General features: G+C 63.1%; 43 protein-coding genes and 1 pseudogene (2 of these 44 cut by a window edge). 30 read left to right on the forward strand and 14 right to left on the reverse strand.

Going from position 1 to position 57,671, the window contains the following annotated elements:
* The 7 genes from J7I12_RS09080 to J7I12_RS09110 all read left to right on the forward strand — a co-directional run.
* Window positions 1–979 carry the 3' portion of a 30S ribosomal protein S1 gene (locus tag J7I12_RS09080; RefSeq protein ID WP_118229350.1) on the forward strand. 737 nt of this gene lie to the left of the window's left edge, so only the last 979 of its 1,716 coding nucleotides appear in the window; its start codon lies beyond the left edge, outside the window; its stop codon occupies window positions 977–979.
* Window positions 980–1,140: 161 nt separating this feature from the next.
* The gene (locus J7I12_RS09085; RefSeq protein ID WP_130957849.1) at window positions 1,141–1,707 is read left to right on the forward strand and encodes a helix-turn-helix domain-containing protein; all 567 of its coding nucleotides are present in this window, start codon (window positions 1,141–1,143) and stop codon (window positions 1,705–1,707) included.
* A 216-nt stretch (window positions 1,708–1,923) separates the two neighbouring features.
* Window positions 1,924–3,609 carry an AMP-binding protein gene (locus tag J7I12_RS09090; RefSeq protein WP_303192759.1) on the forward strand — a complete coding sequence of 562 codons (1,686 nt, stop codon included), beginning with the start codon at window positions 1,924–1,926 and terminating at the stop codon, window positions 3,607–3,609.
* Between the two features lie 356 nt (window positions 3,610–3,965).
* Window positions 3,966–4,565, forward strand: coding sequence for a MarC family protein (locus tag J7I12_RS09095; protein WP_118229353.1), 600 nt, complete (start codon window positions 3,966–3,968; stop codon window positions 4,563–4,565).
* A gap of 51 nt (window positions 4,566–4,616) precedes the next feature.
* Complete coding sequence (locus J7I12_RS09100; protein WP_118229354.1) at window positions 4,617–5,927, forward strand: NCS2 family permease; 1,311 nt, start codon at window positions 4,617–4,619, stop codon at window positions 5,925–5,927.
* Between the two features lie 211 nt (window positions 5,928–6,138).
* Complete coding sequence (gene lepB, locus J7I12_RS09105; protein ID WP_118229355.1) at window positions 6,139–6,762, forward strand: signal peptidase I; 624 nt, start codon at window positions 6,139–6,141, stop codon at window positions 6,760–6,762.
* Between the two features lie 15 nt (window positions 6,763–6,777).
* Complete coding sequence (locus J7I12_RS09110; protein ID WP_118229356.1) at window positions 6,778–8,307, forward strand: YifB family Mg chelatase-like AAA ATPase; 1,530 nt, start codon at window positions 6,778–6,780, stop codon at window positions 8,305–8,307.
* A 639-nt stretch (window positions 8,308–8,946) separates the two neighbouring features.
* On the opposite strand, the gene aroL is transcribed toward J7I12_RS09110, so the two are convergent.
* The 3 genes from aroL to J7I12_RS09125 all read right to left on the reverse strand — a co-directional run bounded on the left by aroL (window position 8,947) and on the right by J7I12_RS09125 (window position 12,973).
* Entirely contained in the window at window positions 8,947–9,495 is a 549-nt protein-coding gene (gene aroL, locus J7I12_RS09115) for a shikimate kinase AroL (protein WP_302548807.1), read from the reverse strand.
* Between the two features lie 210 nt (window positions 9,496–9,705).
* Window positions 9,706–10,779: a M24 family metallopeptidase gene (locus J7I12_RS09120; protein WP_118229358.1), complete on the reverse strand. Its 1,074-nt coding sequence runs from the start codon at window positions 10,777–10,779 to the stop codon at window positions 9,706–9,708.
* Window positions 10,780–10,882: 103 nt separating this feature from the next.
* Window positions 10,883–12,973: a methyl-accepting chemotaxis protein gene (locus J7I12_RS09125; protein WP_165450885.1), complete on the reverse strand. Its 2,091-nt coding sequence runs from the start codon at window positions 12,971–12,973 to the stop codon at window positions 10,883–10,885.
* A 631-nt stretch (window positions 12,974–13,604) separates the two neighbouring features.
* Here J7I12_RS09125 and J7I12_RS09130 point away from each other — a divergent pair.
* Complete coding sequence (locus J7I12_RS09130; protein ID WP_118229360.1) at window positions 13,605–14,468, forward strand: pirin family protein; 864 nt, start codon at window positions 13,605–13,607, stop codon at window positions 14,466–14,468.
* A gap of 244 nt (window positions 14,469–14,712) precedes the next feature.
* Here the strand turns inward: J7I12_RS09130 and purE are convergent, their stop codons facing one another.
* The 3 genes from purE to J7I12_RS09145 form a co-directional block, all read right to left on the reverse strand.
* A complete protein-coding gene (purE, locus tag J7I12_RS09135) occupies window positions 14,713–15,210 on the reverse strand; it encodes a 5-(carboxyamino)imidazole ribonucleotide mutase (RefSeq protein ID WP_118229361.1) in 498 nt (165 codons plus the stop codon).
* Between the two features lie 91 nt (window positions 15,211–15,301).
* Window positions 15,302–16,582, reverse strand: coding sequence for a phosphoribosylamine--glycine ligase (purD, locus tag J7I12_RS09140; protein WP_118229362.1), 1,281 nt, complete (start codon window positions 16,580–16,582; stop codon window positions 15,302–15,304).
* 71 nt (window positions 16,583–16,653) lie between these two features.
* On the reverse strand, window positions 16,654–18,321 hold the full coding sequence (locus tag J7I12_RS09145; RefSeq protein WP_130957851.1) for an FG-GAP repeat domain-containing protein: 1,668 nt from the start codon (window positions 18,319–18,321) through the stop codon (window positions 16,654–16,656).
* A 158-nt stretch (window positions 18,322–18,479) separates the two neighbouring features.
* Between J7I12_RS09145 and J7I12_RS09150 the strand changes: the two are divergent.
* A pseudogene (locus J7I12_RS09150) lies at window positions 18,480–19,304 on the forward strand (RsmB/NOP family class I SAM-dependent RNA methyltransferase); the annotation flags it as partial.
* 386 nt (window positions 19,305–19,690) lie between these two features.
* On the forward strand, window positions 19,691–19,843 hold the full coding sequence (locus J7I12_RS09155) for a hypothetical protein (RefSeq protein WP_353936899.1): 153 nt from the start codon (window positions 19,691–19,693) through the stop codon (window positions 19,841–19,843).
* Window positions 19,844–19,976: 133 nt separating this feature from the next.
* On the opposite strand, the gene J7I12_RS09160 is transcribed toward J7I12_RS09155, so the two are convergent.
* From J7I12_RS09160 to J7I12_RS09190, 7 genes are all read right to left on the reverse strand, one after another.
* Window positions 19,977–20,897 carry a DUF2333 family protein gene (locus tag J7I12_RS09160; protein WP_118229365.1) on the reverse strand — a complete coding sequence of 307 codons (921 nt, stop codon included), beginning with the start codon at window positions 20,895–20,897 and terminating at the stop codon, window positions 19,977–19,979.
* A gap of 467 nt (window positions 20,898–21,364) precedes the next feature.
* Window positions 21,365–22,075: a precorrin-8X methylmutase gene (locus J7I12_RS09165; RefSeq protein ID WP_118229366.1), complete on the reverse strand. Its 711-nt coding sequence runs from the start codon at window positions 22,073–22,075 to the stop codon at window positions 21,365–21,367.
* Between the two features lie 41 nt (window positions 22,076–22,116).
* Window positions 22,117–23,970 carry a nucleotide-binding protein gene (locus J7I12_RS09170; protein WP_302548467.1) on the reverse strand — a complete coding sequence of 618 codons (1,854 nt, stop codon included), beginning with the start codon at window positions 23,968–23,970 and terminating at the stop codon, window positions 22,117–22,119.
* Window positions 23,971–23,981: 11 nt separating this feature from the next.
* Entirely contained in the window at window positions 23,982–24,935 is a 954-nt protein-coding gene (locus tag J7I12_RS09175) for a chemotaxis protein (RefSeq protein ID WP_118229367.1), read from the reverse strand.
* 78 nt (window positions 24,936–25,013) lie between these two features.
* Window positions 25,014–25,967, reverse strand: a complete 954-nt coding sequence (locus tag J7I12_RS09180; protein WP_118229368.1) for a PP-loop family protein — start codon at window positions 25,965–25,967, stop codon at window positions 25,014–25,016.
* A 189-nt stretch (window positions 25,968–26,156) separates the two neighbouring features.
* A complete protein-coding gene (locus J7I12_RS09185; RefSeq protein ID WP_118229369.1) occupies window positions 26,157–27,455 on the reverse strand; it encodes a glycosyltransferase in 1,299 nt (432 codons plus the stop codon).
* Window positions 27,456–27,620: 165 nt separating this feature from the next.
* On the reverse strand, window positions 27,621–28,667 hold the full coding sequence (locus J7I12_RS09190) for an aspartate-semialdehyde dehydrogenase (RefSeq protein ID WP_118229370.1): 1,047 nt from the start codon (window positions 28,665–28,667) through the stop codon (window positions 27,621–27,623).
* Between the two features lie 300 nt (window positions 28,668–28,967).
* Between J7I12_RS09190 and sqr the strand changes: the two genes are divergently transcribed.
* From sqr to J7I12_RS09225, 7 genes are all read left to right on the forward strand, one after another.
* Window positions 28,968–30,209, forward strand: a complete 1,242-nt coding sequence (gene sqr, locus J7I12_RS09195; RefSeq protein WP_118229371.1) for a type III sulfide quinone reductase, selenoprotein subtype — start codon at window positions 28,968–28,970, stop codon at window positions 30,207–30,209.
* Window positions 30,210–30,223: 14 nt separating this feature from the next.
* Window positions 30,224–30,892, forward strand: coding sequence for a DUF1641 domain-containing protein (locus J7I12_RS09200; RefSeq protein WP_130957859.1), 669 nt, complete (start codon window positions 30,224–30,226; stop codon window positions 30,890–30,892).
* Window positions 30,893–31,042: 150 nt separating this feature from the next.
* Window positions 31,043–31,687, forward strand: coding sequence for an HDIG domain-containing metalloprotein (locus J7I12_RS09205; RefSeq protein ID WP_288907431.1), 645 nt, complete (start codon window positions 31,043–31,045; stop codon window positions 31,685–31,687).
* Window positions 31,650–32,564, forward strand: coding sequence for a D-alanine--D-alanine ligase family protein (locus J7I12_RS09210; protein WP_118229374.1), 915 nt, complete (start codon window positions 31,650–31,652; stop codon window positions 32,562–32,564). Before J7I12_RS09205 ends, J7I12_RS09210 begins: the two co-directional genes overlap by 38 nt.
* 191 nt (window positions 32,565–32,755) lie before the next feature.
* Window positions 32,756–33,994 (forward strand): glycosyltransferase, encoded by a 1,239-nt coding sequence (locus J7I12_RS09215; RefSeq protein ID WP_302413148.1) that lies wholly within the window; start codon window positions 32,756–32,758, stop codon window positions 33,992–33,994.
* A 2-nt stretch (window positions 33,995–33,996) separates the two neighbouring features.
* Window positions 33,997–36,519: a peptidase domain-containing ABC transporter gene (locus J7I12_RS09220; protein WP_118229376.1), complete on the forward strand. Its 2,523-nt coding sequence runs from the start codon at window positions 33,997–33,999 to the stop codon at window positions 36,517–36,519.
* Window positions 36,516–38,108 (forward strand): HlyD family type I secretion periplasmic adaptor subunit, encoded by a 1,593-nt coding sequence (locus tag J7I12_RS09225; protein ID WP_302548469.1) that lies wholly within the window; start codon window positions 36,516–36,518, stop codon window positions 38,106–38,108. Before J7I12_RS09220 ends, J7I12_RS09225 begins: the two co-directional genes overlap by 4 nt.
* A gap of 902 nt (window positions 38,109–39,010) precedes the next feature.
* On the opposite strand, the gene J7I12_RS09230 is transcribed toward J7I12_RS09225, so the two are convergent.
* Window positions 39,011–39,874, reverse strand: coding sequence for a hypothetical protein (locus tag J7I12_RS09230; protein WP_302413563.1), 864 nt, complete (start codon window positions 39,872–39,874; stop codon window positions 39,011–39,013).
* Window positions 39,875–40,111: 237 nt separating this feature from the next.
* Here J7I12_RS09230 and J7I12_RS09235 point away from each other — a divergent pair, with 237 nt between their 5' ends.
* The 13 genes from J7I12_RS09235 to J7I12_RS09295 form a co-directional block, all read left to right on the forward strand.
* The gene (locus J7I12_RS09235; protein WP_118229378.1) at window positions 40,112–43,720 is read left to right on the forward strand and encodes an FAD-binding and (Fe-S)-binding domain-containing protein; all 3,609 of its coding nucleotides are present in this window, start codon (window positions 40,112–40,114) and stop codon (window positions 43,718–43,720) included.
* A 225-nt stretch (window positions 43,721–43,945) separates the two neighbouring features.
* Entirely contained in the window at window positions 43,946–44,203 is a 258-nt protein-coding gene (locus tag J7I12_RS09240; RefSeq protein ID WP_118229379.1) for a hypothetical protein, read from the forward strand.
* A 94-nt stretch (window positions 44,204–44,297) separates the two neighbouring features.
* Window positions 44,298–45,107 (forward strand): iron-sulfur cluster-binding protein, encoded by an 810-nt coding sequence (locus J7I12_RS09245; RefSeq protein ID WP_130957864.1) that lies wholly within the window; start codon window positions 44,298–44,300, stop codon window positions 45,105–45,107.
* Between the two features lie 240 nt (window positions 45,108–45,347).
* Entirely contained in the window at window positions 45,348–46,277 is a 930-nt protein-coding gene (locus tag J7I12_RS09250; protein WP_118229381.1) for a dihydroorotate dehydrogenase, read from the forward strand.
* Window positions 46,278–46,279: 2 nt separating this feature from the next.
* Window positions 46,280–47,440 (forward strand): hypothetical protein, encoded by a 1,161-nt coding sequence (locus tag J7I12_RS09255; protein WP_118229382.1) that lies wholly within the window; start codon window positions 46,280–46,282, stop codon window positions 47,438–47,440.
* Window positions 47,437–48,627: an NAD-dependent epimerase/dehydratase family protein gene (locus J7I12_RS09260; RefSeq protein WP_302548595.1), complete on the forward strand. Its 1,191-nt coding sequence runs from the start codon at window positions 47,437–47,439 to the stop codon at window positions 48,625–48,627. Before J7I12_RS09255 ends, J7I12_RS09260 begins: the two co-directional genes overlap by 4 nt.
* Entirely contained in the window at window positions 48,624–50,639 is a 2,016-nt protein-coding gene (locus J7I12_RS09265; RefSeq protein WP_130957866.1) for an ABC-F family ATP-binding cassette domain-containing protein, read from the forward strand. The genes J7I12_RS09260 and J7I12_RS09265 overlap by 4 nt, the downstream gene beginning before the upstream one ends.
* Before the next feature lie 215 nt (window positions 50,640–50,854).
* Window positions 50,855–51,262 (forward strand): (deoxy)nucleoside triphosphate pyrophosphohydrolase, encoded by a 408-nt coding sequence (locus J7I12_RS09270; RefSeq protein WP_118229385.1) that lies wholly within the window; start codon window positions 50,855–50,857, stop codon window positions 51,260–51,262.
* A 9-nt stretch (window positions 51,263–51,271) separates the two neighbouring features.
* Window positions 51,272–52,066 (forward strand): DpnI domain-containing protein, encoded by a 795-nt coding sequence (locus J7I12_RS09275; RefSeq protein WP_118229386.1) that lies wholly within the window; start codon window positions 51,272–51,274, stop codon window positions 52,064–52,066.
* Window positions 52,067–52,127: 61 nt separating this feature from the next.
* Window positions 52,128–53,225, forward strand: a complete 1,098-nt coding sequence (aroC, locus tag J7I12_RS09280; protein ID WP_302548594.1) for a chorismate synthase — start codon at window positions 52,128–52,130, stop codon at window positions 53,223–53,225.
* Window positions 53,226–53,232: 7 nt separating this feature from the next.
* Complete coding sequence (recD2, locus tag J7I12_RS09285; RefSeq protein WP_288907360.1) at window positions 53,233–55,494, forward strand: SF1B family DNA helicase RecD2; 2,262 nt, start codon at window positions 53,233–53,235, stop codon at window positions 55,492–55,494.
* A gap of 441 nt (window positions 55,495–55,935) precedes the next feature.
* Window positions 55,936–56,406: a ribonuclease HI gene (gene rnhA / locus J7I12_RS09290; RefSeq protein ID WP_118229389.1), complete on the forward strand. Its 471-nt coding sequence runs from the start codon at window positions 55,936–55,938 to the stop codon at window positions 56,404–56,406.
* A 348-nt stretch (window positions 56,407–56,754) separates the two neighbouring features.
* Window positions 56,755–57,671 carry the 5' portion of a hypothetical protein gene (locus J7I12_RS09295; RefSeq protein WP_302548426.1) on the forward strand. The gene runs 52 nt beyond the window's last position, so only the first 917 of its 969 coding nucleotides appear in the window; it begins with the start codon at window positions 56,755–56,757; its stop codon lies beyond the right edge, outside the window.

Here is a 57,671-nt window from a genome sequence, read left to right on the forward strand (position 1 = left end):
CACCATCGGTCAGGATCTGACCCTCAAGGTGCTTTCCTTTGACCGTGAAACCAACAAAGTTTCTCTGGGCCTCAAACAGCTGGTGCCCGATCCGTGGCAGGACATCTCCGCCCGCTTCCCCGAAGGGGCCAAATGCACCGGCAAGGTCACCAATCTGGTGGACTACGGCGCTTTTGTGGAACTGGAGCCCGGCGTGGAAGGCCTGGTGCACATCTCTGAAATGTCCTGGACGCGCAAGCTGCGTCATCCTTCCCAGATGGTCCACACCGGCGACGAGGTGGACGTGGTCATTCTGGGCGTGGACGGCGACAAAAAACGCATCAGCCTCGGCATGAAGCAGGTGCGGCCCAACCCCTGGGAACTGGTGGCCGAAAAGTACCCCGAAGGCACCATCCTTGAGGGCGTCATCAAGAACATTACCGAATTCGGCATGTTCATCGGCATTGAGGACGGCATCGACGGCCTCATCCACGTTTCCGACATTTCCTGGACCAAAAAGGTGCGCCACCCCAACGAGCTGTACAAGGTGGGCGACACCGTGCAGGCCAAGGTGCTGACCGTGGATCAGGAAAACGAAAAGTTCACCCTGGGCGTCAAGCAGCTGGTGGACGACCCCTGGGGCCATGTGCCCAACACCTACCCTGTGGGCTGCACGGTCAAGGGCATTGTGACCAACATCACCGACTTCGGCCTGTTTGTGGAGGTTGAAGAAGGCATTGAAGGCTTGGTGCACGTTTCCGAGCTTTCCAGCAAAAAAGTCAAGTCGCCTGCTGAAATGTACAAGGAAGGCCAGGAAATTCAGGCCAAGGTCATCCATGTGAGCGCCGAAGAGCGCCGCCTGGGGCTTTCCATTAAGCAGATCAAGGACGAGGACGACCGCCGCAAGCCCAAGGAATTCCATTCCGGACCGCAGGAAGCGGGCCAGAGCCTGGGCGATCTGCTCAAGCAGAAGTTTGAAGAAAGCGAAAACAACAGCTAGACCGCAGCGGCGCGCCACCGGCGTGCCACCGGTGCAGAACATATCCAAGAGGCGCGCCACCGGCGCGCCTCTTGGCATACCCCCCCTTTCTTCATCTTTTTTCCCGCCCCGCGCGCCCCGCGCGCCCGTCGCAACTACAGCCAACGCCGCAGGAGGTCTGCATGTCCCCCCACACCATCGGTTCCCGCATCAGGGTTTTTCGTGAAGAGCGCGAGATGGACCTGCCCACCCTGGCCCAGCATACGGGCTTGGCCGAAGCGTATCTGGAAAAGCTGGAAAACAATGCCATCTACCCTTGTATCGGCCCCCTGCAAAAGGTGGCTCGTGCTCTGGGCGTGCGGCTGGGCACCTTTTTGGACGACCAGTTCAGCCGCGACCCCATTGTGAGCAGCATCCAGAATGAAGGCGAGGCCGATGAGGCCCTGCATACCGGACGCATTCCCCGGCCCAGTTATGTCTATCACGCCTTGGGCAAGGGCAAGAACGACCGTAATATGGAGCCCTTCCACATCCGTATTTTTCCGGACGGCGGTGAGCGCAAGACGACCTCGCACGAAGGCGAGGAATTTATTCTGGTGCTCAAGGGTCAGCTTCTGGTGGTGTACGGACGCGAAGCCCATATGCTCAAGCCCGGCGAAACCATCTACTACAATTCCATTGTGCCCCACTATGTGGGCGCGGCCGGCGACGAGCCAGTGGAGATTCTGGCCGTCACCTACAATCCCTAGAGCATTTAACACTTGAAATGCTCGCTTGCGACAGGCAAGAGCCTGCCTTCTCGCATTTCGTGGCAAGGATTTTCAAGAAAATTCTTGCAGAGCAGTTAGCTCATTTCATTCGCTAACTGCTCTAGACAACGCCATTCCGGGGCCTTTGCCCCGCGCAACGGCAGCGGCGTAAACTCGATTTACTGATCCCCCATAAGGATGCCTCAGGAGGAAAGCATGGACGAAAAAGTGCGTGAGCGCCAGGCGCAGTTTGAGCTGCGCGAGTGGACCCTGGGGCAGATTCTGGACCACACGGTGGCGCGGTATCCGGACAATGAGGCCGTTGTCTATGCGGACCGCAGCTACCGCCAGACCTGGCGTGAATTCGGGGAAATGGTGGACCGTTTTGCCAAGGGGCTCATGGCCCTGGGCGTGGAAAAGGGCGAAAAGGTGGCGGTGTGGGCCACCAATGTGCCCTACTGGGTGGCCCTGCAGTTTGCCACAGCCAAGATCGGGGCTGTGCTCATTACAGTGAACACCAACTACCGCGAGCACGAGCTGCGCTATCTGCTTACCCAGTCCGAATGCGAGAACGTCTTTCTTATTGATAGCCTGCGCGACCACGACTATCTGGAAACCTTCTACCGCATTGCCCCGGAGCTGCGCTTTCAGTCCCACGATTCTTTTGTCTGCAAAAATCTGCCGCACCTCAAGCGGGTTTTTTTTCTGGGTGCTGAAAAGCACCGGGGCATGTATTCCGTGCCTGAGGTTCTGGCGCTGGCCGATATGGTGGACGACGCGGACTATCTGGCCCGTCAGGCCTCCCTGGACCCCTGGGAGGCCATCAACATGCAGTACACTTCAGGCACCACGGGTTTTCCGCGCGGGGTCATGCTCACGCATGTGGGCGTGGGCCTCAACGGCTACTGGATAGGCAAACACCAGAATTTCGGCCCCAACGACCGCGTCTGCCTGCCCGTGCCCCTGTTCCACTGCTTTGGCTGCGTGCTGGGCGTTTCGGCCTGCGTCAACCACGGGGCCACCATGGTCATCCTGGAATCCTTCAATGCGCTTAAGGTGCTGGCCGCTGTGGACAGCGAACACTGTACGGCCCTCTATGGCGTACCCACCATGTTTCTGGCCGAACTGGAACACAAGCTCTTCAAGCGTTTTGACGTCTCTCACCTGCGCACAGGCATCATGGCCGGATCCGTCTGCCCGGAACCTCTCATGCGCCGCGTGGTGGAGGACATGAATATGAAAGAGATCACCATCTGCTATGGCCTTACGGAAGGCTCGCCGGTCATGACGCAATCGGACATCCACGACCCCCTGCCCCTGCGCTGTGAAACCGTGGGCTGCGCCATGCCCGGCATTGAGGTGCGCGTGGGCGACCCGCAAACCTGCGAGGAACTGCCCCGCGGCCAGGTGGGCGAAATCCTTTGCCGCGGCTACAATGTCATGAAGGGCTACTACAATATGCCCGAAGCCACGGCCGCCGCCATCAGCCCAGAAGGCTGGCTGCACTCCGGCGATTTGGGCGTCATGGACGAAAACGGTTATCTGCGCGTCACGGGCCGCATCAAGGATATGATCATCCGCGGCGGCGAAAACGTCTACCCGCGCGAGGTGGAAGAATACCTCCTGAGCATGCCCGGCGTGCTGGACGTGCAGGTGGTGGCCGTGCCCAGCCGTAAATACGGCGAAGAAGTGGGCGCGTTTGTCATCCCCCGTCCCGGCGTGGACATCCGCCCCGAAGATGTGCGTGATTTCTGCCGCGGCAAAATCGCCTGGTTCAAAATCCCCAAATATGTAGAAATAATTACCGGTTTTCCCCTCACTGCCAGCGGCAAAATCCAGAAGTACAAGCTGCGCGAAATGGCCGCCGCGCGCTGGCCTGAAGCTATGCAGGAAAAAAAGTAGTGCGCCTTCAGTGAAAAGATACCCGGCGATTTTTCCGCACGCCCCCCAACCGGCTATTCTGGACAGCCGCCCCGCACACTGGCATACTGCCTGCCTTTCAGGCAGGCAAATTGGCGTAGAGGACTGCGCGCGCACTGCACAAACCAACGCTGCCAATGCCGCCCCCGCTTCAGGGCGTTGCAACGTTGCAATGCCCTGGCGGTTGCGTAAGCAGACGCCCGCCGTGGAGGCGCAAGCGCACGTTATTTGCGTGCTTAAACGCCGGGACAAGCGTGCTGTAAACTTTGAGAATATGTATTCTCAAGGGTAATCTGCTCCGGGGGGCAGCAAGGCCCCGTGCTCCGTGAGGACGTTTTATGGACATCGTGGCCGACGTGGTGGGCACCAGCATCAAAATTTACGCGCTCATGACGCCGCCGGCGGTTTTGAGCGCCTTTATCAGCGGCACCCGCACCTTTGATCGCAGGCAAAAGGCCGCCGTGGCCGCCAAAACCTCCACGGCCATCTTCTGTATCGGCGTGACGCTTTTTCTGTTCGGGCCGCACCTGTTTGCGCTTTTCGGCTTTACCCTGGACGCCTTTCGCATTGGCGCGGGCGTGCTGCTTTTTCTTACCGCCGTTTCCCTTATGAACGATGACGGCAAGGAAGTGACCGCAGGCAAGGACGGCGACATCAGCGTGGTGCCCCTGGCCATTCCCCTGGGCATGGGCCCGGCCTCCATCGGTGCGGTCATGGTTATGGGCGCTTCGGCCAAGGGGCTGGAGCAGACCCTGGTAGGGGTGCTCTCCTTGCTTCTGGCCGCCTTGGGCATGTTTGTGCTGCTGCGCATGGCCGATACGGTGGTGCGCGCCCTGCACCGCACGGGCATTGCCGTGCTTTCCAAACTTACGGGCCTGCTGCTGGCGGCCATTGCCGCCCAGGTAATTTTTACGGGCATCCGCGCCTTTCTGGGCTAAGTTCGCCCTTGCGTGTGGGGCCATAATCCACATCCGAACGGAGGAAACGGCATGAGCCTTCTGGAAACCATTTTCCGGCCAGCGGCCAAGGGCAGCACAGTACGGCGGGAGCTGCTGGCAGGGCTGACCAGCTTTATGGCCATGTGCTACCTCATTTTTGTGGTGCCCAACATGCTGGCCGACGCGGGCATGCCCAGAGATGGGGCCGTGGCCGCCACCATCTGGGTGACCGTTATTGCCACGCTGATCATGGGCCTGTGGGCGCGCTTTCCTGTGGGGGTGGCGCCGGGTCTGGGCATTACCGCCTTTTTTGCCTACTACGTCTGCGGCCCGGCGGGCTACACCTGGCAGACGGGCCTGGGCGCGGTATTCATTTCCGGCGTGGTCTTTCTGCTTCTGACCGTGACCCGCGTGCGTCAGATGATCATTGACGCCGTGCCCATGGATCTCAAATACGCCATTGTGGTCGGCATCGGAGCCTTTATCGCCTTTATCGGCATGAAGAGCTGCGGCATCGTGGTGAACAGCCCCTCCACCTTTGTGACCCTGGGCAATCTGGCCCAGCCCGCCACGCTGCTCTCGGTAGCAGGGATATTCCTTATCGGCGGGCTACTGGCGCTCAACGTGCCCGGCGCCATGATCATCGGCATTCTGGTTGTGACCCTTGCGGGCATTGCCCTGGGTGTGACCCAACTGCCCGAAGGGCAAGTGTTTTCCTTCAGCCTGCCCCTGCCTACGGAAACTTTTTTGCAGATGGACCTCAAGGGAGCGCTGCACCACGGGCTCATTTCCATCATTTTTACCCTGACCATGGTAGATCTTTTCGACAACATGGGCGTGCTCATCGGCCTGGCGCAAAAAGCGGGCTTTGTGCGTGAGGACGGCCATATTGAAAATCTGGACAGGGCGCTCATTACCGATTCCGTGGCCACCATGACCAGCGCCGTCATGGGCGCCACCACCGCCACCAGTTATCTGGAAAGCGCCGCCGGCGTGGCCGAAGGCGGCCGCACCGGGCTCACGGCCGTGACCATTGCCGCGCTGTTCTTTCTGGCTTTGTTCTTTACGCCTCTGGTGGGTCTGGTGCCCGCCTACGCCACGGCGCCGGTGCTGATCATCGTGGGCGCGCTCATGATGCAGGAGGTGGGGCGCATCCGCTTTGACGACTTTACCGTGGCCCTGCCCGCTTTTCTCACCATCCTGAGCATGCCGCTTACCTTCAACATCGCCACGGGCTTCGGCTTCGGTTTTGTGAGCTGGGTGGGCGTCAAACTGCTGGCCGGGCGCTTTAAAGACGTGAACCTGGTCATGCTGATCATTGCCCTGTGCTTTGTAATCAACTTCGCCCTGCGGCTTGGCTAGCGCTCCTTGCCTTTGCCCGCGCCTGCGGGCATAGTAAGGTGTGGCGGCGCGCTCTGGTCGTTGGGGCGCGCCTGCCCCGACCTGACGTGGGCACGCCTGGCGCGTCCCCTGAGAAAAATAAAATTTCTGAAAGGTTGGGGGTGGCGGAAGGAAACTTGTGCGAACAAAAGTTCCCCTGCCGCCACAAAAAAATTAATCAAGAGGAACCCGCATGGCTACGCTGTTGCAGTCGTCCGCGCGTTACAAAAAGCCCCTGTGGCGCGAGTACGGCGAGGCCCTTCTGGTGGCCCTGGTCCTGGCCTTGTTCATCCGCACCTTTGTGGTGCAGGCTTTCAAGATTCCTTCCGAATCCATGTTGCAAACCCTGCTGGTGGGCGACCATCTGCTGGCCAGCAAGTTCGCCTACGGCGTTAAAGTTCCCTTTACCCACACCTACCTGTGGCGGGGGGACGATCCGCAAAAGGGCGACATCATTATTTTTGAATATCCCAACAACCCCAGCGTGGACTACATCAAGCGCATTATCGGCACGCCCGGCGACGTCATTGAAGTGCGCGACAAGCAGCTCTATCGCAACGGCCAGCCCGTGCGGGAAAGCTATGTCCGCTTTACCCAGCCGGGCATTGTGGAGCCCGTGCGCGATAACTTCGGCCCTGTGACCGTGCCGCCGGACAAGTTTTTTGTCATGGGCGACAACCGCGACAATTCGCTGGATTCCCGCTTCTGGGGTTTTGTGGACCGTACCGCCATCCGGGCCAAGGCCTGGCGCATCTATTGGTCCTGGGCTGGACTGGACGACATCCGCTGGAGCCGGTTGGGACAGAAAATTCAATAAAAAGGGGCAAAGGGCATGGTGGTCCGGCTGCTGAGCGGCGGCGTGGAGGGCGTGGACGCCTATCCCGTGGAGCTGGAAGTGGACTGCGTGCGCCAGGGGCTGCCGGGCTTTACCATGGTGGGCCTGGCCGAAGCCGCCGTGCGCGAAGCCAAGGACCGTGTATTTGCGGCCTTGCGCGCTTCGGGCTTTCGCCTGCCGCCGGCCCGCATCACCGTCAATCTGGCCCCGGCCTGGCGGCGCAAAAACGGCGCAAGTTATGACCTGCCCCTGGCCGTGGGGCTGCTGGCCGCTGCGGGCCTGCTGCCGGCAGAGCGCCTCAACGGCCTGTATTTGGCCGGGGAGCTTTCCCTTTCCGGACAAATCCGCCCCGTGAGCGGCATCTTGCCTCTGGCGCTGCTGGCCCGTACCCGCAAGGCGCGCGGTATGCTGGTCCCGCCGGGCAATGGCGCGGAGGCCGCCGTGGTGCGCGGGCTGAACGTCTTTGCCCCACGCGATCTGGCCCAGTGCGCCGCTTTTCTGGCCGGGGCCGAAAGTCTGGAGCCCTTGCCCCAGCCCCCCGACGACCTGCCTCCGCCGGTCTGCGGCTGGGACTACGCCGAAGTCAAGGGTCAGGAGGCCGCCAAACGGGCCCTGGAAGTGGCCGCCGCCGGTGGGCACAACGTGCTGCTGCTGGGGCCGCCCGGCAGCGGCAAGACCATGCTGGCCCAGCGCCTGCCCACCATTCTGCCGCCCCTGAGCTTTGAAGAAGCCCTGGAAGTGACCAAAATTTACAGCGTGGCCGGCTTGCTGCCCCCGGACGCCGGGCTGGTGCGTCAGCGTCCCTTCCGCGCGCCGCACCATACGATCTCAGACGTGGCCCTGGTGGGCGGCGGCAGCGTGCCCCGGCCCGGCGAAGTCAGCCTGGCTCATCGGGGCGTGCTTTTTCTGGACGAGCTGCCGGAATTTCATAAAACCGCCCTGGAAGCTCTGCGTCAGCCCCTGGAAAACGGCACGGCGGCCATTGCCCGCGCCAGCCACCGGGTGGTTTTTCCCGCGGCCTGCATGTTGGTGGCAGCCATGAACCCTTGTCCTTGCGGTTATTACGGCGACCCCACGCACCAGTGCACCTGCCGTCCGGACCAGCGGGCCCGCTACCGTGCGCGGCTTTCGGGCCCCTTGCTGGACCGCATTGACGTGCATGTGGAAGCGCCTGCCGTGGCCTACGCGGATTTTCGCGATACGGGCAGCGCCGGGGCGGACTCTGCGGGCATGCGGCGGCGCGTGTTGGCCGCGCGGCAGCGGCAGCACGAGCGCTATGGGCCTCAGGGGCCGCGCTGTAATGCCGAGCTCAGCGGCCGGTTGCTGGAGCGGCACTGCGCTTTGGACGCCACGGGGCACGCGCTTATGGCGGGTGCGGTGGATCGCCTGGCGCTTTCGGCCAGGGCCTGCGCGCGGGTGCTGCGCATGGCTCGGACCATTGCCGATCTGGAGGGCGCGGAGCGCATAGCTGCGGAGCATCTGGCCGAGGCCGTGTCCCTGCGGGTTCTGGACCGGGGAGAGGGTTAGGGACGCAAAGGTAGGAATAGCGCAAGCAGGAAGGGGGCGGGGCCGTCGGCAGGGGCCGGTCTGCGGGAAGCCCCGGAATGGAGAATGCCGTACCGCTTGGGCAAAAACAGTCTTTTTTGCGCCGACGGCGTCAACGGCGATTTTTTGCTGCTCACGGACTTGAGTCCGCTGCGCGCAAAAAATCGCCGTTTCCTTGTCGGAAACAAAAAACTCTTATTTTTTTCAAGCCTTACGACACCAGCCCCCGCCTCGCAAGCTCGGCGGTCCAAGGGGGCTTTGCTCAATAGATTGCTATTGTGCTGGGCTGTGGGGGCTGGAGGCAAGGCCCACGCCAAGGGACGCAAGGGCCGGAATGACGCAAGGGCCGGAATGATGTAAGGGGAGGAATAGCGCAAGCAGGAAGGGGGCGGGGCCGTCGGCAGGGGCCGGTCTGCGGGAAGCCCCTGAATGGAGAATGTCGTACCGCTTGGGCAAAAACAGTCTTTTTTGCGCCGATGGCGTAACGAACGCTCATGGCAACATATTTTTGCCTGGTTCAGTTTGGTTTGCAGCGACTTCCGGAGGAAAAGGGGTTCGCAGGGGGCTGTGCCCCCTGAGCCGCCGCCGGCATTTTTCAGCGCACGCCTCGTGCGCAAGCGCCTATTCCGCCGCCGGAGGCAAGAGCGCTGCGGCCGCTTCGCAGAGGTGTTCCAGGGGCAGGGCGGCGTCCAGGCGGTGGTGGGCCGCCTCCAGATAGAGGGGCGCGCGGTGGGCCAGCACTTGTTTCATTTCGGCGGCCACGCCCTTGCCGGTGAGGCTGGGGCGCTGGCTGGCCAAGGGGGAGCAGGTCAGCCGTGCGACCAGCAGAGGGGCTGTGGCCTCCAGATAAAAAACTACGCCCCGCTCTCGCATAAACCGGCGGTTTTCAACTGCCAGGACCATGCCGCCGCCCGTGGCGATGACCGCGCCCTGCGGGTATTTTGCCACCGTGGCGCGCAGAGCTGCGCTTTCTTGTTGCCGAAAGGCGGGCCAGCCTTTGGCAGCCACGATTGCCGCCACGGTTTTGCCTGCGGCGGACGTGACGGCCGCGTCCGTATCCACAAAGGGCAGCCCCAGCCGCCGGGCCAGGGCGCGGCCCACGGTGGTCTTGCCCGAAGCCCGCGCGCCCACAAGAAAAATCAGTATTGGTGAAACCGGGGGGGTTTGCATATCAGGCCCTTTGGTTGCAACGAGGGCATTGCAACATTGCAATGCCCTGGCTGTTGTGTCCGGTGCCGTCCGCCGTGGGGGCGCAAGTTGTTTGCGCGCTTACGCGCCGGAACGAGCGCGCTCAGCACAGGAGGGGCAGAAGGCGTGCCTGCACGGGGTGTGACCATGCTCCCGCACGGAGCAGCCTTTTGCGAATGCTCCTTCCCACATTTATAAGATCCTGACCCCGTCCTCTTCCACCAGGACCGTGTATTCCCAGCGCACGCCGCCCCACTGGGGGTAGTAGAGGCCCGGCTCCACGGTCACGGTCATGCCCGGTTTGAGCACGCCGTTGGCCCTGGGGGAAAGGCTGGGGGCCTCGTGGGTTTCCAGGCCCACCCCGTGCCCAAGCCCATGGGTGAAGGCCTGGGCCACGCCCGCCTGCACAAATACGTTGCGGGCCAGGGCGTAGGCTTCGGCCAGGGGCAGGCCGGGGCGCATGGCTTTGAGGGCAGCCTCCTGCGCGGCGCGGGTCAGCTCCAGAGTGCGGCTGAAGTCCGGCGTGGGGGCTTCACCCACCCAGAAGGTGCGGGTCTGGTCCGAGCAGTAGGCGTCCACCCGGCAGCCCACGTCGATGAGCACCGGGCAGTTTTCCGTAATCTGGTCCGTGCCGGGCACGGCATGGGGCAGAGCCGCGTTTTTGCCCACGGCCACGATATTGGCGAAAGCCAGCTCCGAAGCGCCGTTTTCGCGAAAAAAGCGCTCAATGGCCCAGCTCAGATCGCTTTCGCTGCGGCCTGGGGTCAGTTCGCCCGCCACCCAGTGCAGCATTTTGTGATTGAGGGCAAAAGATTTTTCCAGGGCGGCGATTTCGTCGGCGTCCTTAATCAGGCGCAGGTCTTCCACCAAGCCGTCGGCGGCCTCCAGGCAGAGGCCCGGACCGGTCTGGCTCAGGGCGCGGACAAAGGCCAGGCTTACGCTGCTGGCTTCCAGCCCGACGCGGCCGCCGCAGCGGCGCAACAGGGCGTAGAGATCCTCCACGCCGTCGCCACCGTAAATGAAGATGCTTTCCGCGTCCCAGAGCCGGGCGGCGGCGTCGGCATAACGGGCGTCGGTGGCCAGCCAGTCCCGTCCGTCGGCGGTGATGACCAGACGGCCGGCGCTTTCATTGCACTGGGGGTCGTGCAGCTCAAAACCCGAAAGATAGTAGCGGTTGGCGGCGTGGCTCACCAACAGGGCGTCCAGGCCGCGGGCCCGCATGGCCCGGCGCAGGTTTTCGCGCCGGGCGGCGTAGGTCTGCTTCATTATGCGTGTTCTCCTGCGGGCAGTGTAGCGCCTCGGCGCGCAGTTGCAAAGAGCGCGGGACGGCCCCGCGCCCTCGGGCGTTGTTGTGTCCCGCGCCCGCCGTTCAGCTTTGCTGCATTTCGTTGATAAGTTCCTGCAGACGCTGGGCCTGTTCCGTGAGGTGGGTTACGGCTGCAGCGGCCTGGTGCATGGCTTCAGTGGTCTGGGCGGCAATGGCGTTGACCTGGACAATGGACTGGTTGATCTCTTCACTGGCGGAGGACTGTTCTTCGCTGGCGGCGGCAATGGCGCGCACCTGGTCTGCCGCGGCCTCCACATGGCTGACGATCTGCTGCAGGGCCTCGCCGGACTGGCTGGCAAAGCCGGTGGCGGTCTGCACTTCTTTGAGGGCATTGTCCATGCCGACCACGCTTTTGTCGGCGCTTTCTTGGATGGCCTGGATAGCGCTGCCCACATCCTTGGTGGCGGTCATGGTTTTTTCGGCCAGTTTGCGCACTTCGTCGGCCACCACGGCAAAGCCGCGCCCGGCCTCGCCCGCACGGGCGGCCTCAATGGCGGCATTGAGGGCCAGCAGGTTGGTCTGGTCCGCAATGTCCGAGATGACGCCCATAATCCTGCTGATGGACTGGGCGTGGGCGTCCAGGCGGGTCATGTCCTCTTTGAGTTCCAGTGAAACGGCCTGCACCTGATCGATGCTGCTTAGGGCCTGCCCCACGATATCCGCGCCTGATGCGGCCCTGGCTCTGGCCTCGGCCGAAACCTGCGAGGCGTCGGAGGCGTTTTTGGCCACTTCCTGCACAGTAGCGTTCATTTCGTTCATGGCTGTGGCGGCTTCGGCCAGGCGCTGGGCAGAGGCCCCGGTGGCCGTGTCGGATTGCTCAATGCGTGTGGCCAGCTGCTGCGCCGCAGCGGAAATAACGGCCACCACCTCTTCCAGATGGCCTGCGGCGGTCAGCATGCCGTCGCGCCTGGCCCGTTCTGCGGCCTGGCGGGCCTGTTCCGCCTCTTCTGTGGCAGCTTTGGCCAGACGGGTCTGTTCCTCGGCCTCGCCGCTTTTTTGTTCCGCCGTTTGCAGCATGTTTTTCAGGTTCTGCACCATTTCGGCCAGGGCCTGACGCAGGGCGGCCAGTTCGCCGTAAAAGCCCGCGCCGTCCAGTTGTACGCTCAGATCGCCGCCGGCCACCTGGTGGGCCATGCCTACCAGCCTGTCCAGCGGCCGGTTGATGGAGCGGACGATCAGCAGGGAGAGCCCCAGGGCCAGGATGGTGATGGCCGCGCTGATCAGCCCCATATTGCGGATATCCCTGTAGGTGGCGGCGAAAATTTCGTCCTTGGCCTGCAGCGCCGCGATTTTCCAGCCGTATTCCGTGGTGCGCAGCGTGGCCAGCATGGGGATGCCCCCCACGCTCACGGCCACCATGCCGTCCTTGGCTTGCTGCAGGGCCTCCAGGCCGGGGTCTTTGATGTCCTGACCAATGATGTTGCCTGCGGCGTCGGGGTGCTTGGGGTCCGAGAGGATGCGCCCCGTATGTTCAATAAGCATGAAGTAGCCGGTCTGGCCGAAGTTCAGCTCTTTGAAGCGGGCGGAAAGCCCGGCCAAGGACACGTCCACGCCGAGTACGCCGGTAAAGTTGCCGTCCGCGTCAAACATCTTGTGGGTGACGGCAAAAACCATTTCGCCGGTATAGGAGCGGTAGCTTTCCGAAATGCCGTACACGTCCGGCGAGGCTTTGCGGGCCACGTACCAGGGCCGTTTGGTCATGTCAAAGCCGGGGGCCACCTCCGCATTGTCAATGGAGGAGGCGTAGTTGCCGTCCAGGTACCCGGCGTAGACTTCGGCATAGTCCGCATAGCCCTTGTCCAGCCGCGTAAACTTCTCCAGCACGCGGCGCGCTGTCCAGGAAAGGTCCGCGTGGCGGAACAGGGACTTGACGGCGACATTTTTGTAGGTGGGGAAGGCATCGCCCGCACTGGCCACATCTTGGTCCTGGGCCAGAAGGGCAGCATTTCTTTCGGCCGTCTGCAGAAAACTCGTCACATAGACGGCCATAAGGCGGAGCTGGCGTTGGGCTGCAGTCTGGTAAGAGGATTCAGCCTCCTGCCGCAGCGAAAAAGCGGCGTTGATCATGATGCCCGCGGCCAGAACTACAGTGGTAAGAAGAAAACCCAGAATAATGCGTAGACGTATGCTCATGCCACACCTGCATTTGGCCTGCCCTACCGAAAATATGGGGAGCAGGATAGAGAAAATAAAAATACGGTCGCGCCGGACCGGGCGACTCCGCGCTGCGCCTCTGTGCGCAAGCGGTGCGGTCACCGCTCCGCGCACGGACCATGCGGCGCAGACCTTGCATCTGTACCCATATCGGCTTGTCATGAAAAAAAAATAGGGAAAGCAACACGGGTACGGCTGTGAAGAATTTTTTAATGTTATCGAAAATGAAATTCAAAGTAAACGCAGGAAAGTTGTCGGCCGCCCCTTGCGCCATTGCCAGAAGCAGCAGAAGCGTTATTATCAAAGCAGGATGGTGTGCCGTACGGCAGGCTTTTGCCTGCCGTAAGCGAGCATTTCAAGTGTTAAATGCTCTAGAGGCCGTTGCGCGCAGTGCGCCCTTCAGACCGGCAGCTGCGTACGTAGATGCCCGCCGTGGAGACAAGCGTAGCTGCAGCCGTTATGACGCAGGAAGTTACGACAAAGACAGCGGGGCTGTATAGTTGCACGCGTAAGTGTGGAATGAGCGTGCCGTACACTTTGAGAATGCTTATTCTCAAAGATACTTTGCTCTAACGATAAAAGGACGGCCGTGAGCCGTTGCAGGTGTTGTATGTACTACAGAACAGTTACAGACGATGTTACCGGCCGCCGGACCACAGACGGCGCGGGCGTGCGGCTGGTCCGCGTGCTGGGCGACCCTACGGTGGCGCGGTTTGACCCTTTCCTCATGCTGGACGCCTTTGACTCCCGCGACCCGCAGGACTACATCAGGGGCTTTCCCCTGCACCCCCACCGGGGCATTGAGACCTTTACCTACCTTGCAGCCGGCAGGATCGACCACAAGGACAGCCTGGGCAATGCCGGAAGCATCAGGGACGGCGGCTGCCAGTGGATGACCGCCGGCAGCGGCATACTGCACGAAGAAATGCCCCGCGCATCAGAACGCATGCTGGGCCTGCAGCTTTGGGTCAACCTGCCCCGCAGGGACAAAATGGCGCCCCCCCAATACCGGGACATCACCGCCGACCAGGTGCCCGTGCTGGAGGAGGATGCCGCCCGCGTGGCCGTGGTGGCCGGCAGATATAACGAGGTGGACGGCGCGGCCAGGGGCGCATATGTGGCCGTGCGCTTTCTGGACGTGACCCTCAGGCCTGGCAAAACCTGGAGCGTAGCTGCCCCGCCGGAAGATACGCTGTTTGCCTATTTTATGGAGGGCGAGGCGAACTTGGTCCCTGCGGGCACGCCTTTGCTGGCCCGCCACGCCTATCTGCTGGGTGGGGGCGATACGGCGGCCTTTACCGGTGGCCCAGAGGGCGCACGCCTGGTGCTGGTTTCCGGCGCGCCCCTGCACGAGCCTGTGGCCTGGGGTGGCCCTATTGTCATGAATACAGAAGCGGAATTGCGGCAGGCCTACCAGGAACTGGAGGACGGCAGCTTTATCCGCCATGCGGCCCCTGCTCTGCGCCTGCCCTGACGGCCTTGCAACTCTGAGAATATATATTCTCAAAGATGGTACTCCGTTCGCTTCGGTGTTTGCCGGCGCAAAAAAAATTGCGTCTACACCTGCGTGCCGGACGCGACACAACCCTGTGGCCCTGGGGCAATTTCATGTTGAAGTTGCTTCAGGCCCACAGGGTTGTACAAACGTGGCGCCATCTCGGCATCAAAGCCAGATCTGGGCCCACAGGGCACTGGGGGCAGACTTGCGCCCTTCGCGTTCAGGCGTATTTGCGGTTGATTTCTTCGCCCGCAGCGGCCACATCCGCGCACATCTTTTCGCGGGCGGCTGCAATTCCTGCTGCCAGGGCCGGGTCGTTGAGGGCCAGGATCTGCGCGGCCAGCCACGCGGCGTTGCGCGCGCCGGCCTTGTCCAGGGCCACGGTGGCCACGGGAAAGCCGGGAGGCATCTGCACGGTGGAGAAAAGAGCGTCCATGCCTGCCAAGGTCGCGCCCCCAATGGGGATGCCGATGACCGGGCGCACGGTGCGGGCGGCTACGGCCCCGGCCAGATGCGCGGCCATGCCCGCCGCGCAGATAAAGACCTGCGCGCCTTCGGCCTCATAGCGGCGCACCAGCTCCACCGTGCGGTCCGGAGTGCGGTGGGCCGAACTGACGGTGATGGCGCAGCTTACGCCCAGCCCGCGCAACACGTCCACACAGGGGGCGACTTTTTCTTCATCCGACTTTGAACCCATAAAAATAACTACTTGCGGCATCTGCTTTATCCCCATAGCGACATATAGTTACTGCCGAAAAACGCTTTCTGCAAAGAAGCCATCCCCCCTGCCCCCGCCAAAAATGTTCTCTTTATCCCAGCCGACGCAGGCCCTTATCGCCGATATCCCTGCGGCAGAAGCTGTCGGGCATATGGATGCGCTCCACGGCGGCGTAGGCGGCTTTTTGGGCCTGGGCCAGATCGTCGCCCAGGGCCGTGACGCAGAGCACGCGGCCGCCGGTGGAGAGGAGTTGCCCTTCCTTGAGGCTGGTGCCGCTGTGGAACACCTTGACCTGGGGCAGGGCTTCGGCCTCTGCTATGCCTGTGATGGGCAGGCCCTTGGGGTAGGCTCCGGGGTAGCCCTTGGCTGTGAGCACCACGCCCAGAGCGGTCTGCGGCTTCTGCCCCAGGGCGGCTGGATTCAGACGGCCGCGCACGGCGCCCAGCATGATGGCGGGCAGGTCGCCCGTGAGGCGCATAAGCAGGGGCTGGCATTCCGGGTCGCCGAAGCGCACGTTGTATTCCAGCACCTTGGGGCCCTGGGCTGTGAGCATGAGGCCCGCGTAGAGCACGCCTACAAAGGGATGGCCGTCCTTGGCCAGCGTGCGCAGAATGGGCCGCACGGTGGCTTCGGCCATGGCTTCCAGCTGGTCGTCGGGCAGGATGGGCGCAGGGCTGTAGGCCCCCATGCCGCCGGTGTTGGGGCCGGCATCGCCGTCATAAACACGTTTGTGGTCCTGGGCCGAGGGCAGGGGCAGGGCGCGTTCGCCGTCGCAGAGGCAGAGGAAGGAGGCTTCCTCGCCCACCAGGCATTCTTCAATAACCACCAGGTTGCCCGCGTCGCCAAAGGCGCGTTGGCCCATGATTTCATCCACGGCATGCAGGGCTTCGTCTTCGGTCTGGGCCACAATGACGCCCTTGCCCGCGGCCAGGCCGTCGGCCTTGACCACCAGGGGGGCGCCCATGCGCCGGATGTGTTCGCGGGCCGCAGCCGCATCGTCGAATACGGCGCTCTGGGCCGTGGGCACCTGGGCGCGGCGCATGATCTCCTTGGCAAAGGCCTTGCTACCCTCCAGACGCGCGCCGTAGGCGTCGGGCCCGAAACAGGGAATGCCCGCCGCGCGCATGCGGTCGGTGATGCCCAAGGTCAGGGGCAGTTCCGGCCCAGGCACCACCAGGTCGATGTGCTCGGCCTGGGCCAGGGCTACCAGGCCGTCCAGATCGTCCACGGCTACGGGCACATTGCGCGCGCCGTCGCGCGCGGTGCCGCCGTTGCCCGGCGCGGCCAGCACGACGCTGACCTGCGGGCTTTGCAAAAATTTCCAGACCAGGGCGTGTTCCCGCCCGCCGGAACCTATTACCAGAATGCGCATGGTACTTTCCTGTTGCCGGTGAAAAAACAGGGGCGGCCCGGCATTGTCGGACCGCCCCGGAATCTGCCCGCCTAGCGGCCGGGCGTGACCTCAAAGTCGCTCAGGTCCGCAGGCACGTTGGGGTCTGTGGCCGAAACGTCCAGCGGATAGGCGGTGATCATGCTCTGGCGGCTGCCGATGCCCAGGTCGGGCGAAGTGTTCAGGCCTACCACCAGATCCAGCACGCCGTCGTTGTTCACGTCGGCCAGGTCCACTTCGGCCACGGAACCGCGGATGCGCCGGGTCTTCCACTTGAGGCCCAGGCCCACGCCATCCCAGTACAGGGCGTGGATTTCGCCCTGGGGGAAGTAACGGTAACGGTCAAAGATCTGTGAAGCCGTGGAAATGGGCTTGTTGACCAGCAGCACATATTCGCCGGTATTGCCGATGTCTGCGGCGATAAGGCGCATGGGCGCGTAGTATTTGCTGGGCAGCTGGTAGTTTTTGTCCACGCCCAGGCCGGGCATGCCCTTGTAGTGGTCCATACCCGTGGCGGAGCCGGAAAAGCGCTCCATGGTGGTGTGGATAAGGCTGTTGCCGTGGCCCTGAAAAACTTTGAGCCTTTCGGTATCCGTCAGCATGACGAGCTGGTCGCCCTTGTTCTGGCGGCCGCCGGGCAGCCAGACAATATTGAAGGGCGTGGCGCCGGAAGGCACGTCGATACGGGTACCCAGGGTGTATTTGCCGCCGGACTTGACCATAATGTGCACGCCGGGCGCGAAAAGTTTGATGGAATCCCAGCCCTGGCCCACCAGGGTGGGCGTGTAGGTGGGGGGCAGGCGCACCACGCTCATGAAGTAGGGCACACGCTCGGCAAACTGGCGCAGTTTGTTACCCTTAAAGGTGTAGATGTAGCTGTAGGGGCGGTTGCTGTCTTCCTCAAAGGTGGATACCACCAGCTCGGCCGCGCGGTCGCGATCCAGATCAATGGCCCGCATGGAAAAGCAGACATTGGAGCGGGAGATGGAGGTTTCGCCCAGCAGTTTGAGCTTGCCGTCGGCCTGCCAGCTGTAGATGCGCAGATTGTGGTCGCTCAGCACGGCGATTTCATTTTTGCCGTCGCCGTTAAAATCGGCCACGGCCATATCCACCATACTGTAAGGCAGGCGCTGGCTGCGCAGACGAGAGCCGTCCGCGGCTCCGGCGCCCTGATAGCGGAACTGGGGGTTAAGGTAGACCTGCTGCTGGCCCGTTTCATTGACCAGAATATCGCCGCGGGGCGCGGGACCGCCTGCGGCCGTCATGCCCGGCGTGCGCACGGCGGCCACGCCAAAGGCTTCCTGCCCCAGCGCGGCGGTCAGCTGCTGCACCGTGGCGGTGAGGGAACTCACCGGCCCTTGCCCGGTCTTGCTCCAGGTCTTGCCGGCCTTGTCCACGCTGTTGACCGTGACTGTGCACTGGCTGCCCATCACGCTCACCGAACCCCAGACAGCCGCGTCCGCCCCGGAGGCGGCAAGGGCCTGGCGGGCCTCGGCCTGTGAGGCGGCCTTGGCCTGGCCTGCACGCGCGTCCAGCACGCCGGGCTGGTTGAGGCGGCCCTGAATGGTGGCCGGCACCGCCTTGGAAAGATAGCTGTAGCTCTGGGGGGCATTGACCGCAAAAGGCAGGACTACGGCACTTTTGGCCGCGGCGCCGGAGGCCGTGACCAGACCCAGCGCCAGAAGGCAGAGCGCGAAGGCCAGTGACAGGGTATATTTCATTCCACACTCCTTGGGCATGGGCGCGCCCGGCATGGGGCACGGGCGGCAAAAGGGGCGGCAGGCCCCGACAGCGCGGGCAATCCGCACCCGGGCACTATACCCGCACTTGCCTCGGCACGCAATACGCCCGCTTGCGTCCGACGCCGCGTGTCCCTAGTATGCGCTCCATGAGCAATGCCGCCCGATCCTTTCGTCTGGTCTGTCCCCCTTCGGCCACGCCCCTGGTGGAGGCGCTGTTGCGCGCCCAGGGCTATGTTTTTGCGCCGGAGCCCTTTTCGCCCTTCTGCCGTCGCCTGCTGGCCGAACCGCGCCCGTTGGGGAGCTCTTTGGCGGCTTTTTTCGGCTACATCTACATCCAGGATCGCTCTTCCATGCTGCCGCCCCTGGCGCTGAACCCCGCGCCGGGCGCGGCCGTGCTGGATATGTGCGCCAGCCCCGGCAGCAAAACGGGATTTCTGGCCCAGCTCACCGGGCCCACGGGTTTTGTGCTGGGTAATGAACCCACCCCTGCCCGCCTGGGCACCTTGCGGGCCAATCTGCACCAGATGAACCTGCTGCACGCGGCCACCTGCGCCTACAGCGGGGACGCCCTGCCCCTGCGCCCGCAAAGCTGGCGGGCCATCCTGCTGGACCCGCCCTGCTCCGGCTGGGGCACGGCGGCCAAACATCCGCAGGTGCTCAGGCTCTGGCGCGGGGATAAGATTGACAACCTCACTGCGCTGCAGCGCCGCCTGCTGCGCCAGGCCGCGCGGCTGCTGGCCCAGGGCGGACGGCTGGTCTACTCCACCTGCACCACCAACACCGCTGAAAATGAAGCGCAAGTGCACTTTGCTGAAGAAGAACTGGGCCTTGTGCGCGTGCCGTTGCCCCCTTTCCCCGGTTTTGTCTGGGAAGAACAGCCCGGCGGGGAAGGCACGCTGCGCGTGGATGGGGAGCGCTCCGGCGCGCAGGGCTTTTATGTGGCTCTGTTGGAAAAACCCGGCACGGTCACGGGGCCTTTGCGGGACGTCGCTGCCCCTGACGCTGCAGTTGCGTCTTCCGGGGAATTTTCTGCCCCGCCGGATGCGGGCCCACGCGGCGGCCGAGCGCCCCGCCGCCACGGCAACCGCGCTGCGGGCCAGCCCCTGGGCCAGGAACTGCCCCGCACGGCGCTGGACGGCCCGGCCGGGACTGGAGCGCGCCTGCCGCCCGGAGCGGCGGTGGTTTTTGAGATCATGTGCGCTTTGTGCCGGAGCAGGCCCCTGCCCTGCTGCCGCCGGAACTGGTCTGGCAAGGCGGGCTGCTGGGGCGGCGGCAGGGCAGCGGCCTGGACCCTGCCCCGCGCCTGCGCGCCTTGTTGCCGGAGCGGCCGGAACCGCGGGCCAGCCTGGTGCTGGACACGCCGGAGGAAGTGACGGCCCTGCTCAGCGGGCAGAGCCGTCAGACGGGCCTTGGCGGCCGTTGGGCCGCCCTGTGGTGGCGCGACCTGCCCCTGGGGTTGGTAGCCCTCAAACAGGGCCGGGCCGTGGCGGGCTTTCGCTGAGGCGTCCTGGCCCGGAGTCTTGGCGCAAGTAAGCAATCAGCCCCCGCCGCCGGTGCAGTACGCATGTCGGCGGCGGGGGCTGTTTTGGTCGGCTGCTTACGCAACCGTCAGGGCATTGCAACGTTGCAATACCCTACATGCGGATGCTGTCGCGAATGTCTTCCAGCCGGGCCTTAGTGAAGAGCAGATAGGAAAGAATCAGCTCGCCGGAATTGAAGGTGGAGGTGATATAGAGAGGATCATAAGTGGCGATGCGGTCCATATATGTCATGGCTGCAGCCATATTTTCCTCGTTGTTTTTGGCCTTGATCTCTGGATAGAGCTGGTAGAGGGCGTTGACGAAGTCGCGCAGCACCAGCACGATGCCCTGTACCTCATAGATGCGGTTGTCCAGCTCATAGAAGGGCAGGCTCTGGGCGTTTTCCAGCAGGCCCTGGGCGTAGCCCAGCATGTTTTCTCCGGTCATGGTCACAAAAGAGGCGTAGAGATCGTCCGTGCGGCAGTTGTAAACCCCTGTGCCTTTATCCAGAGAAGTCTTGTAGTCCTCCAGCAGTTTGAGCCCTTTTTTGTAGGAACCTTCGGCCGAAGGGAACATGAAGCTGCGTGGATCAATGGCGAAGCTGTTGATGCGGGCTTTGTAGAGAAATTCGCTTTCCCGGTCACTGGAGCCCAGCTTGGCGATCTGGCTGGAATAGAGGTCCAGCAGAAACTTAGTGGCGTGGTACACTCCGTACTGGCGGTAGGCGCGGTTATCCAGAATAAAGCGGTTAAAAATAATGTCGTTGAAGCTCCAGCCAAAGGTGGAGTCGAGCTCGCGGCGCATCTGGTTGCTGATGGAATCCAGCAGAATTTTACCTTTTTCTGTGTCCGGCAGATCGGCGGCCGCGGCAGGCACGTTCATGGCCTGCGGAAAGGTGGTGCGGTCCACAACGCTGTAGGCGCGCTGCAGGCCCCAAGCCACCAACAGCACGCCTACCAGCAGACAGGCCTGCACAGCCAGGGTTTTCAGTACCACCTGCAGTTTCAGGACAGCGGGAAGTTCGGGCAGTTTCATGGGTCTCCTCACTTGGGGCGGATAGGGAAAGGGAATCGCCGCATGGCGGTTGGAACACCGGCCCCGCTTGTACAAGCTAATACAGGGGCGGCCGTTAGTACAGGGGGGCGCCCCGGCGCGGGCGGCTTTTGCCCCCCAGCTGCGTCAGCGGGCCGTTGCGGTCCGGGGCTGTACCAGAAGAGCACTATCCCCGTCCCGCACCGGCCCACTTCCTTGCCGGAGAACAAAATTCATCCCGCACCGCAGTCGGAGGCGACAGATATATTGGGGTATCGGCGCGGCGTGTGCTGCGGGTGTGGAAAACATCGCAGCTATTCTGAACATATTCAATGTAACAGCAAGTTGTATTTCGGCCAGGGTATGCCTGGCGCAGTTCTGTGAGAGAAAAAGTTTTTTGAAGGATGGGGGGTGTGGGGGGAAGGGAACTTTTGTTCACAAAAACTCCCTTCCCCCTACAGATTCTTTTCTCACGTTTTTCGTTCGGCCAGGGCCAGTTCGGCCAGGGCGTTGACGCAGGCGGCGGCCAGGGCAGAGCCGCCCTTGCGCCCCAGGAGGGTGAAGTGGGGCCAGGGGCTTTGGTGGAGCAGGGCTTTGGATTGGGCGGCGTTGACGAAGCCCACGGGCATGCCGATGATCAGTGCGGGGACGGGCGCTCCGGCGGCCAGGGCGTCCAGCAGGCCCAGCAGGGCGGTGGGGGCGTTGCCAATGGCCACGATTTGGCCGCCCATGCGGGGGGCCAGCAGTTCCAGTCCGGCGCGGGTGCGGGTGGTATCGCGGGTTTTGGCCAGCTGGTCCAGGCCGGGCAGGCTCATAATGGGCGTAACGCTGACGCCCAGGGGGGTAAGGCGGCGCAGGGGCAGACCGGCGGCGGCCATGCGGGTATCGGTAAAGACCGTGCAGCCGCGCAGCAGGGCGTCCAGGCCGTTGCGCAGGCCCTGGGCGCTCAGGCGCAGGTCGGGCACGATTTCCGTATCGCCCAGGGTGTGGACGCAGCGTCGGGCCACCTGCCAGAGCGGACCGGAAAAAGGGCGAGGTTCGGGGATTTCCGCATCAATAACGGCAAAGGAGCGGGCCTCAATGGTGGCCGGGGTGTGGGCCGGATCCAGGACGATTGCAGACGGCGCGGCGGTGGGGGCGGGAGCCGGGCCCTGGGAGGGGGCGGGAGCGATAGGGGGCATGGAATTTCCTTGCGGGCGGATGTTGTGCCGGCCCGGCGGCTTCAGATTGGGGGCAGGGCGCGCAGCCAGGTCCGCCAGAAGCGACGGGATCCCTCCGGGTAGCAGTGCATCCAGGATCCGGCCACGGAGCCCAGACGGCAGCCTTCTTCGCGCAGCAGGCCGCCCGCGCTGTCGTACAGCCGCCAGAGATGGCGGCAGGCGGCGGGCAGGGGGCCGTCCTCCTGAGCATAGTGGTATTCGTGTCCCCGCGTCCAGAGGGGGGCGGCGGTTTGGGTGGGGGCTGGCCAGTCCGGCAAGGCCAGGGCCGCGCGGTAGCCCAGGGCCGCACGACGGTCGGTGAGGGTGCAGGTCTGGGGCAGCAGACCGCTCATGGGGTAGTCCTGGCCGGAGAGGCGCAGGGAGCGCATGAGATAAATGTAGCCGCCGCATTCGCCGTAGATGGGCAGGCCTGCGTCGGCCAGACGGGTCAGGGCCGTGCGGAAGGACGTGTTGGCCGCCAGGGCGGCGGCGTGCAGCTCCGGATAGCCGCCGGGAAAATAGAGACCCGCGCAGTACGGGGGCGGCGCACTGTCCCGCAGGGGCGAGAAAACGGCCACCTGCGCCCCCAGTTCCTGCCACAGAGCGGGCAGGTCGGCGTAACAGAAGCTGAAGGCCGCGTCCCAGGCCATACCCACTACGGGGCGTCGTCGGGAACGGCGCGAGGGGCGCTGGGCGCGCGCCGGGGCGGCAGGCGGTGGCAGGAGGGCGTCGGCCGAGGCCGCTGCGGCAGGGTTGGGGGCGCAGGAAGTTGCGGCTGGCGGCGGGGCCAGGTCCGGCGGCACGGCGCGGGCAGCCGCAAAGAAACGTGTGGCCGGCGCTGCAGCCGCAACGGGCGCAGTTGCGCGATCTGCGGGGCTGCCTGCCGCCGGCTTGGCGGGCGGCTGGGGGCTTGCAGTAGCGGTTTGCTTGGCGGTCAGAGTGCCGGTCGGGATGTCGGTCAGATTGGCGGACAGCGCGCGGGCCGGATTGACGGCCGGATCGGGGGGCAGGCTGGGAGTCAGGCCGAGAGCGTGGCAGGTTGTGAGCCCGGCGGCACTGCCAGCGGGCAGGTCAGCAGGGGCTGCGCGGCCCACGGCAAGACCCAGGCGGCGCAGCAGCTGATCCAGGCGGCAGTTTTCTTCCATCCAGCGGGCCAGTCCGGCGCGGTCCATGAAGGGCAGGGCCTCGCGGGCCTCTACCAGGCCCAGATGGCGAGAGCGCAGATCGGGCGCGCCCTGGCGCGGCAGCAGGCCCAGCAGGGGAAGATCCTTGCGCAAAGGGGCCAGGGCCGTGCGCAGCAGGTCGGCGTGGCGTGGGCTGCCCACATGGGTGCAGATCAGGCCCAGAAAGGCAAGGGGGGCTTCGTGGGCGGCCCAGGCCGGGCGGTGGCGCAAAAAACCTTCGGCCACGGCCGCTGCGGACTGCCCCAGGCCGCCGGCGTGCAGACAGAGCAGCACGGGCAGGCCCAGCCGGGCCGCCAGAAGGGCCGTGCTGCCTGCGCCCCTGTGTCCGCCGTCAAAAAGGCCCATGGCCCCTTCCACCACAATCAGGTCCGGCGGGCGGCCGGCCGCGTCGGGCGCGCAGAGCCGGGCGTACAGGCGGCGCAGGCCGGCGGGCAGCTGGCGGCCCGGCGTTGCTCTGGCCGTGGGCCGGGCCGCGCGGCACATCCAGGTATCCAGGTTGGCGGCGGGCTGGCCCGTAAGCGCGGCGTGGAAGGCCACGTCGATAAAGTCCGGGCCGGTTTTGGCGGCGCGCGCCGTCAGGCCTCTGGCGCGCAGGGCGCAGAGCAGGGCCAGAGTGCAGGTGGTCTTGCCGCTGGCGCTGCCCGTGCCGGCCACCACGCAGCCGGGGGGCGCGACAAGGGCGGGGGCGGACACGGGCGCTCCGTTCAGGCCCTGGCCGTGGTCAGCAGACGCGAAATAAGCTCGTGCAGCTTGACCGAAAGGGCCTTGAGGTCCGGCTTGGTGTACTGGGCGTCCGCACCCACCACTGCGCATTTGCGCGACAGACTCTCGTTGATCATGGAAGAAAAGATGGCCACGGGCAGCTGACGCAGCACGGGGTCTTCTTTGATGTGCTTGCACAGGGCCAGGCCGTCCATGGCGGGCATTTCAATGTCTGTGATGACGCCCTGCACAAAGTCGAAAATGGGGCGGTTTTCCTGCTGGCAGCGGTCGCGCAGTTCCTGCAGGTAGTTCCAGGCTTCCTGCCCGTTGACGCGCTGTTCCACCACAAAACGTCCCTCTTTGTTGAGCAGGTCCAGAAGCAGAGAGCGGATGCTGCTGGAATCGTCCACATGCAGGATGCGGTAGGTCTTGCCGTCCTTTTCGGTGAGGCCCGCGCCGTCAAAGCGCAGAGCCATGGCCGGGTGCAGCTCGGCTACAATGGCTTCCAGGTCCAGCAGAAAGATGACCCGTTCTTCCAGGCGCACCACGCCGGTGATGGAGCTGCGGCTCATGTTCTGTAAGAACTGGCCGGGGGCCTCCACATCCGTCCAGCTCAGGCGGTAGATGCGGTTGACCCCGGAAACCAGAAAACCCGTGCAGACCTTGTTGAACTCCGTAACGATGACCTTGGCGTCTTCATTGGTGATGGGGCCGCTGCCCAGAAACTGGGCCATGTCGATGAGCGGCACAATGCGTCCGTTGCGGTGCAAAAAGGCTCCCAGAAGAGCCTTGTGGCGCATTTCTGGCATGGCGGTCACGGGCTGGCGGCGGCCGATCTCCACCACCTTGGCCACGTTGAGGCCATAGTGGGCCTCGTAGCCGTCCTGATTGACGAAAAATTCGACAATTTCCAGTTCGTTGGTGCCGGTTTCCAGCAGAATATTGGTCTGGGCCATGCTCCCCTCCTTGGGCGGCCTGCCAGCAGGGGCCGCATAAAGCGTATGCCGGTGTTATCGGTTGCCCGGCAAAAACGTTTAGGCCGCGCCTTCCACCCTGTTTTCCGGCAAGTCTGTCCGGTCCGCATCTGTATCCCGCAGGGCGGCCCGGATGCGGCACACCCCACAGAGATCGCCCGAAGACGTGGGATAGCCGCACTGCGGGCAAGGCCGCAATGCCTGCCCCTGCTCCGCCTCGCGACGGGCAAAAACCGGGCGGCCGCGGGCCAGAAAACCCTGGTAGTAGTCCAGCTTGCGGCCGGGCATGGCCGCCTCCAGCTGCTGCAGCAGGCCCTTGAGCACGCTGAAGCTGGCCCCGGGGCTGTAAGGGCAAGGGGCATAGTGGTTTTCTATGCCCATGAGGAAGGCGTAGTTGGCCGTTTCAAATTCCGTAAGCCGCCAGAGCGGCTTGACCTTGCGCACAAAGCCGTTTTCACTGTCCAGACGCGGCCCCTGGTCCGAGAGGTAGGCCGTGTCCCAGCGTAGGGTATTGCTGAACAGGCGCGCCACCTCGTCGTCCAAATTGTGGCCGGTGGCCAGGGCGTCATAGCCATCTTCCATGGCGATTTTATTGAAGAAATAGCGTTTTATCTTGCCGCAGGCGGAACAGATGGGCCGGTGCAGCCGAGCCTTGACCAGCGGAATGGCCAGACCTTCCGTCGCCATTTCTTTGACCATGAGCCGCAGGCCGTGCTTGGCGCAGAAGCGCTCGGTCACGCCGCGCGCCGCCGCCGAAGAACCGGGAATGCCCAAGTCAATGTGCAGGCCTGTGACGTTGTAGCCCTGGCGGGAAAGCTCCAGCATAAGCGCCAAAGAATCTTTGCCGCCCGAAAGCGCCACCAGCACGCGTTCTTCATGGCTGAAGAGGTTCTGTCCCTCAATGCCGCGCGTCACCTGCCGGGCAAAAAATTCTTTGTAGCACGCGGGGCAAAAGGCCGCATTGTGGCTGCGCAGGGCCACCGCGGCCTCGGCTTTACAGATTTTACACTTCATGAACGGTCCGTTGCATCCTGTCTTTTTTGTTATATGGGGGAGGGGTTTTGGGTGGGGAAAGGAAACTTCCCAAAAACTTTTCCGCGCCGTACCGCTTTGTGGATTTTGAGCCCGTATCGGTGCAAGGGTGTAATACTGTGATAGTGTGAGCGGCCCCTGGCTGAAGACGAGAAGGCGCAGCCCGCGGCGTCAGCTCTGCCCTGCGGGCGCGGCCTCCGGCGCAATCCAGCCCAGTTCGCGTCCCCAGATCGTATAACAGCGGCAGGCGCGGGCGGCAAAGGCGTTCAGCCCCACCAGGGGGCGCAGGGCCGCGCTGCGTTCCGCCAGGCGGCGGCGCAATGGAGCGTCGGTCATCATTGCTATCATGGCCTTGGCCAGGGCCTGCGGGTCGTCCGGCGGCACCCACAGGGCGGGGCCGTTCTCCTCCATACAGAGGTCGGGCGGCGGCACAGCTGTGCTCTGGGCGGGGCAAGGGCCGTCTGGCTGCAGTGCGGCCGCGTCCAGCCGTTCGCGGTGCAGAGGCGTGCGGGTGCAGATGTTGGGCAGGCCCGCCGCCACGCCGGACCAGAGGGTTTCGGGCAGCTCTTCCGGCGAGGTGCCGGGGGCTATCCAGACCCGACAGGCGGGCAAGGCCAGGGCCGGGGGCTGATCGTTGAGCAGGCAGAGCCGCGCGGCCACGCCCAGGGTGAGGGCCTCATCCAGCAGTTCCTGATAGCGCGGGCCGCCGCCCAGGGCGCGCACCTCCCAGGGGGGGAGGTCTTCCCGCTGCCAGATGGCGGCCATGGCGCGGGTGACGATCTGCGCGCCGGAGCGCGGGGCCAGGGCCTCGCCCAGGCCGAAGACGCAACGCGCGCCCGCAGGGGAATCTTCCCGCGCCAGGGGGTGCTCCTCGGCTTCCAGAGCCAGGCCTGGGGCCAGCAATACCTGGCGCGGGCCTGGAAGCCGCGGCGCCGACGGATCTGCGCGCCCGCCCTGCTCGCCGGGATCTGCCGCCGCAGTCAGACGCGCGCGGACATGCCCGGACCCACAAAAAATTTTGTGGGCGGCGTGCAGGGCAGGATTTTTGCCGTCCAGGGGCGGGCGCAGCAAAAATGCGTGGGCCAGTAAGGTGCTGCCGCACGGCCTCAGGCGGAGCAGGCAATGGCCCAGGGCCAGCGCTTCCTCGCCCACGGTCTGCACCAGCAAGCGGGCATGGCGGCGCTGCCAGCGCCAGAGGCGGAACAGGGTCAGCGGGTTGGCCGGGTGTACGCCGGGCAAAGGCAGCACGGGCAGGTTGAGGGTCATGGCCCGGCGATGCAGGGCAGAGCCCTGACGGCAGGCCAGCATGGGGGCCAGGGGACCGCCATCGCGCATATGCAGGGCCAGGGCCAGGGCGTGGTCCTCTTCCAGACGGGCCGTGCGCCGGGGGGAGCCCAGCTCGGCCCAGAGGCGCTGCTCTTCCAGAGTCGGCGGCGGCGCGTTTTGCGGGGCCAGCAGCAGAACGCGCATCAGCGGTGCAGCGGCCTTGCAGGATCGGGGCGTGACCCCGGCCGGCTGCCGGAAGGGCTGGAGGGAGGGAAAATGGCCGGGGCGTGCATGGAGTTTCTCCGGGCGTCGGGAAGGCCCGCGGCCTTCCCGACATCCCTGTGGATACGCTGGCGGAGTGGATCTCCGTCAGCGCAGAAACACGTTTTTATCCCGCACGCGCACCAGGTCGCGGCGGAGCAGCTCTTCGCCAATCTGCACGGCGTTGAGGGCCGCGCCTTTGCGCACGTTGTCGGCCACAATCCACAGGTTCAGCCCGTTGGCGATGCTTTCGTCCTCGCGGATGCGGCCCACATAGGTGGCGTCTTCGCCCACGCAATAGGCGGGCATGGGGTACATGAGTTCGCGCGGGTTGTCGAAGACGCGCACGCCCGGAGCCTGCGAGAGCATGACGCGGGCCTCTTTGGGGGTGATTTTCTTTTCCGTTTCAATGTTCACCGATTCGGCGTGGCAGTAGAACACGGGCACCCGCGCGCAGGTGGCCGTGACCTTGATGGTGGGGTCGTCAAAGATCTTCACGGTCTCGTTGACCATCTTCATTTCTTCCTTGGTATAGTCGTTGTCCAGGAAGACGTCGATATGCGGCAGCACGTTGAAGGCAATGCGATAGGGATAGACTTTGTTTTCCGGGTCGCGGGAATTGAAGAGATCGCGCACCTGGCGCTCCAGCTCTTCCATGCCCTTCTGCCCGGTGCCGGACACGGCCTGATAGGTAGAAACCACCACCCGCCGGATTTTTCCGGCGTCGTGCAGCGGCTTGAGCACCACCAGCATCTGGATGGTGGAACAGTTGGGGTTGGCAATGATGCCCTGGTGCGCGTCCAGGGCCTGGGGGTTCACTTCCGGCACCACCAGGGGACAGCGCTCGTCCATGCGCCAGGCGGCGGAATTGTCCACCACCACACAGCCCGCGTGGGCCGCGTGGGGCGCAAATTTCTGCGAGGTGGCCCCGCCGGCGGAAAAAATGGCCATGTCCACGCCGTCAAAGACGTCTTCTTTCAGTTCGTGCACGGTGAGTTCACGCTCGCCGTAGGGCACTTTGACGCCCTCGGAACGGGCGGAAGCGAAGGCCCGCACTTCCGTGGCGGGAAAGTCCCGGTCGTGCAGGGTCTTGAGCATTTCTCGGCCCACGGCGCCCGTGGCGCCCACAACGGCAACGGTCAGCTTTTTGCTCATCTGGTCGGCTCTCCTTGGGTAGTCGCTTCCGCTCCAGGCGGAGGGACAGCCAGTATAGACGTCTCCGACGCAAAAGGGAAGGCACTTCGGCAAGGGGTTGCTGCCGCATAATCATACTATTATAGTATTATTAAAATCATACTTATCAAATTTTATTGGATTAAATGGTGCAATCAGGAATTTTTTGTGCTAGGCATAAAACATACCTGCTTGCTAAGATATGGCCGACAAAAAGATTGCGGCGCGTGTCGGGCAAGCCCTTCACGGCAGATTGCCTATTTGCAACCTTGGGTGAGGTTTATGAAAAAACTGCTTATTCTTGGCGCCGGCGCCGGCGGGACCATGATGGCCACGAAGATGAGAAAGCTCCTGAGCCCACGGGAGTGGGAGATAACTCTCATTGACCGCGACCCCGTCCACCACTATCAGCCCGGCTGGCTGCTGGTGCCTTTTGGCGTGGATACGCCGCAGGGCTGCGTTCGCCCCAAAAAAGATTTTATGGTGCACGGCGTCAATTTTGTGCTGGACGCCATCAAGGCCGTGGATGCGGAACACCGTAAGGTAGTCTGCCAGGAAGGCACTTATGACTATGACTGGATCATCGTGGCCACCGGGGCCAGAATCGCCCCTGAGGAGGTTCCCGGCCTCACGGACGACTGGGGCGGCAAGATCCATAATTTCTACACCCCCGACGGCGCGGCCGCCCTGTACGACAAGCTGAAGCATTTCAGGAAAGGGCGGCTGGTGCTGCACATCTGCGAAACGCCCATCAAGTGCCCGGTGGCGCCTCTGGAATTTGTGTACATGGCGGACTGGTATCTGCAGAAGCTGGGCGTGCGGCAGGATGTGGAAATAGAACTGGTCACGCCCCTTACCGGCGCGTTCACCAAGCCGGTGGCCAACAACATCCTGGGGGCGCTCTGCGCCAAAAAGGGCATCAAGGTCACCACCAACTGGAGCGTGGACAGCGTGGACGCGGGCCGCGCCGTGATCACGTCGGTGACGGGCGATGAAATTCCTTACGACCTGCTGGTGTCCATTCCGCCCAACCTGGGGCAGCCTTTCCTGGTCGAATCCGGCCTTGCCGACGTCACCGGCTATATTGATACGGACAAGGAGCTGCTCAAAGCGAAAAAGTTTGAAAACATGTACGTCATCGGCGACGCCACCAATGTTCCGGCCTCCAAGGCCGGTTCCGTCGCCCACTTTGAGGCCGACGTCATTGCTCAGAACCTGATGGCGGATATCGAAGGCACGGACAACTACTACCGCTTTGACGGGCACACCAACTGTTTTATCGTTACGGGCTTTGAAAAAGCCTCGCTCATAGACTTCAGCTATGCCGTGGAGCCCTTGCCGGGCATGTTCCCCCTGCCGGGGGTGGGTCCCTTTGAGCTCTTGGGCGAAAGCCACATCAATTACTGGGGCAAGCTCATGTTCAAATGGGTGTACTACAACCTCATGATGAAGGGGCACGAACTGCCGTTTGAACCCAACATGTATCTTGCAGGGAAAGACACCTCCTTGCTGCGCAGCAAGTAGCCCGGAGGCGTCGTATGGCATCTGAAGACAAAATTCTGGAGCGTCTTGACGCTATTGAAAACAGGCTGGCGGCCCTGCAGGAACGCGGCGAAAACAGCCGCGCCCTTCTGGAACAGGCCGCGCCCATAGGCAACCACGCCTTCCGCCTGCTGGTTACGGAGCTGGAGTGTCTTAACGGCCGGGTTTCGCTGGACGACATCCTGGATCTATGCCGCAAGGGGCTGCTCACCGTGCCCCGGCTCATCTGGCTGCTGGACCAGCTGGAGAACCTCACCGACCTCTGGCGCATTCTGCATCCTGCCATGGGGCCGACCTTTCCGCATCTTATTGAAAAAATGGATGCATGGGACAAGAGCGGCCTGTTCGCCAACCTCGCCGCCTTCAAAACTGCGGGGGGGAACTGGCTGGCGGCCCAGAGCCCTGAAGATATTGCCAGGCTGGGAGAAAGCCTTGTCTTTCTGACCAGTCAGCTGCAAAAACTGGCCGAACCCGCCCTGCAGGCCCGCATCACGGCCTTGCTGGAGGCGGTGGCGTCTTATGATCCCGCCCAGGCCCGACCCACGGGCTTGCTGGGACTTCTGGCGGTTCTGCGCAGCGCCGAAGGCCGACAGTCTTTGGGATTTTTGGCAGAACTGCTGAAAACGCTGGGCAAAACCGCACCGCCGCAGGGAGCAGCCTCTTAGGGCCTTGCAACTTTGCAATGGCTCTGAAATCGGGACGGGCCGCGCCTGCGGCCGTGGTCGTGATGCCAAGGGCGCGGGTCCGTCCCTTTTTCCCTGTCGCACAAAGTCATCTGCCTTGCCAGGTTCGGGCCTTGCTGGCATACTCCGGTCATGAACGCCGTCGGTTCCGCCACGCCTCCGGTCAGCCCGCTGTCCGCCCTGCCCTTTCTGCCGCAGCTCTGCGGCAAAAGCGGGGCCGCGCCCGGCGACGCGGCCTGTTTTGCCCTTTGGGACAAATACGCTATGTTGCCCAACATCCGGCGGCATTCCTTGCTGGTGGCCCACATCGCCACTGCTCTGGCCCGCAAGGCCGAGGCTCTGGGCCTGCCCGTGCGGGCGGCGCAGGTGCGCGCCAGCGCTTTGCTGCACGATATCGCCAAAACCTACTGCGTCCGTTACGGCGGCAGCCATGCCCAGGTGGGCGCTGCCTGGACCGTGGCCGAAACCGGCAATTACGCCGTGGCCCAGGGTGTAATGCTGCACGTCTGGTGGCCTTGGTCCCTGCCGCAGGGAACGGACATCTGCGCTCTGCCCTTTTTTGTCATGTATGCCGACAAGCGCGTGCGTCACGACGCCTGCGTCACCCTGGAAGAGCGCTATGACGACCTCCTCCAGCGCTACGGCCGCACCGAGGAAGCCCGCGAAGGCATCCGCGCCGCCTACAGGCAGGGCAAAACCATTGAAGACGCCCTTGCGGTGTTGCTGGGATGGTCCTTGCATGAAGATTCTTTTGATAGCGGGCGGCTGGTCCACTGAGCGCGAAGTTTCGCTCAGCGGCGCGCAGGCCATGCGCCAGGCGCTCACAGCGCGCGGCCACAACGTCACCCTGTTTGATTTGCTGGAATCCTTCGACGAACTGCTCGCTACAGCCCGCGTTCACGACTTTGCCCTTATTAACCTGCACGGCGCGCCCGGCGAGGACGGCCTGGTGCAGGCCATGCTGGAGCGGGTGGGCTGCCCCTACCAGGGGGCCGGCCCGGCGGGCTCCTTTCTGGCCCTGAACAAGGCCGCGGCCAAGCAGATTTTTCGTCAGGCGGGCCTGCCCACGGCGGATTGGGAGTTTCTGCCCCTGCCCCCGCCGCCGGGCTGGCAACCCCGGCTGCCCTACCCCCTGTTTGCCAAGAGCAACACCGGCGGCTCTTCTCTGCGACTGGGCCGCGCCCGAAATCGGCAGGAGCTGGACGCGGTGCTGGCGTCCGTTTTTGCCGCCGGGGATGAAGTTTTGCTGGAACCCGTGCTGCCGGGGCGGGAAGTGACCTGCGGCATCCTTGGCGAAGAAGCCCTGCCGCCCATTCTCATAGAACCCCTGGCCGGAGATTTTTTTGACTATAAAAGCAAGTACGCCAGCGACGGCGCGCGCGAGCTCTGCCCGGCCCCCATCGGGCCGGAGCTCACAGCCCTGGCGCAGCAGTTCGCCCTGGCCGCTCACCGGGCCCTGGGGCTTACGGGGTACAGCCGGGCCGACTTCATCCTGGGGCCGGACAACAGCCTGAACCTGCTGGAGGTCAATACCTTGCCCGGCATGACCGCCACCAGCCTGGTGCCGCGTGAAGCCCGCGCCCTGGGGCTGGACTTTGGTCGGCTTCTGGAGCGGCTTATAGAACTGGGCATGCAAAAACATCAAAAAAGCTGATTGTGCCACATGGGTTTTTGTGTTTTATAACCGCCGCCGGGGCAAGCCTGGCGGCGGTTTTCTGCGTCAGGCCGCGCTCTTGACCGGTGGAGGGCATTGGCATAGGTTGAACAAGTTTTCCCCTGACCACAATTAAAAAGGCTCTGGCTGTAGTCGATGTTGCGACATCCCTGAACGGTATATGGAAGCCTATGAATATTCTTTTGGCCCACAACAATTTTCCCGGCCAGTTTCACCGCCTGGCCGTGGAACTGGCGGCGGATCCGGCCAACAAGGTTCTGTTTCTTTCCCACTACCGGCGCAAGGATCTGAACGTGCCCAAGGTGGAGTGGCGGCAGGTGCCTCTCCCCGCTGAAGAAAACACCCCCAGTTCGCCGCGCAAAAAATATCTTACCCTGCTGGCGCAGGGCGAGCGTTTTGCCGACGCCATGGTGGCCCTGCGCAAGGAGGGCTACAGGCCGGACCTTATCTACGGCCATGTGGGCTTCGGCTGCTGCATCTACGCACCGGACATCTTTCCCGACGCGGCCCACGCCGGCTTTTTTGAATGGTACTATTCCGCCGACGCGGACACACGTTTTTTTGCCGGCAACAAGCCCGTGGCGCTGAATACCCGGGCCGAAAACCGCCAGAGCAACATGTGCACCCTTTCGGCCCTCAAGGAATGCGTGCTGGGCATTGCCCCCACCGAATGGCAGCGCATACAGCATCCGCCGGAATTTCTGCACAAAATCCATACCCTGCACGACGGCATAGACACGCAGTTTTTTTCGCCCCAGGCGAATAAAACACCCCTCAAGCTCAAGAGCCTGGATCTCTCCCAGGCTGAGGAAATCGTCACCTACGCCACGCGCGGGCTGGAGCCCTACCGCGGCTTTCCCACCTTCTACCGCAGCCTGCCCGCGCTGCTGGCGGCCCGGCCCAAGGCCCATGTGGTCATTATGGCCGACGACCGCGCGGCCTACAGCGGCAAGCGTAAGGACGGCAAAACCTGGAAGGACGTGCTGCGCGAGGAAGTGCATGTAGACGAAAGCCGCGTGCACTTTATCCCCTTTCAGCCGTATGATCAGTACCGCGCGCTCTTGCGCGCCTCGGACGTGCACGTCTACCTCACCGCGCCCTTTGTGCTTTCCTGGTCCATGCTGGAGGCCATGAGCTGCGGGTGCCTGCTGGTGGCCTCCAATACCGAGCCCGTGCGTGAGGTGGTGCAGGACGGCGTTAACGGCTTTCTGGCGGATTTCTGGGACCACGAGGCCCTGGCCCGGCGCGTGGTTGCCTGTCTGGCCAACCGCGCCAAACTGGACCAGGTGCGGGCCAATGCCCGCAAAACCGTCCTGGCGCGCTACGCCCTGCACAAGCTGTTGCCCAGGCACGTGGCCCTGCTCAAGGCCGCCTGCTACCTGAATCAGGCGCAATTTCCCAAAAGGTAAGCATGCAATTTCCTACTTCTATTGTTCCTTGTCTGGCTCTGGCCGCGCATTTGTGCAAGCTGCCCGCCCCTGCCTCCATCAGCGTGCCGCAGAAAGGCACTGTGCCCGAAGCCGACCTTGAGGCTCTGGCCCAGCGCCTGGGGATCGGCATCAATGTGGTGCACGGGGAACCCTTGGCGGACATAGCCGCCAGGCCCCTGGCCGGTCCCGTGGCCCTGCCGCTTAAAAACGGCGCTTCCGTGTTGTTTGTGGGCAAGGTGCGGGGCAAGCCCCTGGCCAGTGTCATTGATCCGGCCCAGAAGCCCCTCAAGCAGGTCAATATCCCCTTTGCCGATCTGGAGCCCCAATGGACGGGCGTGGCCCTGCTGCTCACCCCCCAGCGCCAGCCCCACCGGCACGTCCAGGCCCTGGTGAGCATCGCCCGCCATTACAACAAAGACCTGGCCGCCGACGACCTTATCCATTCCTACCTGCTTCAGAACGGCGAGCCGGACCCCAAACTTTTTCTGCGCATGCTGGGCGACAACGGCTTTCAGGGCCACACCGCCGCCCTGGGCCTGGATGGCCTTGTGCAGATGCAATCCGCCCTGCCGGCCGTTCTGCACTGCCAAGGCGGCGGCCTGCTCATCCTCTGGCAGATCAACGAGGACGGCAGCCTGGAAATAGAGAACCCAGATCGCCCCTTTGCCGGGCACGTTTCTTTGCCCAGGGCCGAGGTGGAGCCCCTGCTTACCGGGCAGGTGACCTTTGTCAAATCCCTGCATGTGGAAAGCGCTATTCCGCCGCCGCCAAAGAAGTTCGGATTTTCATTTTTTCTTAATGAAATAAAGCAGATGAAGGCTAATATGGCCGAGGTGGGCCTGGCCGCCATTGCACTGCAGGTGCTGGGCCTGGCCATGCCCCTGTTTTTTCAGATTATTATTGACAGGGTGGTGACCCACCACGCGGAAATCACCCTCCATGTGCTGGCCCTGGGCATGCTGGCGGCCATCATTTTTGAGGCTGTCTTCGGCTGGCTGCGCTCCTACCTGCTGCTCTACGCCACCAGCGTTATTGACCTGCGCCTGGCCATCCGCACTTTTGAGCATCTCACCAGCGTGGCCCTGCCCTTTTTTGAGCGCACCCCGGCCGGCGTGCTCATCAAACATATGCAGCAGCCTGAAAAAATTCGTGAATTTCTTACGGGCCGTCTGTTCGGCGCCATGCTGGACAGCGTCTCGCTCTTTGTGGTGCTGCCCATCCTGTTTGCGTACAGCTGGCGGCTGACCGTGCTGGTGCTGCTTTTTTCCGGCCTTTCGGCTCTGATCATCTTTCTGGCCATGGGGCCCTTCCGTCAGCGCCTGCAGGATCTCTACGCCACTGAAGGCGAGCGCCAGGCTTTTTTGGTGGAAAATATCCGGGCCATGCCTACGGTTAAATCTCTTTCGCTGGAGCCCCTGCGCCGTCGCGGCTGGGACAATCGCGCCGCTGTGGCCACGGGCATGCGTTTCCGTGTGGGCAAAATGTCCATAGCCATCAGCACGTTTATGCAGGTCATGCAAAAGTGCATGACCCTGGCCATCATTTGGTGGGGCGTATACCAGGTTTTTGACAACACCATGACCGTGGGCGCGCTGGTGGCCTTCAACATGTACTCCGCCCGCGTTACGGGCCCCCTGGTGCAGATTGCCGGGCTTATCCAGCAGTATCAGGAAACGGGCATCTCCATGCGTATGCTGGCCCAGGTTATGGACGAACCTCCGGAAGACGGCGGCGCGCGCGGCGTGCTGCCCCGCATCAACGGGGCCATCCGCTGCCGTAACCTCACCTTTCGCTATACCAAGGACGGCGCCCCCGCCCTCTCGGATGTCAGCTTCGACTGCCCGGCGGGCAGCGTGTTGGGCGTCGTGGGCCGCTCCGGTTCGGGCAAGAGCACGCTTACCAGGCTTATCCAGCGGCTGCAGCCCTTGCAGGAAGGCGATATCTGGATTGATAACCACAATATCCGCGATATCGATATGGCCCATCTGCGTCGCTCCATTGGCGTGGTTTTGCAGGAAAATTTCCTCTTTCGCGGCCGCGTGCGCGATAACATCGCCATGACCAGGCCTACGGCCACTCTGGAGGAGATCGTCCACGCCGCCCGCATGGCCGCGGCCCACGAGTTTATTGAAAAATTGCCCGAAGGCTACAACACTGTGCTGGAAGAAGGCGGATCCAACCTCTCCGGCGGGCAGCGTCAGCGCCTGGCTATTGCCCGCGCCCTGCTCACAGATCCCAAGCTGATGATCTTCGATGAGGCCACCAGCGCCCTGGACCCCGAAAGCGAAGCCGAAATCCAGGGCAATATTAATACCATCGGCAGAGGACGTACCATGATCATTGTGAGCCACCGTCTTTCCATGCTGCGCCACGCCGATCAGATTCTGGTGCTGGACGGCGGCCGCCTGGTGGGCGCCGGCGCGCATGAGGACGTCTATGCCAACTGCCCCATCTACCGCTCGCTCTGGGACCGCCAGAACGCCGTCCAACAGGGGGCACTGTGAGGCTTTTCACCCTTCTTTCGCAGCTGCGCGAGCGCGCCATCGCCCTTGTGCCCGCCCGTTTCCGTCCCGCGCCGCCGTCGCCCCTGCCCTTGCCTGTCACCGAAAGCGCAGTTCAGGCGCAACAGCCTTCGGAACAGCAGGAACAACAAAAACCGGAGCAAAAAGCTCAGGAGCAACAGCCCCCGCAGCCGCGCGAGGTGCCCCGCGACATCCTGCGCTTTCAGCCCGACCGCGTCCTTCTGGAGCGCGCCACTCCCCCTCTGGGGGCCCGCTGGACCCTCTTTACCCTGGCGGGCGTGCTCTGTGTGCTCATCCTCTGGGCCATTGTGGGCAAAATCGACAAAATCGTTTCCGCCGAGGGCAAAATCGTCACCGTGGCCACGCCCGTGGTGCTCCAGTCCTACAGCATCTCGCTTGTCAAGGATATCCGCGTGGTCATGGGGCAGCGTGTGCACAAAGGCGACCTGCTGGTAGTGTTGGACCCCACCTTTGCCCAGGCCGATCTTTCCCAGCTGCAGGAGCGCATCATCAGTCTTACCGCCCACGCTACGCGCCTGCAGTGCGAAATGGACGAAATTCCTTACCCCCCGCCGGCCTCGGAAACATCGGCCCCAGAAACATCGGCCCCAGAAGCGTCGGTTCCCAACGCGCCGCCCCCCAGCGCCTCGCAGCAGCGCGAACAGCGTGTGCAGGCCGATATTTACAATAATCGCCACGCCGAGTTTGCGGCCCGCATCCGGACGTATGAGGAGCAGGAAAAACGCCTGGCCTCTGAAATCGCCTCCACCATTGACGACCTCCAGCGCCGCAAGGAACGCCTCAAAATTTATCGTGAATTTGAGGAAATGCGCCGCAAGCTCTACGAACAGGGCATTGAAGCCCGCGCGGGCTTTCTGGAAGTGAAAAAAGACCGCCTTACCGTGGAAAGCGACGTGCTGCGCCTGGAAAGCAGCATTCAGGAACTGCGCTACGAGGCCGCCAGCGTGGAGTCGGACAAAGCCGCCTACCTTACCGGCTGGCGCAGCAGCACGGCCCAGGAACTGGTCTCCGTGCGCCGCGACCTGGACCAGGCCCGCGAACAGTTCAATAAAGCTCAGAAAATGAACGAACTGGTTAATATCCGTGCGCCTATGGACGCCGTGGTGCTGGAAGTGGCCAAACGCAATGTGGGCTCCGTGGCCGACGAAGCCGAAGCCCTGGTTACCCTGGTGCCCCTCAACAGTCCTTTGGAAGTGGACGTGGAAATCCAGCCCCAGGATATAGGCTATGTGCGCGTGGGGCAGACCGCCCGCGTCAAACTCGCCACCATGCCCTTCCAGAAACACGGCAAAATTGACGCCACCGTCCTGGCCGTGAGCGAAGACGCCTTTCTTAAAAAAACTGCCGCCGGCGAACAAAGCGTCTACCGCGCCCGCCTTGAACTGCCCCCTGATCCCCTGTCCTCTATGCGTAATCTGCCCCAGGGATTCACGATCCTGCCCGGCATGACCGTCTCGGCCGAAATCAACGTGGGCGAACGCCGTATTATTGAATACTTCCTCTATCCCATTATCGCCGGCTTCGACCAGAGCCTGCGCGAACCACGCTAAGGGAAAGAGCAGAAGGATTTTGTGGGGGGAAGGGATCTTTTGTGAACAAAAGTTCCCTTCCCCCCACACCCTCCATCCCTCAAAAAACTTTTTTTCCTCACAGAACCGCGCTGGGCGTACCGTAGAGCAGATCCCTTTAATGGGTATTCTCAAAGGTTACGGCACGCTCGGTTCGGCGTTTAGCCGCGTAATACAGAGCACTGCTGTCTTTGCCCGTAACTTCCTTCGTCGTAACGGGCCAAGCTCCTGTGTCGCAGTCGGCCAAGCAACCCCAACGTGAAGTTTTCTCCAGGTGTTGCCAGTTGTTGGGGAAGTTGAGCGCGACATAAAGGGGTGCGGCGCTTGCGCGTCGCGTCCCAGCCGCGCCGGACACCGTTACGCTGTCGCCCAGCCGGCGTTGAGGAAAGGCGGAAGGCAAACGCTGTGACAGGTTGTGGGGCGACGTTGCCGGCTGGTCATGGGACGCGGTTGCGGCTACGGGCTGTGGGGGCTGCGGTTGTTGTGCCCGGCATAAGGGGCGCGGCCGCGTGAGCGGTCGCGTCCCAGCCGCGCCGGCCATGGCCGGGCTGTCTTTGGAAGCGGGGGGTTATGGGGGGTGTGGGGGGCCTAAGGGGGGACGCAGTCCCGCCCTTGGCCCCCTGCCCTCGCCGGAGGCGGCCCAAACACTGTATGCAGAAAAACCGCCATGCCCGCAGGGCAGCAAAAACTTCCGGCCGGGGTACGGCCTGGCCCAGCCCCGCGGCCTCATGCGCAGCCCCTGCCCTCGCCGGAGGCGGCCCAAACACTGTATGCAGAAAAACCGCCATGCCCGCAGGGCAGCAAAAACTTCCGGCCGGGGTACGGCCTGGCCCAGCCGGCCCAACCTAACCGAGCCCAGCCGTCTCCTCCTTCTCCCGCAGACGTCAGCGAGCGGATTCCGCCTCAGGGGTGAAATAATTGGTGCCCCAGGTTAGGGCCAGAACAAATACGGCGGCAAACAGCCCGATGACGGGGCTCCACAGAGGGCTGGCGGAAAGGGCCAGCCGCATGAGCAGGGTGCCGATGACAAAGCCGGAATTGCGAAACACGGCGTGAAAGGCGGGCATGTAGCGCTGCGCGATGAGCACCAGGGCGATATCCGCAAAGATGAGCACGGTATAGAGGGTTTCAAAAAAGTTCTGGTCTGCGCCGGTACGGATAAAAAGGATGAAATCCCGCACGCCAATGAATAAAAAAACGCAGAACAGGGTCAGGGCCAGCAGTTTTTTGCTCAGCACATAGCCCATACGCAGCTGGGGGCCCTGGATAAAGTGCGGATGGCAACGGGCCATGCGGCGGTACAGGCCCAGACACAGATAAACGCAGAGCGCGCCCGCGCCGGAAACGGCAATGTTGTACACGGGCTGCATATCGTTGACCACGCTGACCGGCTCCGGCAGGTTGGCCAGTTCTTTGAAGGCATTGCGCAACAAAATGAGGGTGAGGATTTCGAACTGTTTGCCCATGGATTGGGACAGGGAACTGGGAATGACCAGAATAAGGCTCATGACCTCCAGCCCCAGAATGAGGGTGAAGGCCAGATGGATGGCATAGAAATGGCTGAGGGGCGTCACGGCGGCCAGCCAGGGGGGCAAAAGCCCTTGTCGGCGCAGTTCTACGCCCAGCAGGGCCAGCAAATAGACCCAGAGGATGCAGAAGGCTACGCGGCGTTGGGTGGTGGCGTGCTCCCAGGCCACATGCAGCCAGTCAAAGGCGTCGGTGAGGGGTTGCAGTTTGAGGATAAGCATAAAAACCGTGCACCTCCGTTTGGACGCGGCACATGGCGCAGCATAGCCGCTCCGGGGCAAAAGTCAAAGGGGCGACGGGCTTGCCAAGCGGCGGCTTACAACGTAGAAAAAAGGCTTCCCCCGCAACCGGGCGAAGCGCCATACGGGCTGTTTCGCCTGCCGTCCAGGGCGATGCCCGCCCGGTCGGGCACCGGCCCGAACCGAGCGCCCCCGCCGGAATTCACGAGGTACGCTGTCATGCCCCACAAGGGTCCGCACATTTCTATTGCTCCAGATTATGTGGTGAACCGTATTCTGCGCATCAATATCGACGATTTTGCCGAATGGCCGGAATCGGTGCGCAACCTGGCCATCGCCATTGCCGAAGAGCTTTTTCTGGTGGCCTATAATCCCTTCATCGACGCGGAAACCGTGCGCCAGAGCGTGCGGGAAAGTTTTGAAAAGGAATCCGTGTCCCTGGCTCACTATTATGCCACGGCCATTGGCGAAGGCATTACCATGTTCTGGTCCGCCTACGAGGCCGAGGCGGATTTTCGCGACAAGCTCATTGAGGCCCTGCAGCGCATGCTGCCGGCCGAGTGCGTGCTCACCGACCCGGCGGCTTTGGTGGAATCGGCCACGGACGCCACGGACCTGCGTATGGAGCTGCCTTTGCTGGTGGTGGAGCCGGACAGCACGGAACAGGTGGCCCACCTGGTGCGCCTGGCCAATGAGATGAAGTTTGCCCTTATTCCGCGCGGCGGCGGTTCGGGCATGACGGGCGGGGCCGTGCCCGCGCGCAAGCGCACGGTTATTGTCAGCCTTACCCGCCTTACCCGCATCGGGCCTGTGGACCTTGAAACCATGACCGTCACCTGTGAGGCCGGGGCCATTACCCAGGCCGTGGCCACGGCCGTGGACCAGGCAGGCGCGCTTTTTTCCGTGGACCCGGCTTCCAAGCAGGCTTCCAGCATTGGCGGCAACGTGTCGGAAAATGCCGGCGGCCCCATGGCCTTTGAGTATGGCACCACTCTGGACAACCTGCTCTGGTGGCGCATGGTCACGCCCACGGGCGAGATCATCACCGTGGAGCGAGAAAATCACCCCCGCCACAAGATCCTGCCCGACGAAACCGCCGTCTTTGTGGTCAAGGACGTGAGCGGCGGCGTACGCAACGTGGTGCATCTGCGCGGCGACGAAATCCGCCTGCCCGGCCTGGGCAAGGACGTGACCAACAAGGTGCTGGGCGGCCTGCCCGGCATGCAGAAAGAGGGCGTGGACGGCATCATTACCGAGGCCTGTTTTATCGTCCACCCCAAGCCCAGGTACAAGCGGGTTATGGTGCTGGAATTTTTTGGCCGCTCCATGCACCCGGCGGCCGTGGTGGTGCGCGAACTGGTGGCCCTGCGCAACCGCATCCGCGAGGAGGGCGACTACGCCCACCTTTCGGCTATGGAAGAATTTAACGCCAAGTATGTGCAGGCCATCGACTACAAGCGCAAATCCGAGAAGTATGAAGGTCTGCCCATTTCGGTGATTATCCTGCAGGTGGACGGCGACGACCCCTATCTGCTGGACAAGTGCGTGGGCGATATTGTGAGCGTGGTGGAACGCCAGGAAAACGTGGATATTATTGTGGCCGAGGACGACAAAGAGGCTGAACGCTTTTGGGAAGACCGCCACAAACTTTCCGCCATTGCCAAGCGCACTTCGGGCTTCAAAATGAACGAGGACGTGGTCATCCCCATGAACCGCATCCCCGATTTCGCCCTTTTCCTGGAGCAGATCAACCTGGAGTGCACGGCCGCAGCTTACCGGCACGCTCTGCAGGAGGTGGGCCGTCTGCCCGGCTTCCCGCTGGAGGATAAAGATTTTAACCGCGAGTTTTCGCAGGTTTCCAAGGCCGCATCGGGCGACGTGCCGGCCGGTGAGGTTTCGGATACGGAAATGTCCGCCCGCGCCACGGCTTTTTTGGAAGCTCTGCAGGAAAAATATCCTCATCTGGCCAAGAAGATTGCGGGCCTGCGCGACTACATGGAGGCCAGCCGCATTGTGGTGGCCAGCCATATGCACGCGGGCGACGGCAACTGTCATGTGAATATCCCGGTCAACTCCAACGACGCCCGGATGCTGGAAGAGGCCGAGGAAACCGCGGCCCGCGTCATGGCCGAATGTCAGGAAATGGGCGGCGAGGTTTCGGGCGAGCACGGCATCGGCATCACCAAGATTGCCTTTTTCGGCAAGGAAAAAATGGACGCCCTGCGGGCCTTTAAGGAGCGTGTGGACCCGCGCGACGTCATGAACCCCGCCAAGCTCGTCTACCGCGAACTGCCCGTGCGGCCCTTTACTTTTTCCTTCAACCGGCTCATTCGCGACATCCGTGAAAGCGGCCTGCCGGATAAAGATAAGCTCATCAGCCTGCTCACGGCCATCCAGGTCTGCACGCGCTGCGGCAAGTGCAAGCAGGTCTGCGCCATGTGCTATCCGGAACGCTCCATGCAGTACCATCCCCGCAACAAAAACATGGTGCTGGGCATGCTGCTGGAGGCCGTCTACTACAGTCAGGTCAACAAGGGGCGCATTGACGAGCGTCTGCTCAAGGCCATGCGCGACCTGGTGGAGCACTGCACGGCCTGCGGCCGCTGCATGGCCAACTGTCCAGTCAAGATCCCTTCGGGGGAAGTGGCCTTGACCCTGCGCGCGCTGCTGGAGCACGAAGGGGCCAGCGGCCATCCCATCAAGGACCGCGCCCTGGAGTGGCTTGCCCGCGATATTGCCCACCGCGCGCCCAAGGCCGCCAAAATGGCCTCTCTGGGGCAGAAGATGCAGAACAAAGTTCTGGGCTTTGTGCCGGAAATATGGAAGCGCCGCATGCAGAGCCCCATGTTTTCCGGTCGAGGCCCCAAAATGGGCTACACCAACCTTTACGAGGCCCTCAAGCTGCACCGCGGCTCTGTCTTTGCGCCTGCGGAGCCCGCGCCCGGCATGCCCTGCGTGCTTTATTTTCCTGGCTGCGGCGGCGCGCTTTTCTATGACCGCATCGGCATGTCCTCCATTATGCTCCTGCTGCGGGCGGGCTTTGCCGTGGCGGTGCCGCCCCGGCACCTTTGCTGCGGTTTCCCCCTGCTGGCCGCGGGTCTGGATACGGCCTTTGAGGACAACCTGGCCCAGAACCGCCAGTACCTGACCTCCATGCTGCGCGGCCTGACCAAACAGGGCTTCAGCGTCAAACATCTGGCTACGGCCTGCGGCTCTTGCCGCGACGGACTGGAACGTATGCACATGGAAGCCCTTTTCCCGGACGTGACCATCCGCGACGTGGGTCAAATCGTGCTGCCCTTGCTGCACAAAGAAGATCTGGCTGCGCCCCTGCCGGCAGGGACGGAGCTTATTTATCACGGGGCCTGCCACTGCGAATGGGCCGACGTGCACAAAAGCAAGGGGCAGAACCAGATTGTCCGGGCGCTTGCCGATTTCAGCGGGGCCAAGGTGCGCCTCAACCCCGGCTGTTGCGGCGAATCGGGCATGGGCGCGGTAACTTCACCGCAGATCTACAACCTGCTGCGCGCCCGCAAGCAGGAGCGGCTCGCCAAAGAGTTTGCAGGCGGCTATGCAGGCCCGGTGGTGGTGGGCTGCCCATCGTGCAAGATCGGCATTGCCCGCGGCCTGATCAATATGCACGACAAGCGCCCGGTGCTGCACGTCATGGAATGGCTGGCCGGTCTGCTGGACGGCGAGGACCGTCGTCAGAGCTTCCGCAAAAAAGTTAATGAAACCCGCGGCGAAGTCCGCGTGGTGGACCTGACCGGCACGGCGCCCGTGGCCGGGGCAGCGGTGGAAGAAAAGCAGGAGGACAGCGACGCCTGAGGGCAACGGTCTTTGCCGCAGCCCGGCCGCTGTGGGGGCAATCGTCCGCCGCGCAGGCATGAGCGCAGATAACATGCAATCCGGCCCCCGCAACGCCTGCAGCGCGTTGCGGGGGCCGGATTTTTGTTTGGCCCGCAACTTGCAGCTATTTTGAGCGTCCGCATCCTGTGCGGCAAATTTGACCCCTCCGCCCGGCTTGGGCGCGCAACACGCGAGGACGCCAGTATGGAAATTTCCAATATCAACGCCGCCAATCCGTTCAATTTCGTTCTTCCGGAAAAAGACGGTTCGGGTTCCGCCGCTCCAGCCGCGTCGGCCGCTGTGGGCGATGTGGTCAGCCTGAGCACCGCCGACCTTTTGACCGACGCAGAGGCCGAGGGCGTGCTGCACGAAACCCAGGGCATGATCCTGGGGGACAGCGCTGGCGCACTGGCCGCGCACAGCCTGAACCAGAGCCGGGTTTTCGCCCTGCTGGGCCTGTAGGGCAGAGTATTTTCAGATTGCGCATCCCGCGCCGCTGGTCCGCTTCCTGCTGCGCGCTGTTGACCGGGCCGGACTCTGCGCCTATAGTCGACGCATGTCGCAACCAACCTCCTGCGAGCTTGAGGTTCTGGATCTGGTGCCTTTTGGCCAGACAGGCCATGAAAGCCGCTTCTTCGCCCTGCGGCTCGCCCGTCCGGAATGGACGCAGTGGAAGCCGGGTCAGTTTGTGATGCTCCGTCCCCACAACTTCGGGCTGGACATCCCTTGGGCGCGTCCTCTGGGCATTTGCCACATGACGGCCCGTCATATGATTTGCTTCTTCCAGGTGCGGGGCAAGGGCACCAAACGCATGGCCCAGCTCAAGGCTGGGGACAGCGTGCGCGTCTGGGGCCCCTTGGGCAACGGCTTTGTTATGGAGCCGGATACCCCCACCCTGCTCCTGGCCGGGGGCATGGGCATTGTGCCCTTTGTGGGCTATGTGAGCGAGCATCCCAAGCCCTGGAATCTGACCATGCTTTTCGGCCACCGGGAGCCCCTCAGCTGCTACCCCGTGGACAGCATTAACGAGCATGTGCCCCTGGACTCCCTGCGGGAAACCGTACCCGGCGATCTGGACAACTTTATCTTTACCCTGCAGGAACGCATGGGCGAATATGCCGAGCAGAAAGGGCTGGTGCTGGCCTGCGGGCCCGCGCCTTTTTTGCGCACGGTGCAGAAGTTCGCCGCCGAAATGGGCGTGCGTTGTCAGCTTTCGCTGGAAAACCGCATGGCCTGCGGCGTGGGCGCGTGCCTGGGCTGCGTGACCAAAACCACGGAGGCCTGGCCCGTGCCCGAAAAGCGCGAAGGCTATGTGCAGGTGTGTAACCACGGGCCGGTGTTCTGGTCCAACCAGATAGAACTGTAACGCCCGCGCGCGGAGCCGTTCGCACGCCGGGCGCGGGTTCCCTTTTTGGGGGGCAGTCCTGATCGGGGCAATTTGCCCCCGGCCGAGGCTGAGCCGGCCGCAACGAGTCCGCCTGCCTGGGCCCCTGCCCCGAACCGACTTGTCTGAACCTGCTCCTGGGGTCGCCGTTTTGCGGCTTCCTTCCGGAGCGTTGCGGACAGTTTTAAGAATGCGCGCAATGCTGCGGACGGTGGAGAACGCATGAACCTTTCCGTCACTCTCAAGGGCCAGACCCACGATCTGACCTTGAAAAATCCTGTACTTACGGCTTCCGGCACGTTCGGCTACGGGTTGGAGTTCGCCTCTTACGGCGACCTGGCCTCTCTGGGCGGACTGGTCACCAAGGGCCTTTCACTCATGCCCCGGCCCGGCAACCCCACGCCGCGCATTGTGGAAACCACGGCTGGCATGCTCAATGCCGTGGGCCTGCAGAACGACGGCGTGGAGGACTTTTGCGCCCGCAAACTGCCTCTGCTGCCCTGGCAGGAAACGGCCGTCATCGCCAATATCTATGCCGCTACGGTGGAGGAATTCAGTCAGCTGGCCGCGCGCCTCAATGCGGAGGAAGGCGTGGCCGCGCTGGAGGTCAACGTCTCCTGCCCCAACGTGCGGCAGGGGGGCATTGCCTTCGGCCAGGATCCCGGCATGGCCGCCCAGGTCACGGAAGCTGTGCGCAAGGCCGCGCCGGACAAGCACATCATGGTCAAACTTTCGCCCAATGTCACGGACCTGGCCCTCATGGCCCGCAGTGTGGAGGCCGCCGGGGCGGACAGCATTTCCTGCATCAACACACTGCTGGGCATGGCAGTGGATCTGCAGGTCCGCAAGCCCCGGCTGGCCAACGTGGTGGGCGGGCTTTCCGGTCCGGCCATCAAGCCCGTGGCTCTGCGCTGCGTGTGGCAGGCCGCGCGGGCGGTGCGCATTCCAGTGGTGGGGGTGGGCGGCATTCTCACCGCCGAGGACGCTCTGGAATTTCTGCTGGTGGGCGCGCAGGCCGTGCAGGTGGGCACGGGCAACTTTTTGCGGCCCGACTGCGCCTTTGCCCTGGCCCAGGATCTGCCCGGCGCCTGCCAGAGCCTGGGCATCGACAACCTGGCCGCCTTTTGCGGCAGCCTTGAGCTGGACTGCTAGGCATGGGGCTTTGCATCCAACCTGTGCGTTCGGAGCGTGAGCTCACGAGCTTTGTGGACCTGCCCTTCGGGCTGTACGCGCCCGATTCCCCTTGGGTGCCGCCTCTCAAAAGCCAGGACCGCCGCCTGCTGACCCCCGGCAAGCACCCCTTTTGGGAAACGGCCCGACGCGAGCTTTTTCTGGCCCTGCGCGACGGCGCGCCTGTGGGGCGCATTGCCGCCATTGTGGACGAAAAAAGCAATGCCTACACGCAGGAAAACTGCGGAGCTTTCGGCTTTTTTGAGTGCGCCGACGACCGCGAAGCCGCCCACGCTTTGCTTGCAGCCGCACGGCAATGGCTGGCTGACCAGGGCATGGCCTTCATGCGCGGGCCGCTCAACCCTTCCACCAACTATACCTGCGGCCTGCTGGTGGACGGCTTTGCGCTTGCGCCCACCATCATGATGCCCTGGAACCCGCCCTACTACGCCGAACTGCTGGAAAGCTGGCATCTGCGCAAAGAGCAGGATCTTTTTGCCTACCTCATTGAGCGCAATCACATGACCACGCCTTCATGGCTCAGTACGGAGGTGGCCCGGCTCAAGGCGGAGTCCCGTTTTACCTGCCGCACTTCCAGCAAGGCCACCTTGAAGGAAGACATCCGGGCCATGCTGGAAATCTACCGGGTTTCCTGGGCCAAAAACTGGGCTTTTGCGCCCCTTTCCGAGGGCGAGGCCAATGAGCACGTCAAGGAGCTCTCCGGCATTCTGGACCCGGAGTTTTTTGTACTCTTTTTCCATAAGGACGAGCCCGCTGCGGGCATGGTGGCCTTGCCGGACATGAACCCCCTGCTCAAGCGGCTCAACGGCGGTCTGGGCCCCCTGGCCCCCTGGCACTGGTGGCGCTCCCGCGCGGCCATCCGCAGCGGCTACCGCATCATCCTGTTTGGCATCAAAGAGGAATATCGCCTGCTGGGCCTGCCCTTGCTGCTGCTGGACTATATGCTGGAAACGGCCCGGCGCAAGCCGGAATTCCAGTGGGTGGAAGGCTCCTGGGTGCTGGAGGACAATGTGGCCATTGATGAACTGATCGAGGATTTTTCCGGCCGCATCACCAAACGCTACCGCATTTACCGGCGGGAAATAGCGGCGGAAGCGCCGGATACGGACGGAGCCGCAGTATGACGCCTTCCCCGTCCACGCCGCAGAGCGCTCCCCCCGTATCGGAGCCGCGCCGCGAGGCTGTGGGGCACGCTTCTCCGGCAACCGCTTCCGCCGACCCTTCCGCGGTGGCCGCCCCGGAAGCCGCCGGGGCGGGTCTGTCCGGCAAAAACGTGCTGCTTACGGGCGGCACGGGCTTTGTGGGGCGGCATCTGTTGCCGCAGTTGCTGGCTGCGGGCGCGCGGGTCACCTGCCTGGTGCGGGCCACGTCCCGCACAGACCGTCTGCCGCAGGGCGTGGCCACGGCCCAGGCGGATCTGGCCACCGGCGCAGGGCTTGCGGCGGCCCTGAAAGGGCAGGACGTGTGCATCCACATGGCGGCCATGCTCTTTGGCCTGGGCTGGCAAGACTATCTGCGGGCCAACGCCCTGGCGGCCCGTACCCTGGCCCAGACCTGCACGGCTTTGGGCGACGCGGGGCCGGCGCGGGTGGTGCTGGTTTCCAGCCTGGCGGCCACAGGGCCCTGCGCCACGGCCCCCGGCGTTGCGGACGCGACGCCCCCGGCCCCGGTTTCGGCCTACGGCTGGTCCAAGCTGCTTGCGGAACAGATTTTGGGCCGTGCCTTGGGCGAACAGCTGGTGACGTTGCGGCCTCCCATCATTTATGGTTCCGGGGATAAGGGGCTGTTGCCCGTCTTTCAGGGCGTGCGGCGCGGTCTGGCCGTGAGCCCCGGCGCGGGACGCGATTTTCCTGTCAGCGCCGTGCACGCCGAAGACATGGCCCAAGCTGTGCTCTGCGCCTGCAAACCGCAGGCGCGCGGGGTCTACCACCTCAGCGACGGCGGGGTCTACACCATGGGTGGCTTCTGCCAGGTCATGGGCGCGGCCGTGCGCGCGGTCACGGGGCGGCCCAAAGGGCCGGTGCGCATCCTGCGTCTGCCCTTGCCGGTCATGGCGCTGACCGCCGGCGGCTGCTCGGCCCTGGCCTGCTGCGCCGACGCACTGCTGGCCCGCTGGCCGCGCTCCCTGGGCGGCGGCCGTCTTAAGCGCGCGCCCAACTGGAATCTGGACAAGTACCGCGAAGCCCGCCAGGTCGGCTGGCTGTGCGACAACAGCCGCCTCTGCCGCGAACTGGGCTTTGCCCCGCAGGTAGGCCTGGAGGCGGGCATGCAAGAAGCCGCGGAGGGCTATCACCGCGAGGGTCGTCTGTGAAGATTACTATCCAAGAACTTTCCAAATCCTTTGGTGGACGGGACATTTTCAACAATTTTTCGCTGGAGGTGGATTCCGGCGTGCGGCTCTGCGTGTGCGGTCCCAACGGCACGGGCAAATCCACCCTGCTGCGCCTGCTGGCCGGGGTGGAAAGCCCGGACGCGGGGCGGGTCATTTTGCCGCGCGGCTGCCGCCTGGGCTTTGTGGAGCAGGAACTTTCCGACGCCGCCCTGGATACGCCCCTGCTGACCTTTGTGCTGGACGTGCTCCACGACTGGAACGACTTCTGGGCCCAGTGGGAGGACGCCGCGGCTCGCAAGGATGAAGCGCTGCTTGCCGGGCTCATGCAGCGTCAGACCGAGCTGGAAGCGCAGTACGGCTACAATCCGGAGCACCGGGCCAAGGCCGTGCTTTCCGGTCTGGGCTTTTCCGAACGCAAGTGGGGGCGCACCCTGCGAGAGCTTTCCGGCGGCTGGCGCGAAAGGGCCAAGCTGGCCCGCGTGCTTACGGCCGGGGCCGACGTGCTGCTGCTGGACGAACCCACCAACCACCTGGACGTGGAAGCCGTGGAGTGGCTGGAGTCCTTTCTTCTGGACTTCAAGGGCGCGCTGGTTTTTGTGGCCCACGACAGGGTTTTCATGGACAATGTGGGCAGCCATGTGCTCTATCTGGGCCTTTCCAAGCCTGTGTTCCGCAAGGCCACCTATACGCAGTTCCTGGCCCTGCAGGAGGAATACAACGCCCAGCGCGAACGTGAGGCCCGCGCCCTGCAAGACGACCTGAACCGTAAAATGGCCTTTGTGGAGCGCTTCCGGGCCAAGGCCACCAAGGCCCGTCAGGCCGGTTCCCGACAAAAGATGGCCAAGAAGCTGGAAAAACAGCTGGAAGACTACCGGCCGGAGCCCAAGCGCAAGGAGCTCAGCTTCACCTGGCCCGAAGCCCCGCACCTGGAAAAGGTGGCCTTGGCCGCAGCGGACCTGGCCTTCCACTTTGAGGACGGTCGCGAACTCTGGCCCGCGCTCACCTTTACCCTTTATCGGGGGCAGCGCGTGGCCCTGGTGGGCCCCAACGGCTGCGGCAAATCCACCCTGCTGCGGCTGCTGGCCGGGCGGCTGGAACGCTGCGGCGGCAATGTGGTCACGGCCCCGCAGCTGCGCCTGGGCTTCTACACCCAGCACCAGATGGACACCCTGCGCCCGGACACCACGGTGCTGGGCGAAATCCGCCGCCTGGCCGACCCGCGCACCACGGAAGAAGAGCTCATGAGCGTGCTGGGCCTTTTTTTGTTGGGGCAGGAATATTTCGACCGTCAGGTCAGCGCCCTTTCCGGCGGCGAAAAAAGCCGGCTGGTGCTGGCCAGCCTGTTCCTCAGACGCTGCAACTTCCTGCTGCTGGACGAACCCACCAACCATCTGGACCTGGAAAGCCGCGAGGCCCTCATCAGCGCCCTGCAGAAATTTGACGGCACGCTGCTGATGGTGGCCCACGACCGCTGGCTGCTCTCCCAGGTGGGCGCGGAAGCCTGGGAGCTGACCCGGCGCGGCCTGGACCTCTACCCTGATTTTACTTCCTATGACACGGCCCGGCGCGCGCGGTTGGCCCAGCCCTTGGGCGCGGCCAAATCCGGCCCGGCTGCCGCCTCCAAGGCAGGTCCGAAGGCAGGTCCGGGCGAACAACCCGTATCCGCCCTTTCCCGCGAAGAGCAAAAGCGTCTCAAACGCGAACAGGCCGCACGTCGCAACGCCCTGCACAAGGAACTCAAGCCCCTGCAGGAGCGCTATGCCGCCCTGGAAAAGGATCTGGCCGCCGTGCTGGAGGAACAGAGCGCCGTGGAAGCCCAATTGGCCGACCCGCAGGTTTACGCGGACCACAACCGTTCCAACGAGCTGCTGCGCGCCTTTGACGCGCATAAGCAGCGCAGTGAACAGCTTCTGGAAGAGATGACGGCCCTGGAAGAATCCCTGCAAGAAACCCGCGTCCGCTGGGGCGAGGATAACAGCGCTGCGGAGTGAGGCGGTGCGGCCTCCGGCGGCCCAAGGGCGCGGCCCCTTGGGAATCCCTTTCTGCTCTGCTGCGGTGTGGCTGGGCAACGCATGGGGGTCGGGCCGCGGGGCGTTACGGCAGAGAATAACGTTTTGTGAAAGGCTGGGGGTGTGGGGAAGTTACAACTTTTGTTCACAAAAGTTCCCCTTCCCCCACGGATACCTTCCTGCCAAGGAGGGAACGCATGCGGCATATTGAAGTGGCGGCGGGCATTGTCTGGCGCGGCGGGGCGTTTTTGGCGGCGCAGCGGCCTGACGGCAAGCCCATGGCGGGCTACTGGGAGTTTCCCGGCGGCAAGGTGGAAGGCGCGGAACGGCCGGATCAGGCCTTGCGACGAGAGTTGGCCGAGGAACTGGGCATAGGCGTGCGCCAGGCCGCCCTGTGGCGCACGGTGGAACACTGCTATGCCGAGCGCGACCTTCTGGTGCGGCTGCACTTTTTTCATGTGACGGCCTTCAGTGGCGAGCCCTGCCCTGCCGAGGGGCAGAATCTGCGCTGGATCAGCCCGGCAGAGGCCCCCAGGCTGGATTTTCTGCCTGCGGACGCGGGCCTGCTGGCGCAGCTGGCGCGCATGTCGCCGCCGGAGGCGTAGGGATTTTCCATGCGGATGACTTTTGATCCTGCTTTGGCGGCAAATTACAACAGTGCTTCTCAGCAAGCAAAGAAGCTTACTGAAGGATGGGTCAGTTTAAATATGTTTTGTCCGGCTTGTGGTAATGTCAAGCTGGAAAGTTTTAAAAATAACAAGCCAGTATCTGATTTTTATTGTGAGAAATGTAAAAAAATATTTGAACTGAAGAGCTCTTGCAAGCGCTTTGGCAAACGAGTTATAGGTGCCAGTTATGCAAAAATGTTGGATAACATTAGAAGCGCATCACCAGCCGATTTTTTATTTTTATCTTATGATAGATCAAAAATGTGTGTGCAGGATTTATTCGTTGTCCCTGGTCATTTTTTTACAGAAAGTAATGTTATAAAGAGAAAGCCACTTTCTTTTACAGCAAGGCGGCATGGATGGGTTGGATGTGAGATAATGCTTTCAGATATACCAGCACAAGGCAGGGTATATATTATTAGCAATGGCAGAGAAGTTAACCGTAATGATGTTTTAAATAAGTATTTGTCATCTTGTTATTTCAGAGAGATAAATTATGCAAAAAGAAGGTGGGCGATAGATATCCTTCGCCTTGTCAACAAGCTAGGTAGTAATGTATTTTTGTTAGGTGATGTGTATAAATTTTCAGATGAATTATCATTATTATATCCTCATAATAAAAATATTCAGGCAAAAATACGGCAACAACTTCAGGTTTTAAGAGATGCAGGCTACATAACATTTCTCCGACGCGGTCAATACCAAAAGAATTTTTCATCCAAGCCTACAGACTTGGTGTGAGGCTCAAGCGGTAAGGCAATCAATTGTTTGTTCCCCTTCCTTCGTAAAGTTGAGGACGCACATGGCTGGCAACACCTTTGGGCGCGCGCTGCGCCTGACCACATTTGGCGAGTCCCACGGTCCCGGTCTGGGCGGCGTGCTGGACGGCTGCCCGGCGGGCATTCCTCTTTGCGAGGCGGACATCCAGAAAGAGCTGGACCGCCGCAAGCCCGGTCAGGGCCCCACGGCCACCAAGCGCAAGGAGGCGGACGCGGTGCGCCTGCTTTCGGGCGTGTTTGAGGGCGTGACCACGGGCACTTCCATTGCTTTTTATATTGCCAATGAGGACCAGCGCTCTCTCGATTACGGCAATTTGGCCGAGGTTTTCCGGCCCGGGCAGGCCGACTGGGCCTATTTCAGGAAATATAACGGCGTGCGGGATTATCGCGGCGGCGGCCGGGCTTCGGGGCGGGAAACGGCCGCGCGGGTGGCGGGCGGCGTCATTGCACGCAAGATTCTGGCCCTGCGCGGCGTGGAAGTGCTGGGGGCCTGCGTGGCCCTGGGCGGCGTGGCCGTGCAGGACTGGGCCGCTCTGGACCTGGAAGGCGCGCGCAACCGCCCTTACTGCGCGGCTACGGACGCCATGCCGGCCTTGTGGGACAAGGCCGTGGCCGCAGCCCGCAAGGCCGGGGATACTCTGGGCGGCATTGTGCGGGTGGAGGCCCGGCATGTGCCCGCCGGTCTGGGCGAGCCTGTATTTGACAAGCTGGAAGCCCTGCTGGGGCACGCTATTATGAGTGTGGGCGCGGTCAAGGGCTTCAGCGTGGGCGAGGGCTTTGGCGCGGCGGCTTTGCGCGGTTCGCAGAACAACGATCCCTTGCTGCCGCAGACGCCGCCGTGCCCCGGTGCGGCAGATTTTGCCTCCAACCACGCGGGCGGCATTCTGGGCGGTATTTCCAGCGGGCAGGATATTGTACTGCACGCGGCGGTCAAGCCCATTGCCTCCATAGCCATCCGGCAGCGCACCGTGGACAAGCAGGGCCAGGCTGCTGAGGCGCTTATTGGCGGGCGGCACGATCTGGCCGCCATTCCGCGCATTGTGCCTGTGCTGGAGGCCATGACCGCCCTGACCCTGGCGGACGCCCTGCTGCTGCAGCTGCGCATGGATCTGACCCGGTAGAAACGTGATGGATACGCCCAGGAATGACCTGCCCCTGCTGCGCAATCCCGATGCCGCGGAACTGACCGGCACGGTGGAACGCGTGGTCTTTCACAACGAAGAGAACGGCTATACCGTGCTGCGCCTTGCGCCCACCCCGGCCGAGGGCGCGCGTGAGCGCGACGCCGTGACCTGTGTGGGGCATATGGTCAGTCCGCAGGCGGGCGTACAGCTCAAGGTGGAGGGGCGCTGGGTTAACAATCCGCGCTTTGGCCGCCAGCTGGAATTCAGCGCGGCCGAAGAGGTCTTGCCCGCCACCAGCGAGGGCATCCGCCTGTATCTGGCTTCGGGCCTGATCAAGGGCGTGGGGCCGGAAATGGCCGGGCGCATTGTGGCGGCCTTCGGCACGGAAACCATCAATGTGCTGGATGCGGCCCCGGAACGCCTGCTTTGCATCCGCGGCGTGGGCAAAAAGACGCTGGAGCGCATCCGGGCTTCCTGGGCAGAGCACCGGGGCATGCGCGATCTGCTGCTTTTTTTGCAGCCCCACGGCATCACGCCGGCCTACGCCGTGCGCGTTTATCGGGCCTACGGCGCGGAAGCGCTGGAGATCGTGCGCGAGAACCCTTACCGCCTGGCCATGGACATCCACGGCATCGGCTTTGTGACGGCCGACGCCGCGGCCCACAAGCTGGGCTTTGCCCACGACAGCCCATTGCGGGTACAGGCGGGCACGCTTTACACGCTGCAAAAGGCCACGGACGAAGGCAACGTTTATTTGCCGCAGCCCGTGCTGCTGGACGCTGTTTGTGCCCAACTGGGCGTGGATGCGGACCTGGCCCTGGAGGCCCTGGACGCCCTGGAGGCCGACGAGCGCATTGTCCGCGAAACGTTGCCTGTGGAAAGCGTCGCAGCCGAGCAGGACGCCCCTGCGGACGACAGTGAGGAAACCGGCGTTTACCTGCGGCGCTACCACCATTGCGAGTCCAAAACAGCCTTTTATTTGCAGCGCCTGTTGCGTTCGCCCAAGGCCGTGCGTTTTGAAAATCCCGACAGCCTGGTGGATACGGTAGTGGCGGGCCTGGACATTGCCCTTGCGCCGGAGCAGCTTGAGGCCGTGCGCGCCGCTGCCCGCAGTAAGGTCATGGTGCTTACGGGCGGGCCCGGCACGGGCAAAACCACTATTATTAACGCCATCATCCGGCTGTTCGGTCAGGTGCGTTCCCGCATCCTGCTGGCCGCGCCCACGGGCCGCGCCGCCAAGCGCATGGCTGAAACTTCCGGACGCGAGGCCTGCACCATCCACCGTCTCCTGGAATACAGTCCCAAGGAGGACGGCTTCGCCCGCAACGAGGATAATCCCCTGGCCTGCGGTCTGCTGGTGGTGGACGAAGCCTCCATGATGGATACCCTGCTCTTCTACCACCTGCTCAAGGCCGTGCCCCTGGGCGCTACCGTGGTGCTGGTGGGCGACGTGCACCAACTGCCCTCGGTGGGCCCCGGCAATGTGCTGGCCGACATCATCGCCTCTGGGGCCGTGCCTGTGGTGGAACTGACTGAAATTTTTCGCCAGTCGGCGGAAAGCGCCATTATCTGCAACGCGCATATGATTAATCGGGGCGAGGTGCCTTCTTTGGAATCCAGCAAAGAGCGCCTTTCGGACTTTTATTTCATCCATCAGAACGACCCGGAACGCGCCGCCGACCTTATGGTGGACCTGGTGCGCAATCACATTCCCCGCCGCTTTGGTCTGGACCCTGTGGACGATATCCAGGTGCTCACCCCCATGCACAAAGGGGCCGTGGGCGCGGGCCGCATGAACGCCCGTCTGCAGGAGGCCCTTAATCCCCACGGCCTGGAAGTGCGCCGAGGCGACCGCGCCTTTCGCCTTCACGACAAGGTCATGCAGGTGCGTAACAATTACGATAAAGACGTATTTAACGGCGATATGGGCCGCATTACCCATATGGACCCCGAAGACCGCAGCCTGAGCGTCACCTTTGATGACCGCGTGGTGCCCTATGATTTCAACGAGCTGGACGAACTGGCCCCGGCCTACGCCATTTCCATCCACAAGTCGCAAGGCTCGGAATACCCCGCCGTGGTTATTCCCATTATGATGCAGCACTACGTTCTGCTGCAGCGCAATCTCATCTATACCGGCGTCACGCGTGGCAAACGCCTGGTTATTCTTGTGGGTGAGGCCCGCGCCCTGCATATGGCCGTCAAAAACAACCGCACCCGCAAGCGCTATACCCGCCTGGCCCGCCGCCTGCGCCCGGAGGGGTGAGAGAAGGAGAAGATCTTGTGGGGGGAAGGGAACTTTTGTGAACAAAAGTTCCCTTCCCCCCACACCCCCATCCCTCAAAAAACTTTTTTTCCCCACAGAACCGCGCGGGGCGTACCTTAGAGCAGTTATCGAATGAAATGAGCTAACTGCTCTGCAAGGATTTTCTTGAAAATCCTTGCCACAAAATGCGAGAAGGCAGGCTTTTGCCTGCCGTAAGCGAGCATTTCAAGTGTTAAATACTCTAAGGGGGCGCAGTCCTGCCCTCGGCCCCCTGCCCTCACCGGAGGCGGCCCAAACGCTGTATGCAGAAAAGCCGCCATGCCCGCAGGGCAGCAAAAATTCCCGACCAGGGCGCGGCCCGGCCCAGGCTGGGCCCGCCGAATCCAGCCCGGCCTGGCCAACCCGGTTTGCACAACAAAAAATTTAAGGTAACAGCATCATATGAAAAAAGTTGTCATCCATACGGACGGTTCCTGTTTGGGCAATCCCGGCCCTGGCGGCTGGGCCGCTGTTTTGTGCCTGGAGGGCGCAGCCCACCGCAAGGAGCTTTCGGGCGGCTACGCCCGCACTACCAACAACCGTATGGAGATTCTGGCGGTGGTGGAGGCTTTGTCGGCCCTGACCGAGCCCTGCGAGGTGGACCTTTTTACCGATTCGCAGTACGTGCGCAACAGCGTGGAAAAACGCTGGCTGTGGGGCTGGCAGAAAAAAGGCTGGATCAAGGCGGACAAAAAGCCCGTGCTCAATGTGGATTTGTGGCAGCGCCTGCTGCCGCTGCTGGAGCGCCATCAGGTGCGTTTTCACTGGCTGCGTGGGCATTCCGGCCATGTGGAGAATGAGCGTTGCGACGTGCTGGCCCGGGCCCAGGCCGGGCGGCGCGATCTGCCCCCGGATACGGCCTATGCGTGCTGAGGGCGGATCAGAGCGGATTTCCTTTGCGAATATAAAGGATCCGGCACGCCCGTTTTGGCGTTTACGCGCGCAAAGACACAGCGCTGCTGCCTTGGCCCGTAACTTCCTTTGTCGTAACGGGTCTGGCTCCTGTGCCGCAACGGCTGCAGCTGTGCTTGCGCTCCCACGGCGGGCGTCTGTTTACGCAACGGCCAGGGCAGGGTAAAGGTAACATGCCCAAGTCTGGCGCGCAGGTTTTTTGTTGACGCCGCGCGTGTTGTGCGGGCGGGTACGGTAAGGCTCTGCGGTGCGGGTATGGGCGGCGTGCCCAGAAATCTTTGTGACAGGGGCGTTGCCTGGGAATGTTTGATGGACGGTCTTTCATTGGTTGAAATCTGGTCAGCTTTGGGGCGGCCGCTGCTGCGGCTGCTGTTGGGCCTGGCTTGCGGCCTGCTGGTGGCCAATCTGCTGGAGGCCCTGCGCTGGACGCGGCATCTGGCCCGTCTGGCCGCGCCCCTGGCCCGCGCCGCCCATTTGCGGGAGGTGGCGGGCGCGAGTTTTTCTTTGGCCTTTGTTTCTCCGGCGGCGGCCAATGGCCTGCTTTCGCAGAGTCACCAGCAGGGCGAGATTTCTGACCGGGAGCTTATGCTGGCCAATCTTTTTAACAGCCTGCCGGCCTATCTGGTGCACACGCCCACCATTTTTTTGTTGACCTGGCCGGTATTGGGCTGGCCGGCCCTGGTTTATGTGGGCCTGACTTTGCTGGCGGCAATCGGGCGTACGGGCTTTACCGTGCTGCTGGCCCGGCGCGTGCTGCCCGTGCCGCCGCGGGGCTGTATGGTCTGTCCGACAGACGAGGCCCCCCCCACCGACTGGGGCGCGGCTCTGCGCAAGGCCTGGCGGCGGTTTTTGCGCCGTCTGCCCAAGCTGGTCTATTTTACTGCGCCCATCTATGTGCTTATGTTTTTGCTGCAGCGCTACGGTTTTTTTGACCTGGCTGAGCAGTGGCTGGCCGAGCACATGGGCTGGCTGGGATTTCTCAAACCGCAGGCCATGGGCATTATTGTGCTGCATCTGGCTGCGGAGCTGGGCGCTGCCTTGGGCGCGGCGGGCAGCGTGCTGCACGCCGGCGGGCTTTCCGCCCGCGACGTGGTGCTGGCCCTCATGGTGGGCAACATCCTTTCCACGCCCGTGCGCGCCGTGCGGCACCAGTTCCCGTCCTACGCCGGTTTTTTCCGTCCGGCGCTGGCATTGCGTCTTATTTTGGCCAACCAGGGCCTGCGCGC

It is taken from the genome of Desulfovibrio diazotrophicus (genome assembly GCF_902498985.2).
Taxonomy (GTDB): domain Bacteria; phylum Desulfobacterota; class Desulfovibrionia; order Desulfovibrionales; family Desulfovibrionaceae; genus Desulfovibrio; species Desulfovibrio legallii.

What these genes read in the sequence shown, in the direction of transcription:
- J7I12_RS09210 (WP_118229374.1), top strand. Translation starts at nt 31,650, where the DNA reads ATGAAGATTCTTTTGATAGCGGGCGGCTGGTCCACTGAGCGCGAAGTT.
- J7I12_RS09270 (WP_118229385.1), top strand. Translation starts at nt 50,855, where the DNA reads ATGCGGCATATTGAAGTGGCGGCGGGCATTGTCTGGCGCGGCGGGGCG.
- purD (WP_118229362.1), bottom strand. Translation starts at nt 16,582, where the DNA reads ATGCGCATTCTGGTAATAGGTTCCGGCGGGCGGGAACACGCCCTGGTC.
- rnhA (WP_118229389.1), top strand. Translation starts at nt 55,936, where the DNA reads ATGAAAAAAGTTGTCATCCATACGGACGGTTCCTGTTTGGGCAATCCC.
- recD2 (WP_288907360.1), top strand. Translation starts at nt 53,233, where the DNA reads ATGGATACGCCCAGGAATGACCTGCCCCTGCTGCGCAATCCCGATGCC.
- J7I12_RS09160 (WP_118229365.1), bottom strand. Translation starts at nt 20,897, where the DNA reads ATGAAACTGCCCGAACTTCCCGCTGTCCTGAAACTGCAGGTGGTACTG.
- sqr (WP_118229371.1), top strand. Translation starts at nt 28,968, where the DNA reads ATGAAAAAACTGCTTATTCTTGGCGCCGGCGCCGGCGGGACCATGATG.
- J7I12_RS09240 (WP_118229379.1), top strand. Translation starts at nt 43,946, where the DNA reads ATGGAAATTTCCAATATCAACGCCGCCAATCCGTTCAATTTCGTTCTT.
- aroL (WP_302548807.1), bottom strand. Translation starts at nt 9,495, where the DNA reads ATGCAAACCCCCCCGGTTTCACCAATACTGATTTTTCTTGTGGGCGCG.
- J7I12_RS09110 (WP_118229356.1), top strand. Translation starts at nt 6,778, where the DNA reads ATGGTGGTCCGGCTGCTGAGCGGCGGCGTGGAGGGCGTGGACGCCTAT.
- J7I12_RS09275 (WP_118229386.1), top strand. Translation starts at nt 51,272, where the DNA reads ATGCGGATGACTTTTGATCCTGCTTTGGCGGCAAATTACAACAGTGCT.
- J7I12_RS09215 (WP_302413148.1), top strand. Translation starts at nt 32,756, where the DNA reads ATGAATATTCTTTTGGCCCACAACAATTTTCCCGGCCAGTTTCACCGC.
- J7I12_RS09190 (WP_118229370.1), bottom strand. Translation starts at nt 28,667, where the DNA reads ATGAGCAAAAAGCTGACCGTTGCCGTTGTGGGCGCCACGGGCGCCGTG.
- J7I12_RS09250 (WP_118229381.1), top strand. Translation starts at nt 45,348, where the DNA reads ATGAACCTTTCCGTCACTCTCAAGGGCCAGACCCACGATCTGACCTTG.
- J7I12_RS09125 (WP_165450885.1), bottom strand. Translation starts at nt 12,973, where the DNA reads ATGAGCATACGTCTACGCATTATTCTGGGTTTTCTTCTTACCACTGTA.
- J7I12_RS09185 (WP_118229369.1), bottom strand. Translation starts at nt 27,455, where the DNA reads ATGCGCGTTCTGCTGCTGGCCCCGCAAAACGCGCCGCCGCCGACTCTG.
- J7I12_RS09220 (WP_118229376.1), top strand. Translation starts at nt 33,997, where the DNA reads ATGCAATTTCCTACTTCTATTGTTCCTTGTCTGGCTCTGGCCGCGCAT.
- J7I12_RS09205 (WP_288907431.1), top strand. Translation starts at nt 31,043, where the DNA reads ATGAACGCCGTCGGTTCCGCCACGCCTCCGGTCAGCCCGCTGTCCGCC.
- J7I12_RS09145 (WP_130957851.1), bottom strand. Translation starts at nt 18,321, where the DNA reads ATGAAATATACCCTGTCACTGGCCTTCGCGCTCTGCCTTCTGGCGCTG.
- J7I12_RS09245 (WP_130957864.1), top strand. Translation starts at nt 44,298, where the DNA reads ATGTCGCAACCAACCTCCTGCGAGCTTGAGGTTCTGGATCTGGTGCCT.
- J7I12_RS09120 (WP_118229358.1), bottom strand. Translation starts at nt 10,779, where the DNA reads ATGAAGCAGACCTACGCCGCCCGGCGCGAAAACCTGCGCCGGGCCATG.
- aroC (WP_302548594.1), top strand. Translation starts at nt 52,128, where the DNA reads ATGGCTGGCAACACCTTTGGGCGCGCGCTGCGCCTGACCACATTTGGC.
- J7I12_RS09260 (WP_302548595.1), top strand. Translation starts at nt 47,437, where the DNA reads ATGACGCCTTCCCCGTCCACGCCGCAGAGCGCTCCCCCCGTATCGGAG.
- purE (WP_118229361.1), bottom strand. Translation starts at nt 15,210, where the DNA reads ATGCCGCAAGTAGTTATTTTTATGGGTTCAAAGTCGGATGAAGAAAAA.
- J7I12_RS09200 (WP_130957859.1), top strand. Translation starts at nt 30,224, where the DNA reads ATGGCATCTGAAGACAAAATTCTGGAGCGTCTTGACGCTATTGAAAAC.
- J7I12_RS09165 (WP_118229366.1), bottom strand. Translation starts at nt 22,075, where the DNA reads ATGCCCCCTATCGCTCCCGCCCCCTCCCAGGGCCCGGCTCCCGCCCCC.
- J7I12_RS09255 (WP_118229382.1), top strand. Translation starts at nt 46,280, where the DNA reads ATGGGGCTTTGCATCCAACCTGTGCGTTCGGAGCGTGAGCTCACGAGC.
- J7I12_RS09230 (WP_302413563.1), bottom strand. Translation starts at nt 39,874, where the DNA reads ATGCTTATCCTCAAACTGCAACCCCTCACCGACGCCTTTGACTGGCTG.
- J7I12_RS09095 (WP_118229353.1), top strand. Translation starts at nt 3,966, where the DNA reads ATGGACATCGTGGCCGACGTGGTGGGCACCAGCATCAAAATTTACGCG.
- J7I12_RS09130 (WP_118229360.1), top strand. Translation starts at nt 13,605, where the DNA reads ATGTACTACAGAACAGTTACAGACGATGTTACCGGCCGCCGGACCACA.
- lepB (WP_118229355.1), top strand. Translation starts at nt 6,139, where the DNA reads ATGGCTACGCTGTTGCAGTCGTCCGCGCGTTACAAAAAGCCCCTGTGG.
- J7I12_RS09085 (WP_130957849.1), top strand. Translation starts at nt 1,141, where the DNA reads ATGTCCCCCCACACCATCGGTTCCCGCATCAGGGTTTTTCGTGAAGAG.
- J7I12_RS09090 (WP_303192759.1), top strand. Translation starts at nt 1,924, where the DNA reads ATGGACGAAAAAGTGCGTGAGCGCCAGGCGCAGTTTGAGCTGCGCGAG.
- J7I12_RS09175 (WP_118229367.1), bottom strand. Translation starts at nt 24,935, where the DNA reads ATGGCCCAGACCAATATTCTGCTGGAAACCGGCACCAACGAACTGGAA.
- J7I12_RS09235 (WP_118229378.1), top strand. Translation starts at nt 40,112, where the DNA reads ATGCCCCACAAGGGTCCGCACATTTCTATTGCTCCAGATTATGTGGTG.
- J7I12_RS09100 (WP_118229354.1), top strand. Translation starts at nt 4,617, where the DNA reads ATGAGCCTTCTGGAAACCATTTTCCGGCCAGCGGCCAAGGGCAGCACA.
- J7I12_RS09180 (WP_118229368.1), bottom strand. Translation starts at nt 25,967, where the DNA reads ATGAAGTGTAAAATCTGTAAAGCCGAGGCCGCGGTGGCCCTGCGCAGC.